The sequence below is a fragment of the Microvirga vignae genome (genome assembly GCF_001017175.1).
Taxonomy (GTDB): Bacteria; Pseudomonadota; Alphaproteobacteria; order Rhizobiales; family Beijerinckiaceae; genus Microvirga; species Microvirga vignae.
Genome location: NZ_LCYG01000087.1, coordinates 484 through 58,154 on the forward strand (window position 1 = coordinate 484; position 57,671 = coordinate 58,154).

Sequence of the window (57,671 nt, forward strand, 5' to 3'; positions counted from 1 at the left end):
GGTCGAGCCGAACAGCGTGTCGGCGCCGAGCCCGCCGCTGACGAGATCATTGCCCGCATCGGCGATGATCCAGTTGCCATGCTGGTTGCCGACGATCACGTCGGCGAAGGCCGAGCCCCAGACGCCGTTGACGCTGTCATAGGTGTCGCCCGCCGCCTCGCCGCTGTTGCGGCCCGCGCCGTCGAGATAGACCTGAACCGCCTCCTGAGCATGTTGGTAGGAGGCCACCGAGAAGCCGCCCGCGCCGAACAGCGCATCGGCCCCGGCACCGCCCTCGAGGAGGTTGTTGCCGCTCTCGCCATGGAGCGTGTCGTTGCCCGCGCCGCCCAGCAGGGTGTCGTCGCCGGTCGAGCCGTACAGCGTGTCGGCACTGGCCCCGCCGTCGACGAGATCGTTGCCGGCATCGGCGATGATCCAGTTGGCGGCGGCATTGCCGATCAGCGTGTCGTGGAAGGCCGAGCCCCAGAGGCCGTTGACGGCGATGAACACGTCGCCGGCCGCCTCGCCGGTGTTGGCGGCGGCGTCGCCCAGGTTTGCGGTGACGGCGATGAAGGCATGCTGGTAGGAGGCGACGCCGAAGCCGCCGGAGCCGTCGAGGGTATCGGCGCCGCCGCCGCCTTCGAGCAGGTTGTTGCCGCCTCCGCCGTAGAGCAGGTCGTTGCCGAAGCCGCCGACGAGGCTGTCGTCGCCGAGGCCGCCCTGCAACAGGTCGTCGCCATCGGCCCCGTTCAGGACATCATTGCCGTCGCCGCCGTCGAGAATGTCGGCTCCAACTCCGCCTGTGAGAGTATCATCGCCGGCGTCACCAAGCAGCCAGCCGCCGCCCGCGATTGCATCGTTCCCCAGCGTTCCAAGGGCCGTATTCACGAACAGAGAGGAATTTCCGGCATTGATGATCGTGAGAATCTTGTGGATTCCACCGTCGGTCTGCACGTCGTCGGGGCATGAGGTATCGTGCTCCCACATTTGAAAATAGGGGCTCCAGGCGGATTCCGGAGGTGGGAGGGTCCAGACGTTCAAAGGCCAGACGCAAGGCTCCCACCAAGGCTGCTCGCTTTGATTCCAATCTTCTGGAGTCGGCTCCTCAACGGGACCAAGCCAATCATCGAAATCCAGTATCAGTATATGATCCCGAGGCCCGGTCTGTATCGCGTCGCTATCGGCCCATTGCGCGGTACCGGCATCCGGGTCCGTCAGGCAGATGAGCTGGCCTTGATCGTTCGCAGCCCAGATATTACCACTGTCGTCGACGTAGTAGGTGCCCTGCAGTGTGTCGACCCGTTCCAAATGCAGCGCGCCATCGCCGGAGGTGCCGGTACCGGAGCCTCCGCTTCCCCATGAACCGGAATTCGTGGTTCCGCCATTCGTAATCGGGCCGGTGCTAACGGCCGTTCCGCCATACCAAACGCCACCGCCGCCACTGTTGTTGAAGAACGCCTCTAACGCCTGTTCGATCGAGAATGTCATGTTGCCCCCATATGTGCAGACCCGCTTCTGACGAGAGGAACGATCCGCCTCGCTGCTCAAGTCGCATCCATCCGTGCGACATTGAAATGATGCATCATTTCCTAGCGCACTTGAAGTGCGCTGTGACACGGGCTGACAATTACATCTCCTGATTGCAGTCGATCTGGTCGCGAGAGCACGCAAATTCATTGAAAGCTATTCGCCCCGCGATCAGCTTCTAGTTTATAGGGATGTCGACCTGCAGCTCAGGAAGCTAAAGCCATATTGGTTCATGTTTGAGATCCGCGCCTTTAAGGATCTTTCCCTCCGCCTGCCCGCATAGTGGCTCGTTCCCTGTCAGGAGAAATCAGGATCGGCCGCATCGATTCGTCTGAGGCGATTCTGAGGCGGTTTTTCCCGGATCCACGGGTCGGCGCTGCCAGGGATTGTTGATGGCTCCGGTCTTCTCCGGAAACTCTTTCATGCCGTCTGCAACATCCCGCGATCGTGGTGAATAGATTGCGCAGCTACGAATCCTCGGGATGCAAGGAGCGACAGCATCTGCTCCGCTGCTTTGTGAAATCCCGATCCACCGGCGTCAGGTCTCGATCCCACATGCCCGCCCAGAAACGGTCGTTTGTGAGAGTGGCTCGCAGGACAGAGAAAAGCCTGCCGAAGCGGGCTCTCTCAGCGACGAGGGTCAGGGGCCGAGTTACAGGACGAAGAAGTCCTTGTTGGTCAGCTTGAGGTTCTTCTGCAGTGTGGCGAACCGGATCGCCGATTAAGCCTTGCTACGCCAGATTTGACGACGTCGACGGCCGGGCTCGCCCGGCCGTTTTCCCTTGCGGCTTGTCAGGGCGCGACCACAGATAGCCGGCGCTTGCCCAAACCAATCTCAAGCGGAAGGCAACCGCTCGGATCCCCATCCAGCTGGACCGGATCTCCGTCATGGCCGGTGATGCGGACCGCTTTGGCCGCAACCGTCCGATAGCCCGGCAAATGGTCGAGATGTCCTAGGCCCATGCCGATGATGTAGAGCAGCGTGCTCAGCCGCCCGCCGCGCAGGAAGAGACAGACCTGGAGTTCGGGCTTGCCGATGTCAGCCCGCGGAGCAAGCTGGAACTCGCCACCGTAGAGCCGGCTCTTCGCCACGATGACGGAGCTTGCTTCCACCACCTCCGCTCCATCGATCTCGACCCGGTAGCGGCGCGGCACCCCGGCCACGAATTCGCGCAGCCCCTGCATGACATAGGCCAGCTTGCCGATCTTTTTCTTCAAGCGAAGGCTGGTGCGGCTGACGATATGGGCATCCATGCCGACCCCGCACATGAGCGTGAAGTATCGCCCGTTCGCGCAGCCGACATGAATGTCCCGCATCATTCCACGGGCAAGAAGGGGCGCCAAGGCATCGGCCTGTCTTGGAATCCGCAGGTCCCGCGACAGCACGTTGGTGGTGCCGGTGGGGATGATCCCCAACGCGGGCGGCTGCGACGGCTCCCGCGCCATCAGGCCGTTGATCGCCTCGTTGATCGTGCCGTCACCGCCTGCGACCACCACCACGTCGATGTCCGAGCCGCACTCCCGAGCCGCGCGCTCGGCATCGCCGGCACTCGCCGTTTCCCACAGCCGGACCTCGGCTCCCTCCTTCTGGAGCTCGCTCAAGACCGCAGCGAGATGCCGGCGCTGCCTCCGTCCGGCCGTCGGGTTATGGATCACGAGCAGCCGCCGAGCCGGTGAAAGACGGCTTTCAGGATCTGCAGCAGAACCACTCGTCCCGGTCACGTCAGCGCTTTCGAAAAGGTTGAGGAGCCGGCGAAATACGGGACCATTCCCAAGAGCCGCACATAATGTCAGGGCGGCCGATTCGGCGGATCACGTTGACACCGGAGCCATTGGATCTAGCTGATCGATCGAGACTGAGGAGATACCATGACCAACGCCACAATGTCAGTCATGACCGGCGGTTGCCAATGCGGCGCGGTCCGTTACGCGCTCATGTCCGAGCCGACCCATGCCAGCATCTGCCATTGCCGCATGTGCCAGAAGGCATTCGGCAATTACTTCGCGCCGCTGACTGGGGTGCCGCGGAAAGATCTGGTCTGGACGAAAGGCCAGCCTGGAATTTTCAGGAGCTCGGAAGCCGTGGAGCGCGGCTTTTGCCGTGATTGCGGCACACCGCTGACCTATTCCTACCTGGAGACCGACCGCATCAGCATCTCGATCGGCAGCCTCGATGAGCCCGGCCGGGTGACACCGGAGATTCAATACGGCATCGAGAGCAAGATCCCCGTCTTCGAAATTCTGCACACGCTGCCCGGCGAGAGGACGGAAGACTACGCGACGCCGGAGGAATTGGCGAAAATGGCCTCCCGCCAGCACCCGGACCACGACTAGATGCTACTCCACTCGGAGAGGCTTGCGGGCGATCACGAGATTGCCCGCCTCGCCGGGAGCCATCATCACGTATCGCACCTCGTAAGCCCCCGCCTCTTCAGGCGCATCGAGGGTAACGGACGATTTATCGGGTGACGCATTCTGATAATCGGTGAAGGCATCGGGGGCGGCCCCGACGGGAACGATGGTGATGAAATCCCCCTCGCCCTTGGGACCGTCGAATGCAACCGTTACCTCGCCTCCTCGCTCGACCTGATCCGGCGCGGAGACGCTGCCGACGGCAGGCTCCACATCGATGGGCGTCGAGGCAAGGACCTTGTAGGTGCCGTTGGATTCCAGCACGAACCGGACCTCATACGGCCCCGGCTCGCTCGGCAGACGCAGCGAGACCTGCTGGCCTTCCGGGCGCTCGTAGGCGCCGGAGATCCACGACCCCTCCTCCGCTCTCTTTTTCACGACGCCAATGAAGGTGTCGCCCCCGCCTGTTCCGGTGAAGCCGACCCGGATGGTGGTTCCGGCCATGCCACGGGCCGGGGCGGTGACCGTCGCGCTCGCAGGAACCACCTCGATCTTTTTCGCAGCCAGAATCTTCGGGTCGAGACCCGAAACGTAGCGGACTTCATAAGAGCCGGGCTCTGCCGGAAGGCGCAGCCGCGCCGGAGAGCCATTGTCGGCATAAACCCACGCCCCGGCCTCGAAGGTATTCGCGTCGGTTCCGGTCTTGGCCAGTCCGACCCAATCCTCTGCCGCGTTGGGACCTGTGAACGTCACCGAGATCTCAGACCCTGCCGTGCCCTTGGCCGGAGCATCGAGAGTGGCCGAGACGGGAGTTGCCGTGATCTTGACCCGCGCCAGGATCGCTCCGCTGACATCCGAGACGTAGCGCAATTCATACTCGCCAGGCTCCCCTGGAACGCGCACTTTGAGAGGATTGCCGTCGTGCGTGTAGCTGTAATGCCGGGTCTCCAGGGCATCGCCATTCGGGCGGGCGAAAACGATGTAATCGTCCTTCCCGTTGGGACCGGCCCATTTCACCTCGAGAGTGCCGGTCGCGGGGACGCTCGTCTTCGCCGGCTGCAGGCTGGCCTTCGGAAGATCGGCGGAGAGCACCACGACGATCTTTGCGGGCGCGTCCTTCGTGACCTCGATCTCGCTCTGCCCCGTCCTCGCACCGGCGACAGCCGAAACGCGATACCGCCCCGGCGACAGGGAGATCGATCCGGAGACGCCTTCCGCAATCACTCCGGCATCGCCGCTGCGGGTGATGGTGAACGTCGCTGCAGGCACCGAACGCCCGCCCTCGATCGCTTCGAGCGGAATCGAGCGGGTCACGACGGCAGCCTTCGGCTTCGCCTGTGCGGTGGCCTTCAAGGCTTGGCCGAGTTCGCCCGCATTCGATGCCGCGACGAAGGTGCCGCCTGTCCGGTCTGCGATGCAGGACAGCTTCGGGCGCTCCAGGGCCGAGACGTCAAACCCGATCACATGCGCCACGAAGCGGGCATTCTTGCGCTTCAGCTCTTCGGCCGCGGCGCAAGGATCACCCTGGCAGGTCTCGATCCCATCCGTGACGATGATGACGCTGCCCGGCTTGCCAGAATCCAAAAGGTTTGCTGCTTCCTTCAAAGACGCGGTGATCGGCGTCTTCCCCCGGGGCGTGAGGCGATCCGCGACCGCCTGCACCTTGGATTTGTCGACGGCACTTACCGGCAAGGCGGTCTCGATATCATTGCAATCACCGGCCCGGCGATGGCCATAGGCCACGAGCCCGAGCCGCGCGCCTTTCGGTAGAGCCTCTACCAGAGAGGAGACCGCATCCCGCGCGATATCCATCTTGGGCTTGTCATCGATCCGGCCCCACATGCTGTTCGAGGCATCTATCACGAGCACGGTCGGTGTCGCGCCGTGTTCCTGCGCCTCTCCCGGATGAGCAACGAAGACGATGCCAAGAAGAGCGAGCGCAGTGCCGAAGGATAATTTCATGATCCCATGCCCCGAGGCTCCGTTCCTCAAGCGGCGCATCGTTCATGCGGAAAACCGGATCCACTTTTCCGCACGATGCGCTAGCGAGGCTTCAGAGAGATCGCTCCTTCCGTCAAGTCAACGAGAGTCGAATACCGGGGAATAAAAAGCAGTGCGAACGCTTTTGCCGCTCGCACTGCTTCTATGAGTGTTTGATCACACCGATGCGAATGATCGGTGCGAGATCAGTTCTTAAGCGGCGTTCGAAAGCGCTGCTTCGATGGCAGACAAGGCTGCCTCAGCCTGAGCCCCATCCGGACCGCCGGCCTGGGCCATGTCGCGGCGCCCGCCGCCGCCCTTGCCACCGAGCTTCTCGGAGCCGATGCGCACGAGCGAGACCGCATCGTACTTCGCCGTCAGGTCATCCGTGACAGCGACCACGATACCGGCCTTGCCGTCTTCGGCGACGCCCACGATGGCGACGACGCCGGAGCCGAGGCGCTTCTTGCCCTCGTCGGCGAGGCTCTTCAGATCCTTCATCTCGACGCCGGTAACAGCGCGGGCCATGAGCTTGGTGCCAGCCACGTCCTTGATTGGTTCGCCACCGCTGGTGCCGCCACCGCCCATGGCGAGCTTGCGGCGAGCTTCAGCCAGATCGCGCTCCAGCTTGCGCCGCTCCTCAAGCAGGGCAGACAGGCGCGGAGACACATCATCGACTGGCGTCTTCAGCAGGCTGGCAACTTCACGCAGCTTACGACTTTCACCGGTCAGGTGACGGCGCGCAGCATCGGCTGTCATTGCCTCGACGCGACGCACGCCTGCGGCGACCGCGCTTTCGGACACGATGGTGATCACGCCGATATCGCCCGTGTGGTTCACATGCGTGCCGCCACAGAGCTCCACGGAGAAGACCCTGTTGCCGTCTGCCTTGCCCATGGAGACGACGCGAACCTCATCGCCGTACTTCTCGCCGAAGAGCGCGCGAGCACCGGACTCGATCGCCTCGTCGACGGCCATGAGCTTCGTAACGACAGGCTCGTTCTGGAGGAGCACCCTGTTGGCGATCTCCTCGACCTTCGCGAGTTCCGCATCCTCGATAGGCTTCGGATGACTGAAGTCAAAGCGCAGGCGATCGGGAGCCACCAGGGAGCCCTTCTGGGCCACGTGATCGCCAAGCACCTGGCGCAGAGCCTCGTGCAGGAGGTGCGTCGCGGAATGGTTCGCGCGAATGGCCGAGCGGCGCTCATGATCCACGATCAGCTCGAGCGACTGGTTCGGCTTCAGCGTACCGTGCTCCACGGTGACATGGTGCACGAAGAGGTCTCCGAGCTTCTTCTCGGTATTGGTCACGAAGACCCGGGCACCGTCGCCCTGCATGACGCCGGTATCGCCGACCTGGCCACCGGACTCGCCATAGAACGGCGTCTGGTTGAGAATCACGAGGCCTGTCTCGCCGGGCTTCAGCTCCTGCACTTCCTTGCCGTCCTTGAGCAGGGCGACGACGACGCCCTCGGCATTCTCGGTGTCGTAGCCCAAGAACTCCGTAGCGCCGGTACGTTCCTTTACCGAGAACCAGACGGTCTCAGTCGCCGCCTCGCCCGAGCCGGACCAGGCCGCGCGGGCCTTCTCGCGCTGGCGCTCCATGGCCGCGTTGAAGGCCTCCGTGTCCACGCCGATGCCACGCGGCTTCAGGGCGTCCTGCGTGAGATCCAGCGGGAAGCCATAGGTGTCGTAGAGTGTGAAAGCCGTATCGCCCGAGAGGTTCTGGCCCTTGGTGAGGTTGCGGGTCTCCTCGTCGAGAATCGACAGGCCGCGCTCCAGGGTCTTGCGGAAGCGGGTCTCCTCCAGCTTCAGCGTCTCGGTGATGAGTGCCTCAGCACGGATCAGCTCAGGATAGGCCTGCCCCATCTCGCGCACGAGAGCAGGCACGAGGCGGTACATGAGCGGCTCCTTGGCGCCGAGCAGCTGTGCATGGCGCATGGCGCGGCGCATGATGCGGCGAAGCACATAGCCGCGGCCTTCGTTCGAGGGCAGAACGCCATCGGCCACGAGGAAGCAGGAGGTGCGCAGGTGGTCCGCGATCACGCGATGCGAGGCCTTGCGATCACCTTCCGGCGCAACGCCTGTGGCATGGGCCACGGCCTCGATGAGAGTGCGGAAGAGATCCGTGTCGTAGTTCGAGTGCACGCCCTGCAGGATCGCCGAGACGCGCTCAAGGCCCATGCCGGTATCGATGGAAGGCTTCGGCAGGCCGATGCGGTTGCCGGGCTCGATCTGCTCGTATTGCATGAATACGAGATTCCAGAACTCGAGGAATCGGTCGCCGTCCTCCTCCGGGCTGCCAGGAGGGCCGCCCCAGAGCTTGTCGCCCTGGTCGATGAAGATTTCCGAGCACGGACCGCAGGGGCCTGTATCGCCCATCTGCCAAAAATTGTCGGAGGTCGGGATGCGGATGATCTTGGAATCGGAGAAGCCCGCGATCTTCTTCCAGAGGTTCGCCGCCTCGTCGTCGTCGTGGTAGACGGTGACGAGGAGCTTGTCCTTCGGCAGGTCGAATTCCTTGGTGATCAGCCCCCAGGCGAGCTCGATGGCACGCTCCTTGAAGTAGTCGCCGAACGAGAAGTTGCCGAGCATCTCGAAGAAGGTGTGGTGGCGCGCCGTATAGCCCACATTGTCGAGATCGTTGTGCTTGCCGCCCGCGCGCACGCATTTCTGCGCCGTCGCCGCCGTGGTGTAGGGACGCTTCTCGGCACCCGTGAAGACGTTCTTGAACTGCACCATGCCGGCATTCGTGAACATCAGGGTCGGGTCGTTGCGGGGCACGAGGGGGCTCGATGCCACGACCTCATGACCGTTCTTGGCGAAGTAATCGAGGAAGGCCGACCGGATTTCGTTGACGCCGCTCATGGGTTCTCAAACTCAGAAGGAGGGTTTTTAGGCCCGAAAAGGTATTGTTGGTGGGCGGTTTTAGCCGCACCCGGCCCCTCTGTCGAGGCGGCGTTTCGGCTACAGAAGCGAATAGGCGCGCACTGAGCGCCTCGGTCCGATTGGCGCATCTGGAATGCAAGGAGCCGGAAGGCTTGAACAATTCGGATCTTGGGCACTTGGTCACCTTCCCGGACGTCCGCCGGACTGGGACAGGCTGCCATCCCTGGCCTGCCCGGAACCCTGTTGGAGCAAGCCCCCAAGGACATGCTTCCCTTGCTTTCGGGGAGCCAGCACAATTATAGTTTCGGGACTTACAAGAATCGTGGGGAGCGGCAACGCCAGTGTGGATCACGTCCTGTCCCGGACGCTCAGACAGCGCGCCATGGAGAATCGTGAGATCGGGTTTCCTTGTTCTGGCCCTCCTTGGCGGGCCGGCGGCGGCGCAAGCTCCTGTTACCCCGCCGCCGGAAGAGCGAACTTGGCATCTTACGGTTTACGGCAGCCGATGGGTCGATGCCGATCTGCTGGAGATCCCGGAGCAGGCACTCACCGGCGAACTGACGGGCGAGGAAGCCTATATCGTTGGGGCAGGCCTTTCGAGAGTCATCGTCCCCTCGTTCTCCATCCCGCTGCCGGGTACGGATTTCGCATTCCGCGGCAACCGGATTGAGATTGAAGGCCAAGTGCTCCGCCACTTCGGCGACCAGAGCCATTGGGAGGGGACGCTCGCCCTCATGTTCCGAACCGGGCAGATCCCGCTCTTCGGCGGATTGAGCGTGAATCTGGCTTTCGGCGAGGGCCTCTCCTATGCCTCGGAGCCACCAGGGCTGGAAGGCAGCGATCGCGTCGAGCCGGTCCGGCTTCTCAACTATCTCGCCTTCGAAGCCGAGTTCTCCCATTCCTCCCTGCCGGGCGTGTATTTCGTCCCCCGGATCCATCATCGTTCCGGAGTTTTCGGGCTTTTTGCCGACAAGGGGTCCGGCTCGAATTTCATCGGGGCCGGAATCAGGGTGGATCTGCGATAGGTCTCGGCCGAACAGGCCGGCTGGGACGCCAGGGGCAATAGTCAAACCTGCCTGCTCCGGCTTTTCCCGAACTGGATGGAGAAAACAAAAAGACCGCCGCGATCTCTCGCGACGGCCCTTCCTTTGCCCTTGAAGGAGAGCAAAACCTTTATGGAGCTCAGTCTCTGCCGGACAACCGGCTGATGCTTTCAGCCTTAGTCGGCGGAACCTTCATCCAGATCGTCGGCAGTCGGGGTCGCCTGCTCCAGGATACGGTCGGCGAGCAAGCCGGCATTCTGGCGGATGAGCGCCTCGATCTTGCCGGCAACCTCGGGGTTGTCGCGCAGGAACTGCTTGGCGTTCTCGCGGCCCTGGCCGAGGCGCTGGCTGTCGTAGGAGAACCATGCGCCGGACTTCTCGACGATGCCGGCCTTGACGCCGAGATCGATGAGCTCGCCCACTTTGGACACGCCCTCGCCGAACATGATGTCGAACTCGACCTGCTTGAAGGGCGGAGCGACCTTGTTCTTGACCACCTTGACGCGCACCGAGTTGCCGATCGGATCATCGCGATCCTTCAGCGTCGAGACGCGGCGGATGTCGAGGCGGACCGAAGCGTAGAACTTCAGCGCGTTGCCGCCCGTGGTGGTCTCCGGCGAGCCGTACATGACGCCGATCTTCATGCGGATCTGGTTGATGAAGATCACCATCGTGTTCGAGCGGGAGATCGAACCGGTGAGCTTGCGCAGGGCTTGGCTCATGAGGCGGGCCTGGAGGCCCGGCTGAACCTCGCCCATTTCGCCGTCGAGTTCGGCCTTCGGCGTCAGAGCCGCCACCGAGTCGATGACGAGCACGTCCACCGCGCCGGAGCGGACCAGCGTGTCGGCGATTTCGAGGGCCTGCTCGCCGGTGTCAGGCTGAGAGATCAGGAGATCGTCCAGATTGACGCCGAGCTTGCGGGCATAAACGGGATCGAGCGCGTGTTCCGCGTCCACGAAGGCGCAGACGCCGCCCTTCTTCTGGGCTTCGGCGATGGTGTGCAGCGCGAGCGTCGTCTTACCGGACGATTCCGGCCCGTAGATCTCGATGATGCGGCCGCGGGGCAGACCGCCCACGCCGAGCGCGATATCGAGGCCGAGCGAACCCGTCGAAACGGTTTCGATTTCTACCGGCTGCTGGCCCTTGCCGAGCCGCATGATCGAGCCCTTACCGAAGGCGCGCTCGATCTGAGAGAGCGCCGCGTCGAGAGCTTTCGACTTGTCTTTATCCATTGATGAGCTTTCCACCAGTCTCAGAGAAGACTGCGACATGACCAGACATCCTTATGGCAGGAGGAGGAGTGAATCTCAACGCGGTGTTGAGGGAATATATGTACCCACTTTGTTCCTGCTTACAAGTTCTTTTTTTGTTCTCATTGAATTATTCACAACCCCAATGCGGGCCATGATGCCTCAGGCGAAAAACGATCTCTTTACAGATACTTAGCGCCCCATCACCTGCTTCACCGTCTCCACCAGCTGGCGCAGGCTGAAAGGCTTGGGCAGGAAGTTGAAATCCTCACCTTCGGGCAGGTTCTTTCGGAAGGCTTCTTCCGCGTAGCCGGAGACGAAGATCACCTTGAGGTCGGGATAGAGCTTGCGCAGCTCGCCCAGCAGCGTCGGGCCGTCCATTTCCGGCATCACGACGTCGGAGACCACGAGATCCACCGGCGCGCCGCGCTCCTGGATGATCTCCAGGGCCTCGACACCGGAGGCGGCTTCCAACACGGTGTAGCCGCGCGCAGAGAGCGCCCTGGCGTTCACGGCGCGGACCGGGTCCTCGTCTTCCACCAGGAGGATGGTTCCCTGTCCCGTCATGTCGGCGGCGGGCTTCTTGGGCGCATCGGCCCTGGCTTCCTCGGGCGCTTCCTGAACCTCGAGGATGTGGCGCGGCAGGTAGATGCTGAAGGTCGTGCCTTGTCCGGGCTTCGAATTCACGTCGATATAGCCGCCCGACTGCTTCACGATACCGAATACGGTGGAAAGGCCGAGGCCCGTACCCTTGCCCACTTCCTTCGTGGTGAAGAAGGGTTCGAAGATCTTGTCGAGCACTTCCGCGCTCATGCCGATGCCGGTATCGGAGACCTCCACCAGCACGTAATCGGCTGGCGGCATGGCGCTCACGTTCAGGCGCGCCGCCTCCTGGGCCGAGACATTGGCCGTGCGGATCGCGAGCTTGCCGCCGCCTGGCATGGCATCGCGTGCGTTCACGGCGAGGTTCACCACCACCTGCTCGAACTGGTTCACGTCCGCCTTCACGAACCACAGGTCGCGGCCATGGCTGAGGTCCAACTCCACCCGCTCGCCGAGGAGGCGCTTGAGGAGCATGGAGAGATCGTAGAGCCGGTCGTTGAGATTGAGCACCTCCGGCCGCAGGGTCTGGCGGCGGGAGAAGGCGAGCAGCTGGCGCACCAGGCTCGCGGCCCGGTTCGCGTTCTGCTTGATCTGCATGATGTCCTGGAAGGACGGATCGGTCGGCCGGTGGTTGGCAAGCAGCAGATCGCTGTACCCGATGATCGCCTGGAGCACGTTGTTGAAGTCGTGCGCCACACCGCCGGCGAGTTGGCCGACCGCGTTCATCTTCTGAGACTGGGCGAGTTGCTCCTCGACTTTGCGGAAATCCGTGGTGTCCAGGGCATAGAGGATTGCCGTCTCGCCGTCCGCGCCAGTATCACCCGCGGGCGTCACCCACACGCGGACGGAGCTGCCGTTCTCGCCGGCCGTCTGGAGTTCGAGCGGCGCGATATCGCCCCGGTTCTCGGCCACGGCCTTAAGCGCGGCCTCAAGCGGGCCGCCTTCACGGAAGCTCTCGAAGATGGAGGGTCCCTCACCTCCGCCCTCGCCCGTACGTGGCAAGGTGCCGAAAAGCTTGGAGAACGGTGCATTCGCATGGACGATCCGGCCGGCCCGATTCACGGTCGCAATCGCAATGGGCGTGTTGTTGAAGAAGCGAACGAAGCGCACCTCGGCGGCCCGCTGGCCCTCGTCCACCTCGACACCCGGCGAGCGATTGATGACGAGCGTCCGGGAGGCGCCCATGCGGCCGTCCTGGCCGAAGGCGATGCGGTGATAGAGGCGCACCGGCAGGAACTGGCCGTTGCGGCGGCGAAGATCGAGATCGAAGGTTTCCGTGCGCACGGTTCCCGGATCGCCCGTGAACGAGGTCATCACCGCCACCACGTTGCGCGGCACGATATCGGCCAGATTCAGGCCGCCGGAGCCGACCTGGGCGAGGTCGTAGTCGAGCCAGGTGGCGAGCGTGGCGTTGAGATAAATGATCGAGCCGCTGGGATCGATGGAAAGAAAACCCGCCGGTGCATGATCCAGATAATCAATGGCGTGCTGAAGCTCCTGGAAGACGTTTTCCTGGCGCTCCCGTTCATGAGTGATATCGGCAATGCTCCAGAGCGTCGCCTCCCGGCGGCCGGAACGCGGCACGGGACGGACGCGGACGCGGTACCAGCCAAATTCCTGCGTCCCGTCGAGGGATGGCGACAGGCGAATCTCCTCCGTGCCGGTTCGGTGTTCTCGGGCAGCCTGGGCCAGGCGGTAGATCGCCTCGGAGACTTCCGGAGCGCCCATGAACACACGCTCGGCAGGCCGGATCTCGTCCCCGTCCGAGCGGGCAAAGGAGAGATAGGCCTCGTTGGCGTAGATGATCCGACCATCATCGATCACGGCCAAGCCCTCGCCCGCCGTATCGGCCATGAGCTTGGTGATGTCGTTGCGAACGGTTTGGCCGGCAAACTGGATGACACCGATGGCCCAAGCAAAGAGGAAGAACACGCCCGCCATGGCGAAGAAGGCGAGCAGCCCCAGGATCAGAGGCTGCGCCTGCTCGCTGCCAAGATAGCGAAGGCTCAATACCGCGCCGGCCAGAACGGCAGCCAGCAGCAGGACCCATCCGAAATGGCCGGGGCGGTCGGACCGGTCGATGGTCGAGCCCTTTGGCATGTCGCCTTGGTGAGCCATGAACTTCACTATCCTTCAGGGAGGCGGATGTGCCGTGGCACCGGATGCGGAATCCTACATCCAACCGCTTGAACTTCGGATCGTCCTACACGGAATTTATTGATTGACCTCTAAGGCCGCATCAAGAGACTGCGCAAGAGGCCTGAACCCAAAGGTTTTCCAGGGAAGAACTCTCAGCCTGCCCCGTGCTGGCCACATTTTGCGTGCTTGAGGGCCCTTCACCCTTCCCTTGCGGATTGCAGGGTTTCCCGTGAACCCCATATGCCGCAAGGCGTAGATTGTGCCGTTAACCATCTGTTAACCTTGCGGCTGGCTTTGACGGTCAATGTGATACAACCAACACAGAACTGGCCTGTCAAAGGCCCCCACAAGGCTTGAGAGTTCATCGTGTCATCTCTTTTTGGTATCGAAGCGTCGCGAGCAGTCCTCTTCGTGATCGCATTCGCGATCATTCTGGCTCTGGTCGCCCTGTTCGGCCTGGTCCTGCGCAAGTTGACGGGCGCTCGCCTCATGATGCCGGGCAGCGATCGGTCCCGCAGCCGCCAGCCGCGGCTTGGCATCGTCGACGTTTACGACCTTGACCGGCAGCGGCAGCTTCTTCTGCTGCGCCGTGACAATGTCGAGCACCTCCTCCTCATCGGCGGCCCCAATGATGTGGTCATCGAGACCAACATCGTGCGCGTGGCCGGCGCCCGGATTCCAGCTGCGGCCAACGAGCCGGGTCCTGAGCGTTTCGAACCCTCCCTGGATCAGGCTCAGCGCCCAGTGCAAGTCGAGGCCAACGGGCGTCCTTCCATCGAGGCTCAGCTTGCGGCCCAGCTCGGTGCCTTCGTGCGTCGTCCGTCCGAGGAATCCGACGTGGACCAGGAGCTTTCGGCGGTTGCCTCCGTCAGCGCTCCCATTCCGGCGCATGCCGAGCCCATGCTGAAGCCCGACGTCGTGTCGGTGACGGCCGCTCCGGTTGTGCAGGGCCTGCGCGCCGAAGCCCGGACGGCAGCCCCTTCCCCGAGCGCTCCGGTTGCTCCTGTGGCCCCGCCACCGGTCGAGCGTCCTGAGCCGCGTCCGACCTTTGCCCCGCCACCGTTCCAGTCGCGTCCGACGCCGACGGCTCCGACTCCACCCGCACCTCCCCCGCAGGCAGAGCCCGTCCGCCCCTTCCAAGCCGCACCGGCCGAGAAGCCTGTGGCTCCCGCCCCCAAGGCTGTGCCCGATGCCGCGGCTCTCTCCAACATGGCCAAGCAGCTCGAGGAGGCCCTGAAGCGTCCCGCCGCGTCGGTGGCTCCTGCTCCGGCCCCGGCCCATGAGCCGCACGAAGGGGATGTGGCTGACGAGGACGACCTGCTTGAAACCGGGCACACCAAGGAAGCGCCTGTGGCCTACCGCGACGAGGATCACGAGGATCACGAGGATCTCGTCGAGGAGCCCGCTCCCGCTCCACAGCCCGAGCCGCGTCCGACAGCCGAGCCGGTCCGCCCGGCTCCGTCGCCGCTGCCTCCGCAGCAGCCTGAGCCCGCTCCGGCTCCGCAGAAGGCGTCTGATCCCTTCTCCGTGGAGGATATCGAGGCTGAATTCGCCCGCCTGCTCGGACGTCCGCTGGATACCGGCAAGAAGGGCTAGAGCATCGGACCCGAAAGTGTAATCCACTTTTGGGATCGATCCGCTGCTCCCTTCTTTTCATGACCACATCGTATCGTGCCGAAAACCGGATCCGGTTTTCGGCACGATACGCTAAGCACCTAAAAGCTAACGAAAAAGGCTCCGTTACCGGAGCCCTTTTGTTTGTGTAGGAATGAAAGGGAGGGATCAGTCGTCCCGGTAGACCCGCTCGTTGCGCTCATGACGCTCCTGGGCTTCCAGAGAGAGGGTCGCGATGGGGCGAGCCTCGAGACGCTTGAGAGAAATCGGATCGCCGGTTTCCTCGCAGTAACCGTAGGAGCCGTCATCGATCCGGGCGAGAGCCGCATCGATCTTGGCGATCAGCTTGCGCTGGCGGTCGCGGGCGCGAAGCTCGATAGCACGGTCCGTTTCAGAAGAGGCGCGGTCCGCCAGGTCAGGATGGTTCTCGTTCTCGCTCTGCAAGGTGGCGAGAGTTTCCTGAGCCTCTTTGAGGATGTCGTTTTTCCAGCCGATCAGCTTGCGCCGGAAATACTCCCTCTGCCGTTCATTCATGAAGGGCTCGTCTTCTGTCGGTCGATAACCCTCATCAATAACGATGTCTGTCATGTTCGGCCATTGTTCCCCAATGAACTGTGGGGCCCCTATATAGTGAAGCCGGTTCCGCGACAACGCTCTTCAGCGTCATCGATTCGTCTAAATATTTCCATTGCACCCCTTGAAACGCCTGGAATACGGGCAAAGGCCCCAAACTGAACGATTTGCCGCACCACTTAAGAGGCGGCGGCCTCGGCCCGGCTGATCAGCTCCCCGGCCACATCCGCGACCTTCGGCGGCTCCTCGCGGATGAAGGGCAACGGGCGGCAGACGGAGAGTGCGGCAAGCCCGAATCGGGCCGTCATGAGGCCGTTCAGAACGCCCTCCCCCAGCTTCGCCGAGATCCGAGCCGCCAGACCCAGCCCCAAAACCTGCTGCATGAGGCTGTCGCCCACCGCCACGCCGCCAGTAACGGCCAAGTGGTTCAGCGCCGCCTTCGCGAGCCTCAAGAAACCAAAGAGGCCCGGCCTGCCGCCGTAAATTCGCGCCAGGGTCCGCAGCAGGCGCATCGCAGAGAAGATCACGAAGGCGACGTCCACGATTGCGCGCGGGCTCACAGCCGTCACCAGAGAGACCTGCTTGGCTGCGGCAGCAATCGCGCGCTTGGCCTGGGCATCGAGCGGGGCCAGCAGCTCACGTTCGGCGATGGCGAGCCGATCATCGGCGTCGATGATCTCATCTGTGAGGGCCTTGAGCCTGGCTCTTGCCTGGGCCGCGCTGCTTCTGCCGCCGTAGAGGCCCAAGAGATCGGCCACAATGCCTTTGGCAGCCTTATGGTCCTTCACCGCCAAAGCATCGACAGCGGATTCACGGAGCTTCTCGATCTTCTGCTCCCGCCAGATCCCCAAAGCCTCCCGCCCAATGATGGCCAAAAAGGCCAGGGCCGCGATCACCGTGAGCGCCAGCGCCACCCAGCCGAGCCAAGGGGTAACGGCATAAAGATCGACGATCAGATTTTCGAGGGCGAGGCCCAACCCCAGCAACAGGAGGCCCGAGAGCGCCGAGACCAGAATGCTCACCCAAGGCGCGCGTCGCCGTTCACCCATGGGCACAACAACGCCATCCGCCGCCTCAATGGCATCGAACGGCTCCTCCGTTACCTGGATCGAACCGCCGGTCACATTGGGATCGTTGAGGCGAAAGGCGCGAGGTTGGCGGCTCATGCGAAACGGTCCCCCAGCAGGAATTCAAGGGCGCGGTCGAGACGGATATGAGGCATCTTGGCCATGCGGCCCGCCGCATCGACCGGCAGCTTGGGCGGCCTGAAGCGGGGGAAGCGGAACGAGCCGGGCTCGATGGCGCCATGGAAGATGGCTTCGGCCGATTCCGGCAGCTCGCCCGGAAAGATCGCAGCTTCTGTCTCGCCATCGAAAATCTCATTCCCCACTCGCTCGCCGACCTCGGGAATGCCGGCGACCGCCCGCAGAGTCTCGCGCCCTTCGCGGATGGTCGTCTCTCGGGTCGCGCGCATGGAAGCCAGCGCCACGGTGCCGACCCGCGCGCCCGCAGCTTCCGTGCGGCGCGAGGCGCGGTTCACGAGATGGCGCAGGACCGCATCGAGACGGTCGTGATCCGTGTGATGGATGTGGTCGGCTTTCGTGGCCGCAAACAGCACCCGGTCGGCCCGGGGAGAGAACAGGCGGGAGAGGAGCGTGTTGCGCCCGGTCCGAAACGCCATGAGCACCTGGTCGAGTGCCTCCTCCAGCTCGGCCAGAGCCGCAGGTCCGGCATCGATGGCGGCGAGCACGTCCACCAGCACGATCTGCCTGTCGATGCGTTGGAAATGGTCGCGAAAGAAGGGCCGGACCACATGGGTCTTATAGGCCTCGAAGCGTCGCTCCATGAGAGCGGCGAAGCGGCCAGGGGCAATAGGCTGACCACTCGGCAGATCGAGTGGCGCGAAGGTGAGCGCCGGCGAGCCTGCGAGATCGCCGGGCATGAGGAAACGCCCTGGAGGCGTCGTCGCCACGGCTTCGGCACCCACCCGGAGAGCCATGAGATAATCCTTGAAGACCTCGCTCGCCTTGGAGGCCAGTACCTCGTCGGCGGGGCCGGCTGGGTCGAGGGTCTTTAAAATCTCGTGCCAGCGGCCTGCGACCGCCGCCCGGTCGCGGCGGCGGCTGGCTTCGATCGTCTGGCGGGACCATTCGGCATAGCCCGCATCGAGCAGCGCCAGATCGAGCAGCCACTCGCCGGGGTAATCCACGATGTCGAGTGCAAGCGATGCCGGCCCTGGGCGCCATCCCGCTTTACGTTCATATTCAATATCCACCCGCAACTCACTGATCCGACTCGTGGATTGCGGCCAGCGGCGATCCTGCGTGAGGGCCGCCATATGCTCTTCGAACGGGAAACGCGGCACCGCATCGTCGGGCTGTGGGCTAAGATGTGCGCGGCGAATCCGTCCCTCCGCAGAGGCCCGGAATGCAGGCAGGTTCGTGCCGCGCGTCAGATGATGCACCAATGCGGTAGTGAACACGGTCTTGCCGGAGCGGGCCAACCCCGTGACGCCGAGACGGAGGGAGGGCTGGATCAGTTGGCCGGAGGCCTCCCAGAAAGATTGCGCAGCAGACCCGGCGCGGGAGGCAAGATCGGTAATGACGGACACGCAGATGAACCTAATTCTCTCAAGCCAAGCTGAAAGGTGGGGCTTGAAGTCCTATCCCGCAAGGCGGGCTCACTGTTCCTGAGGCCGGTCCGTCTTGATGCTGGCCTCGATCTTGGCGCTGGCCCGCTCGATGGCGGCCTCTACCAGATCGGGGCTCGCCCGCAGCGCTCCCAATTCGAAGGACGACATCGCCAGCATCACACGGGCAAGGTTCGGCAAGGGCTTGCCCTCCGCTGAGAAGAGCTTGAGGTCGTCGTCGGGCCCAAGGCCTAAGCCTTCGACCATGCGACTGGCGTAATTGCGCAGGCGCCGTTCGTCGGGAGCGCAGACCGAGGCAACCTTTGTCTTGGGAGCCTTGGGAGCCGCTGGGGCCGTGGTCACCGGCTCGCGCTTGGGCTTGGGCCGTTGGACGACGAGAGGCCGCGGGTCCGGAGCCTTCGGCTTCTCGCCCATGCCCACGGCGATGCTGGGAACCCGGTATTGAGGTGTTTTCGGTGCCATAGGAATGATCATCGACACCCGGCCCGGCTTGCCGCCGGAACCGCTCTTCGCGGTATAGCGCACCACGCGCCCCTTGCGACGGGAGGCGAGATATTGCGCGCGTACCGTGCCGCCTATTCCCCTAACCGCCAGCACCGCCATGCCGCCGATGCCGGTGGCAATACCGCATTCGGCAGGAGCCCAGCGCCGCACGATGTCGAGGGCGGATTTGCGTTGGAAATCGAGATAATAGCGCTTGAGCAGCAGGGCCGCGGCATCGGCCCCGTGATCCGCAGAGGCAAAACCCACATGGCCTTCGCTGTCGGTGGCGAGTTCCCCGTTCCAGCGGGCGCTCTTGATGCACCAATAGTTATTGAGCTTCACGCAGCGGGTGACGAAGGGGCGCTCGGCCTTGAAGAGAGCAGCCAATGTGACCACCGTCTTTGGCTCGAGCGCATCGATGGCTTCCGAGCGCCAGTTCGTGACCTCACGGCTCTGAGGCTCATAGCGCACCTGCAGCGCCTGCGGCCCGATCGAGAGATCAGCCAAGCCGGGAAGCAAAGCGCGCCCGGCTAACCCAAGCGCAAGAAGCGTCTGAAGCAGCATGTGAAGATGGTCCCCGCGACCGCCTGAAGCTTTGAAGATCTTTCGGGAGAAACGATGGCGGGGGCGATATGTTCACCTCAATCGTCTTCATCGGCCCCGATGGATTTCGGCGTCACGAAGCGCTCCAGCCGGCCGGACTTGCGCTTCACGTGAGCCCAGCTCTCGGCCGGGAAGTCGATGACGGCGAGACCGGCTGTCGGATACTTGCGTCCGAGGCGCAGGATGCTGTCCATGTCGCCCTCGCCGATCAGGAGACTCGCAAGATCCTCGAAGCCGGGATTGTGGCCGATCATCAAAACCGTTCGAGCCTCAGGTTCTACCTCGTGCAGGACAGTGAGAAGGCGTGAGACGGGGGCCTCGTAGATGCGTCCGTCGCTTCGGCTCTCCACATCGCCGATGATCGGGTGAATGAGCTCCCAGGTCTCCCGCGTGCGGCGTGCGGAGGAGACGAGCGCGAGATCCGGCGAGAGGCATTCGCTCCTGATGTAATTGCCCATCAGCGCCGAAGCCTCCCGCCCGCGCTTGGCGAGAGGACGGTCGACATCGAGAACACCGGCGGGCCAGGCGGCCTTGGCGTGGCGGAGGAGAAGCAGGCGAAGCATCAGCGCCCTTCCCGCCTGGCAATGAAGGCCAGCTTCTCGAACAGGCTCACATCCTGCTCGTTCTTGAGGAGCGCACCGTGCAACGGCGGAATGAGCTTGCGGGTGTCGCGCTCGCGTAAGCTTTCGGGACCGATATCTTCGGAAAGCAGGAGTTTTAGCCAGTCGAGCAGTTCCGATGTCGAAGGCTTCTTACGCAATCCCGGAACCTCGCGCACGTCGAAGAAGATTTTCAACGCCTCTTCCACGAGCCGGTGCTTGATGCCGGGGTAATGCACCTCGACGATGCGGGCCATGGTCTCGGCATTCGGGAACTTGATGTAGTGGAAGAAGCAGCGGCGCAGGAACGCGTCCGGCAGCTCCTTCTCGTTGTTCGACGTGATGATGACGATGGGGCGCTGCTTGGCCTTGATCGTCTCGCCCGTCTCGTAAACGAAGAACTCCATGCGATCGAGTTCGAGCAGGAGGTCGTTCGGGAACTCGATGTCCGCCTTGTCGATCTCGTCGATCAGCAGCACGGGGCGCGCCTCGGAAGCAAAGGCTTCCCACAGTCTGCCGCGCTTGATGTAGTTCCGGATATCCGACACTCGGCTGTCGCCGAGCTGGCTGTCGCGCAGCCGCGAGACCGCATCATATTCATAAAGCCCCTGCTGGGCCTTGGTGGTGGACTTGATGTGCCAGGTCAGCAGCGGCGCATTCAAGGAGCGGGCGATCTCCTCCGCGAGCACGGATTTGCCGGTGCCGGGTTCTCCCTTCACGAGCAGCGGGCGCTCCAGGGTGATCGCCGCATTGACCGCCACCGTCAGGTCTTCGGTCGCCACATAGGTTTCGGTTCCGGTAAATCGCGCCATCCCCACCATTCCTTTTCACGATCAGACCCTAAGTCGTGTCATCGGCTTTCGGCAACCGCTCTCATCATGTAAGCCCTTAACAAACTAGGGAGGACAAGAGCCAATGGCTTATAACCGTTATCACAAGGACCGCATCGGCAATCACAAGCTGAGGCCCGAGACCCTCATGCTGGGCTACGGCTACGACCCGACCCTGTCGGAAGGCGCCGTGAAGCCGCCGGTTTTCCTGACCTCGACCTTCGTGTTCAACAGCGCAGAGCACGGCAAGGAATTCTTTGATTACGTGGCCGGCCGCAAGGAGCCGCCGCAGGGCGAAGCCGCAGGCCTCGTCTATTCCCGCTTCAACCACCCGAATGCGGAAATCGTGGAGGACCGCCTCGCCATCTTCGAGGAGGCGGAATCGGGCCTTCTCTTCTCCTCCGGCATGTCGGCGATTGCCACCACGATCCTGGCCTTCGCCCGTCCGGGCGACGTGATTCTGCACTCGCAGCCCCTCTATGGCGGCACGGAGACCCTGATCGCCAAGACGCTCGCCAATTTCGGTATCCTGGCCGTGGGCTTCGGCGACGGTGTCGATGAGGCGGGCATTCGCGCGGCAGCATCGGCGGCCCAAGCCAAGGGCCGTGTCGCGATCGTCATGATCGAGACGCCTTCGAACCCGCTCAATACCCTGGTGGATGTGGCCCTCATCCGCACCGTCGCGGCGGAGATCGGCCAGGCTCAAGGGCAGCGCCCGATCATCGTCTGCGACAACACCCTGCTCGGCCCGCTCTTCCAGAAGCCGCTGAAGCACGGAGCCGACATCTCGGTCTATTCGCTGACGAAATATGTGGGCGGCCATTCGGACCTGATCGCCGGCGCGGCGCTGGGATCCAAGGAGCATATGAAACCCGTGCGCCTGCTGCGCTCGGCCATCGGCACCCAGCTCGACCCGCATTCCTGCTGGATGATCGGCCGGTCGCTGGAAACACTGGCGCTTCGCATGTCTGCGGCGAACCGCAATGCGGAGATCGTGGCCAAGTTCCTGCACGAGCATCCAAGCGTCGTGAAAGTGCACCACCTCGCCTATCTGCCGGAAGGCTCGCGGGCCAAGCAGGTATACGAGGCCCAGAGCGATGCCCCTGGCTCGACCTTCTCCTTCGATGTGAAGGGTGGCGAAGCCGAGGCCTTCAAAGTCCTGAACGCGCTCCAAGTCTTCAAGCTGGCAGTGAGCTTAGGGGGAACGGAGTCCCTCATCTCGCACCCGGCCTCCACCACCCATTCCGGCGTGCCGAAGGAAACCCGTGATAGACTCGGTGTCACCGACGCCACGATCCGCGTCTCCATCGGCATCGAGCATCCCGACGATCTCGTCGCCGACCTCGCGCAGGCTTTGGCGACATTGAGTTAACCGCTCCTGCTTTCTTCCGTCATCCCCGGACTTGTTCCGGGGATCGTCCCGGCCCGCGTCTTTTTGCTCTGTGACGTCTCTTCCTCGTCATGGCCGGGCTTGTCCCGGCCATCCACGTCTTAGGAACCTCTGTGGTTTGAAGGCGGGGATGCCCGCGACAGGCGCGGGCATGACGCGGGGCCATGGAGGCGGCAGCGAAAGTTCCCATTTTGTTCTTGACAATGTTCCTAATCTGGGCTATATCTGGTGCTGTCCTGACCTGCCGAGGGGCGCGCTCGCGAGGCGTCGTGACTGCGGGGTCGGGAGCGGTCTCGCGGGTGAGGGTACGCAGCCTCACCCGGCGGGAGGCCCAGGCTGCGGCGGGGGCTCACGGCTGGTCGCAGGCCGCCTGCTCTAAACGGGCAGTCTCCGCCTGCGGCAGTCGCTGAACTTCAGCCCGCCTGTCCGCCTAAAAGAACCGTGCGCGAGGAGCGGTCGGGTTCCTCTCCCACTTCAGACCTCGAGCCGGACCGCTCCTCGCGCCCCCCTCGGTCGATCCCTCACCTTCGGACGGCTCACCAGCCCCGAGGATTCTTCCGCTCGCACTTTGACATCTGTTCTCACCACCCAGGCATTCAGCCATTGCTCATGGTTAGGCGTCTAAAGATATAACATAATATTCTCAAAACGTCGAAGCCGAGGAAGAGATGAGCGACGACAATTGGTTCCGAAATGAAGCCTGGAACCCTGAAATCGCAGAGCAGTTTCAGGCACGGCTGCAGAGATCAAGAAAGAAGCCTCAATATTTACGGATTCAGGCAAGCATTCTCGCGCAAACCTATCCTGAAGCGGCCCTGACCTTGCTGGAGCAATATTTCGCGTCAGAGGAGACGTTCGATCTCGCACAGGCTTATGTCGATCAAGCCACATCCTATATGGCCATCGGCAATATCGGCGCTGCATTAAGCGCTTTGGAAGCGGCTATCGCGCGAGAAAGGGCTTTCCCGAACGTGCAGACGCGAGCCTATCTCATACTGCCCAGCATCATTGCCAAGCATGGATTGCAGGAACGCTACAGCCAAGCGCTCGACATCTTGGATGCATATCGCTCCAAACCGACCTTTCCGATCGATCACTACCAATGGCATGGCGCCAGAGCTCTCATCCTGTCCGACCAGGGAAAAAGCGCCGAGGCTGCCGATGCAGCCATGCTCGCGCTCGAAGCCTCCCGACGAACAGATTCCGGTTTCAGACACCATCCTGATATTGGCCTCGTTCAAAACACATCGGATGATCTCGGAAAACGTCTGAAACGCATTGCACATGCGACGACGTGGTGGCGTTCGTTCTTCCGGTAGCGCTCCTGCAGTTTGCCCTTGCACTCCCGCTCCCCGTAGAACCACAATGCGCGCGAATGGAAGGAACAGATGACCGGCTCGATTGACCTGCACGCTTATCAGGAACCGATTCTATTTCTGGCAACGGCAGGCGTCGTCGTCCCACTCTTTCACAGGCTGAAGGTCAGCCCGGTCCTGGGCTTTCTCGCTGTCGGCGCGCTGCTGGGCCCCTATGGCCTCGGACGCCTTATTCCTGATTACCCTTGGATCGATTGGCTTACTTTCACAAATCCCGAGGGTACGTCGCGGCTTGCCGAGTTCGGCGTGGTGTTCCTGCTCTTCACGATTGGCATCGAACTGTCCTGGCAACGATTGCGCACCCTGCGCCGTCAGGTGTTCGGCTTCGGCACGCTTCAGGTTCTGCTCTGTGCCTTTGCTTTGGGCCTCTTCGCCTTCAAGGTCGTGAACTCGATTGCCGCGGCGGCGATCATCGGCATTGCATTGGCACTCTCCTCCACAGCCATCGTCATCCCTGTTCTGGCTGAACAAAAGCGCCTCAGCTCGGCGGCAGGACGCGCGAGCTTCTCGGCTCTGCTCTTCCAGGATCTCGCGGTAGCGCCGATCCTGTTCACCATCGCAGCCCTCGACATGCGCCAACCCGAGGTGACGATGCTGTCCTTCGCAACTGCGCTGTTCCAGGCAGCATTGGCACTCGCGATTATCGTGGGCGTTGGCCGCGTGGTTCTCAGGCCTTTCTTCCAGATGGTCTCCGCCACCAAGAGCCCAGAGATCTTCATGGCGGCCTGCCTGCTCGTAGTGATGGTGACGAGCCTGATCGCCGCCGTCAGCGGTCTGTCGATGGCGCTCGGCGCCTTCATCGCGGGCATTCTCCTGTCCGAGACGGAATACCGCCGCGCCGTCGACACGACGATCCAGCCTTTCAAGGGGCTTTTGCTCGGCGTGTTCTTCGTGTCCGTGGGCATGAGCCTCGATATCTTCCGTTTCCTCGAAGCACCGGTGACGATCCTGGCCGTGGCGACCTTCCTCATCGCCATCAAGAGCGTGGTCATCTTCTGGCTGAGCCGCCCCTTCGGCCTCACCGCCTCGGAAGCCGCCGAGACCGGGCTTCTGCTGGGTCCAGGCGGCGAGTTTGCGCTGGTCATTCTCGGCGGCGCCATGGCCGCGGGGCTCGTGCCGACGGAGGTCGGCCAGAACCTGCTGCTCGTGACCACGTTCACCATGGTGGCGATCCCCTTCCTCGCGCGGATTGGGCGACGGTTGAGCCGTCAGCTTGAAAAGACGCGCCCCATCGATCCGGAAGCTGCCGTTCCGCCTCCACCCGAGGAGCCGGGGCGCATCATCGTTGCCGGATATGGCCGCGTCGGTCAGCTCGTCGGGGACATGCTCCACCGCCACAAGGTGCCCTACCTCGCCATCGACGCCGATCCGGGTCTCGTGGCCGGCGAGCGCAAGGCCGGAAGGCCCGTCTTCTTCGGTGACGGCTCCTACCCTGCCTTCCTGCGCGCTTGCGGCATCGAGCAGGCACGCGCCCTCGTCATCACCCTCGATACCCCAAGCGCCATCGAGGCGGTGGTGGCGGCAGCCCGTCAGGAGCGTCCCGACATCACCATCGTGTCCCGCGCCCGCGACGCCAAACATGCGGCACAGCTCTATGAGCTCGGCGTCGACGATGCAGTCCCGGAAACCATCGAAGCCTCGCTGCAACTGAGCGAGGCGGTGCTGGCCGATATCGGCGTCCCCATGGGCCTCGTGATCGCCTCCATCCACGAGCGGCGCGACGAGTTCCGCGCGGTCCTGAGGCAGAACAACAGGAAACCGGATCGAACCGAGTTTCGGGCACGCCGCACCGTGGGCAAGTGAGGTCGGCAGCGATGTTCCTCACCTTCTTCACGGAGCTGCGTGCGGCCAAGGTCCCGGTCTCATTGAAGGAGTATCTCTCCCTGCTGGAGGCGCTCGATCAGGACCTCGCCGACAAGAGCGTGGAGGAATTCTACTATCTGTCGCGCGCGTGCCTGGTGAAGGACGAACGCCATTTCGACAAATTCGACCAGGTCTTCGCTCATGTCTTCAAAGGCCTGGAGAGCATGGGCCAAGCCTTCGGACAAGAAGAGATCCCCGAGGAGTGGCTGCGCAAGCTCGCCGAGCGTTATCTGACGGAGGAGGAAAAGCAGCAGATTGAGGCCATGGGCTGGGACAAGCTCTGGGAAAACCTGAAGAAGCGCCTCGAAGAGCAGAAGAGCCGCCACCAGGGCGGCAACAAATGGATCGGTACTGCCGGCACCTCGCCTTACGGTGCCTATGGCTATAATCCGGAAGGCATCCGCATCGGCCAGGACAAGAACCGCAACTTCCGTGCCGTGAAGGTGTGGGACAAGCGCGAGTTCAAGGATTTCGACGACAGCGTGGAACTTGGCGTGCGCAACATGCGCATCGCACTGCGCCGCCTCCGGCGCTTCGCACGCACCGGCTCAGCCGAAGAACTCGATCTCGATGAGACGATCCACGAGACCGCGCACAAAGGCTATCTCGATGTGCGCCTGCGCCCTGAGCGCCGCAATGCCGTGAAGGTGCTTCTGTTCCTCGATGTCGGCGGCTCCATGGATTGGCATATCCAGGCGGCCGAAGAGCTGTTCTCGGCGGCGCGGCTCGAGTTCAAGCATTTCGAGCATTTCTACTTCCATAACTGCGTCTACGAGCATCTGTGGAAGGAAAACCGCCGCCGCTTCGACGAAAAGATCCCCACCCTCGACGTGATCCGCACCTACCCGTCCGATTATCGGGTGGTGTTCGTGGGCGATGCCTCCATGAGTCCTTACGAGATCACCCATCCCGGCGGCTCGGTGGAGCATTGGAACGAGGAAGCGGGCGGGGTCTGGATCCGCCGCATCCTCGATCATTTCCCGAAGGCGGTCTGGCTGAACCCGGTGCCTGAGGGGCACTGGAAATACACCCAGTCCATCACCCTCATGCGGCAGCTCTTTTCCGAGCGCATGCATCCGCTGAACCTCGAGGGCATAGACCACGCCATGCGCGAGCTGGTACGTTAGAGCCCATGACACAAACCTACACCCATAGCCCCCGCCCCGTGGGCGGCCCGATCAGTTTTGCCATCAAGGGCGACCGGCTGGTCGTGGATTCCGGTCGCAAGGTGCATGAAGTCCGCCTCGGCACGGTCGAAACCGTGCGAATGACCTATGAGCCGGGACGCATCGGCCAGAAATCCTACCGCACGAAGGTCACGATGATGGACGGCAAGGCCTTCACCTTCAGCTCGCTCACCTGGAGAAGCCTCATCGAGGCGCAGGAGATGACGACGGAGTATCGGGCCTTCGCCCAAGCTCTGTGCGAGGCCATCGTGAAGGCCAATCCGGAGGCCCGCTTCATCGCCGGCAAGCCCTGGTGGCTGTGGTTCTCGACGACGGCAATTGCAATCCTATCGCTTCTCCTGATGGCTTACCTGATCTGGCAGGCCCTTCAGATGGGCTCGACGGGCGTGGCCCTGATCGGTGCCCTGCTCGCTGTCGTCGGCATCTGGCAGATCGAACCGATGGTGCGGCTCAACAAGCCGCGCTTCTTCAGCTCGAATGCACCTCCGGAAGAGTTGATGCCGAAAGCGGGTTGAATGCCTCTGCCGTCATGGCCGGACTTGATCCGGCCATCCACGTCTTTGAACCATCGCATCATGAGGCGTGGATGCCCGCGACAAGTGCGGGCATGACGATGAAGGCTCTTAAGCCCGGACCACCAGCACCGAGCATTTGGCGTGGCGCACGATGGTGGCGGCATTGGAGCCTAAAAGGTAGGTCGCCATGCTCGGGCGGTGTGAGCCGATGACGACGAGGTCCGCGCCGGTCTTCTCGGCCTCGTCCAGCACCTCGTTGTAGACGGAGCCCAGACGCACCACGGCAGAGACGCGCTCGGCCGGGAGCTTGATGCTGGCCGCGAGCTTGGCGAGCTTCTTCTCCGCCTCGTCCTGCTGCTCCTGGTCGAAGGCCGGCGGCATGAACTCCATGTAGGTCACGGGCACGATGGCACGCACATAGATCAGGCGAATATCGCCCTCCGAGGCGGTGGCAAGCTCCACGGCCTTGTCGAGAGCAGGCCGCGCCGCCCCGACTTCACCGAGATCGACGGGAACGAGAATCGTCTTGAACATCTTTAAGTCTCCGGTTCAGCCCTGGCGGGTGGGGGTGTGAACGACGAGGCCGTCCATTTCGGGGCGAACCCGGATCTGGCACGACAGGCGCGAATTCGGGCGAACGTCGAAGGCGAAGTCCAGCATGTCCTCTTCCATGGGCTGCGGCTGGCCGGTCACGGCCTCCCATTCCTCATCGACATACACATGGCAGGTCGCGCAGGAGCAGGCGCCGCCGCATTCGGCTTCGATGCCGGGGATGCCGTTGCGCACGGCAGTCTCCATGACCGTCGACCCCTCCTCGGCCTCCACTGTCCGGGCTGTGCCCTCGGCATCAATGAATGTAATGTTTATCATTGCAGACCTCTTGGTGACGGCGCATATTTAAGACACGGCGCGCCGGATGACGAGAGACGGGCGCGAGGCTTGCCGTCTTTTCGCCGCATTTCCCCCGGTAGTGCAGGTTACTGAGCCGTTAACGACGTTCGCAAGTGGCAGGGGACATCGGGTTTCCTTGAACATGACCGGCCGCTAAACTCGCTTGGTAAATAGTAGATTACCATACGGAAGGACTGTCATCGGCTCTTCCGGACCGGCTGAGGTCACGCGTTTCTCTTAATGGTCGAGGGAACACGGCGGCTTCAACCATCATTCAGTTGCGTCACGAGGGCGGATCATGGCGACCGAGAAGAAGAAGATGAAAGACCCGGCGGAGGCAGCCCTTTCGGCTGTTGAGCAAGCGCTCAACCTTGACGAGACGTTCGAGATCCCCTCTCCGGACCAGCCGGAGAGCAAGTCTTCCTCCGACGAGCCGCGGCTTCCGGATATTGATGACCATGATTTCACGAAGGGTCCTTTCTCCTTGAGCCCCGACCTTCCGGAGGAACGCGAGAACCGCTTGGACGATCGGGATATCAATCTGGACGACGCGCCCCGCTCCGGCTTCGTCGCGCCTGACCGCACTGCCGTCGCCAACGATGACCGCCAGAACGTCGGCGTGATGCTGCAGGCTCTTCAGGTTCGCCCTTCTCGCAGCGCTTATGTGTTCGCGACACTTGCCTCCCTCCTCTGGCTCGGTGGCATCGGCTTCTTCCTTTACTCCCAGGGCATTGCGACGCCCGAGCAGCTCACTGCCACCTTCTCGACCTCGCAGCTCGCCCTTGGCGCTGTGGCCCTGGTTGCGCCGATCTTTCTGTTCTTCATCGCTGCGATGCTCACCATCCGCTCGCAGGAAATGAAGATGGTCGCGCGTGCCGTCGGCGAAGTGGCCATGCGTCTCGCTCAGCCTGAGAACTTCTCCACCGATGCCGTTCTCTCCGTTTCCCAGGCCGTGCGCCGCGAAGTGGCTGCCGTTGGCGATGGCGTGGAGCGTGCGCTGGCGCGAGCCGGCGAACTGGAAACCCTCGTCCGCAGCGAGATTTCCACTCTTGAGCGTGCCTATTCCGACAACGAGATCCGTATCCGCTCCCTCATCGACGAGCTCGTCGCCCAGCGCGAGGCCGTCGTCTCCAATGCAGAACGCGTGCGTGGCGCCATCACCGGCGCTCACCAGAACCTGATCCAAGATCTCGATATTGCCAGCGAGCGCGTCGTCACCGCCGTCGGTGGCGCGGGCGACAAGGTCACCGGCTCCCTCGAACATCAGGGCGAGCAGATCACCCAGGCCCTTGGTCGCGCCGGTGAACGCATCGTCGAAGAGATGGCGAACCGTGGCGTCGAACTCGTGGAGCGTCTTTCGGGCACCAGCGAAGAGATCAAGAACGGCATTGCCGAGGTCGGCATCACCATCACCAGCGCCCTTGAGAGCAAAGCGCAGGACATCACCGGCGCCTTTGAGCGCACCGGAGACGTTCTCACCCGCCATCTGCAGGAAGGCGCGAGCCAAGTCACCCGCACGTTGGCCGAGACGGGCCGCGGCGTGATCGACGCCCTCGCCCAGCAGGGCAGCGACGTGCGCGAGGCCTTCGAACAGACGGCCAAGAGCCTGGAAGAGAGCTTCGTCCAGCGCGGCAGCGAGATCACCGAGAAGCTGGCGGCCACCGGCGGCGTCATCGCCGACGACATTTCCGCCCGCACCGCCGAGATGCGCGATCAGATCGCGGCAGCCGGCCTTTCCGTGAGCGAAGAACTCATGGCGCGCGGCACGGCCCTGCGCGAGCAGCTCGCCACGACCGGCTCGGATGTGGTCAACGACATCATCACCCGCGGCAACGAGTTCCGTGAGCACCTGGCGACTACCGCCTCTGAGGTCAGCAGCCAAGTCATGCTGCGAGGCAACGAGGTGCGAGAGCATCTCGAAGGCGCCGTGCGCATGGCCGACGAGTCCATCGGCAGTCGCGTCGAGGATCTCGCTGTGCGTCTCGAAACCGCAAGCCAGCGCGTCAGCGAGTCTGTCACCGTTCAGGGCCAAGCGCTCGAGAACAACCTCACCCAGGTCGGCGAGCGCATCTCCTACCTCATGGGTTCCAAAGTCGAGGAATTCCAGTCGGCCTTCGAAACCCGCGGCCAGGAATTCTCCGAAACCCTCACTCGCCACGCAGACGACGTGCAGACCCGCCTCGCTGGCACCGGCAAGGACATCGTGCTCGCCATCGCCACGCAGGGCGCACGCGTCAACGAGGTGCTCAACCGTACGGCTGAAACCCTCACGACCACCGTCGACACCCGCACCCGCGAAGTGGAGGAGACCCTTGGCTCTCGCCTCGAAGCCTTCGAGGGCGTCATGGGCCGCGGCGGCGAACTCGCAGACCGCATCTCCCGCGATGTGGGCAGCCTGACGGAAACGATCAGCGGCCGCTTCGAGGAGATGGACCGCCTCATCACCGTGCAGGGCCGCAGCATGGCTGAGGCTTTCGCCGAGCGTGCTCGCGAGGCGACCTCCGCCATCGAGTCCCAGCTCACGGCGCTCGAGGAGCACGCCTCCCGCCGCACAACGGAAATCACCGTCAATTTCGACACCATCGTCGAGCGTGTGGACGGCGTTCTCAGCGCCCGTTCCACCGCCCTCAGCGAAGCGCTCGTCGTGCGCACCGGTGAGATGGCCCGCGTAATGGCCGAAGGCGGCCGCGACGTGGCAAATGCCCTCCAGACCCGCGTGGACGAGATCAGCCAGGCGATCACTGCAAAGACCGGCACCATCGCCGATACGCTTTCCTCGAAGGCAGAGCAGATCAGCGAGGCGCTGGAGGCCCGCGCCAACGGCATCAACGAGATCCTCGGCACCCGCGCTGGCGAAATCGCGCAGACGCTGGAGAACCGGATCTCCACGATCAACCAGATCCTTGGCGACCGTGCCGACGAGATTGCCGAGACCCTCGGCGCCCGCGCCTTCGAGATCAACCAGACCCTCGGCGGCCGTGCGGATGAGATCGCCACGACCCTCGACGAGCGTGTCTCGAAATTCGAGGAGCGCGTGGTCAACCGCCTCGGCGGTGTGGCAGAAGCCATCGACGAGCGCGGCCAAGCCGTCGTCTCTTCGCTCAACAGCCGCATCGGCGAGATCCGCTCCATCTTCGACACGCAGGGCAACTCGCTCATCGAGTCGCTCGGCAACCGTGGAGAGACGATCGGCCGCGAAGTCACCGCTATCACCGAGAATACCCTGCGCGCGCTCGAGGATCGCAGTCAGACCATGCTGTCGTCGCTGCAGGAGCGCACGATGGAGCTCACCTCCTCCTACATGCAGTCGACGGAAGCCATGCGCGTTGCCATGGTCTCCGGCACGGAGCACACGGTCGAGACCCTGCTCGGCACCAACGAGCGCGTGCGCGGCGAACTTGCCGACGTGCTCGGCCGCCTGCAGGATGCCAGCAGCACCCTGCAGCAGGTGGCGGCCTCTGCCAGCAGCAACCTCGGCGCCGTCGAGGATGGCCTGGGCGGCCGCGTGCAGCAGATCGAGACCCTTCTGTCGGAAATCGCCTCCCAGGCGAACCGCGCATCCGGTCAGGTCGCCGATCAGGTCGATGCGCTGCGCAGTGTGTCCTCCGGCGCAATCCAGCAGGCCATGGACCTCGCTCACGCCCTCGAGGAGCGCGGACGCGCGCTTACGGAAACCACCTACGAGCAGATTAACACCCTCACCCAGGCGGCTTCCGCCCTGGAGCGTGTCGAGACCCGCATGACCGAGGCCCTGACCAGCCGCCAGAGCGCCCTGGACGAGCTCCTCGGCCGCATCGAGGAGCGCTCGCAGGATCTCGAATCCGTCACCCGCGCCTTCACCACCCTCATGGAAGGCTCGCTCCAGAATGCCGAGAACAAGGCCCGTCAAATCGGCTCTGTCCTTGCGGGCGCCGCCGAAACGACTACCCATGCCATCGGCGAGCAGTTCGAGCGCATCCGCTCCACCACCAGTGTCGAGAGCGAGCGCACAGCTGCGACCTTGCGGAACACCTACGAGCAGGCTGCTGCCGAAATGGCGGAGGCCCTCAACAACGCCACCGCGAAGTTCCGTGACGCCATGGGTGAGCTGCGCGGCATGACCGGCCAGATCCAGCGCGAGCTGGAGGCCACCCGCGCCGAGCTGCGTCGCGGTGTCGTCGAGCTGCCGCAGGAAACTCAGGAGACCACGGCCAATATGCGCCGCGTGGTCGCCGACCAGATCAAGGCTCTCAACGAGCTCTCCGCTCTGGTCTCGCGCTCCAACCGCGTGGTCGATGCGGCTCCCGCCGCTCAGCCCCGCCGCGCTGCGGTGAACGAAACTCCGGTCGCTGCGACCATGGCTGCGGTGGCCGCCGCCGTCGAGCAGCGCATCGCCTCCCCTGCCCCAGCTCCCGCGCCGGCGGTGGCCCGCCAGCCCGAGCCGCGTCCGGCACCGGCACCAACTCCGGCTCCCGCACCTGTCCGTCAGGCGGCTGCTCCGGTGGAGCGTCCCGCTCCTCGCCGTGAAGAGGCCGTTCCCGCTCGCGATAGCGGTAATGCCCGTGGCGGCTGGCTCTCGGATCTCCTGACCCGCGCCTCGCGTGATGAGGAGGAGCCCGTTCGCGCCCCGGCACGCGGCAGCCGCTCCAACAGCCTCGACTCGCTGGACTCGATCTCGGTCGACATCGCCCGCATGATCGATCACGACGCGGCCGTCGAGCTGTGGGACCGCTACCGTCGCGGTGAGACCAACGTGTTCAGCCACCGTCTCTACACGGCGCAAGGTCAACAGACCTTCGAGGAGATCCGTCGCAAGTACCGCCGCGACGAGGAGTTCCGTCAAACGGTCGACCGTTACGTGGACGAGTTCGAGCGCCTGCTCGCCGAGGTCTCCCGTGATGACCGCGACTCCACGCTGACGAAGACCTATCTCACGTCGGAAACCGGCAAGGTCTACACCATGCTGGCCCACGCGAGCGGCCGCTTCGAGTAAGAGCGGTCAAATTAAAGACACGAGAACGCGGTCTTCGGGCCGCGTTTTTTGTTTTGTCGCGAAAACCTTCCGTCATCCCCGGACTTGTTCCGAGTATCCACGTCCTGGGGACCCAACACCTCAAAGACGCGGATGGCCGGGACAGGCCCGGCCATGACGAGAGACAGTTAATCGCCGACAAGCAAAAAGGCCCCGATCTGTTCGGAGCCTCGAATACTCATCCGCGGGAAACGCTGAAGCGCCTAGGTCGGCGCCTGTTCCTTGACCGGAGCCTGGCTGCTGATATCGCCCGGCTCCTCGCGCCGTGGGAGCGAGCTGCCGCTGACCCAGCGCACGATGTCGAGCATCACGACCGAGAGTGCTTCATCGAGGGCGCGAGCGGCATTGGCGGCATCGACCGAGGCAACAGGTGTGCGGGCGCGGAAGATGCGGCCATTCACGATGCGGCCGTTCTGTTCGCTCACGATCTTCACCGATATCTCGACCACCGCCTCGTTTGTGGGCGTTTCAACCTCGAAGCGGCGCAACTCGGAAACGAGCTGGACATCGGCCACCGCGCCGCTGCTGGGGCGCGAGACCCCTCGCAGCTGGGAGGCGTTCTCGAAGGTGTTGATCAGGCGCGTCTGGATGAGGCGTGGCAGATTATCGGCCCATTGTCCTCCGCCCATGAAGGAGACTGAGCCGCTCGCATCCTTCACCAGTATCTGCTGCGTGGAGAGCGTCTGCAGGGCCGCTGGCTCGTTCACGAGCACCTGGACACCCGCAGCGCCTCTGATACGGGACGTTGGCGCGGAGAGATCATACGTGGCCGGAGCCGGGCCCGACGAGCAGGCGCCGGCAAGCGCCGCCAGAAGTACGACAGGCATCAGGCGTCGAAGCGGCCGGGGCAGAGCGGTCGGGGGGAGAGACACGGATGATCCACGCATACAGGTTACTTAACGGCGTCCATTGTATTCGGGGAGATTGGGACGGCCACCGAAAAGAAACTGCTGTGGATTACGTTCGATGCTCCGCACCGCACGGCTGATGTCGCCAAGCGTCCTGCGGCCCTCGGCCGCCAGAGCCTCGTATTCCCTCAATCCTGAATCCGTGAAGCGACCGACCCCGCTCACCACCCCTTCTATGCCCTTGGTCCGCTCGTTCAGATCATTGGCCAAGTCCCGCACAGAAACGGCAGCGGCCCGAATCTCGTCGAAGGCTCCCTTGCCCGCCTCACCGGAGGCCGAACCGAGGAACTTCTCGGCGCCTGTCAGAACGCCGTCGATCCGATCGGCAGACTTGTTGAGCTTCTCGGTGATCGAACGCGCTTCCTGGATCGCCTTGTCGATATCAGGGCTGCGGCGGTTCAGGGTATCCGTGAAGGTCTGAACATTATCGACCGTACGGCCGACCTTAATCGGGTCGATCGCCTTCGTCAGCGTGGAGATCTCGGCCACGGCGGCATCGAGCTTGGGAGCCGTCTCATTAAGACGGTCCACGAGGCTTGCTGCATCACGCAGGGCCTCACTCACCACTTGGCGATTCTCCCCCAGAGCCTGGGTGAAGTTGTCCACGTTCTCGACGATCCTGGTCACACGCTGCGGCTCGACCGCACGAACCACCTGATCGACGTTGGTGGCAAGCGTATCGAGTTTCTCGGCCAGTGGGCCGATCTTCTCGGCTGCCTGCCCCACCTGGGCCAGGAAACGGTCGATGCCCTCCGCGTTCTCCCCCAGAGCTTGGGAGAAGCGCTCCACATTCTGAACCGTGCGGTTGATGGAACCCTCGTTGTCGGCAACCACGCGGCCGACCCGCTCCAGCACGTCATCGGCCCGCCGGGCGATGTTGCGGGCGGTCTCGATCAGATCCTGGAAGTCGGAGCGGTCGGCGAAGATGGTGGGCATGGGCTGGCCGGGACCCGCCACGAGCGGAGGAGCACCAGGCTCGCCGCCGGAAAGGCCGATATTCGCAACACCCGTCAGGCCTTGGTATTCGAGACGGGCGCGGGTATCGGCGCGGATGGGAATATCGCGGCCCACTTGGACGATCGCCACCACGCGGCGCGGATCCTCAGGGAGAAGGCTGATTTCCGTCACCTCGCCTACGCGAAGGCCATTGAAGGAGACTGTGGAGCCCTGGGATAGACCGGATACGGAACCTGAAAAGACAACGCGAATACTCTGCCGTGTCTGTCCCCGATCGCCACCGGAGAACCAGTAGACGAAGCCGAACGCCGCCGCGATCACCGCCAGGGTGAATATGCCGATCAGAGCGTAATTCGCACGCGTTTCCATCGTAGTCCCTTACGCGCCGCCGGCCATGGCCGCACGTGCCCGTTTTCCATGAAAATAAGAGCGGAGCCACGGGTGATCCGAAGCCAGCATTGCCTCGATAGGCCCTTCCGCCAGTATCTTGCCCTCACCCAGCGCCGCGATCCGGTCGCACACCGTGTAAAGGCTGTCTAAATCATGGGTTACCATGAATACGGTAAGCCCCAAAGTCCGCTGTAACGTCGCAATCAGCTCGTCGAAATCGCCCGCGCCGATAGGGTCGAGACCGGATGTCGGCTCGTCGAGAAACAGGATGTCCGGGTCGAGGGCGAGTGCACGAGCGAGCGCCGCGCGCTTGATCATGCCGCCCGAGAGTTCGGAGGGCAGCTTGTCCGCTGCATCGGGCTTTAACCCCACCATCTCGATCTTCAGCATGGCAAGCTCATCGAGAAGCCGCTCGGAGAGGTCGAGATGCTCGCGCATGGGCACTTGGACGTTCTGCTTCACGGTCAGCGCCGAAAACAGTGCGCCCTGCTGGAACAGCACGCCCCAGTGCCGCTCCATCATGCGGCGCTCGGATGGAGACAGCTCGTCGAGGTTCTGGCCCAGCACCTCGATGGTGCCCGCGCGCTTGGGAACAAGGCCGAGAATGGCGCGGGTGAGAACCGACTTCCCCTGACCGGACGCACCCACGAAGCCGAGGATCTCGCCGCGATAGACATCGAGATCGAGGCCCTTGAGGATGGTTTTCTCACCGAAGCCGACCTCGATGTCGCGCACGCGGATGATCACTTCGCGATCTTGAGTGGAAGCGGGGTGGCGCCGTTCGAGCATTGCTGTCAGTACCTGATAGCCGCGAAGAACATGGCGAAAAGACCATCGAGCACGATGACCATGAAGATGGCCTTCACCACGGAGGAGGTCACGTGCCGGCCGAGGGATTCGGCAGAACCAGCGACGGCCAAGCCCTCCAGCGTCGCGATGATGCCGATGATCACGGCCATGAACGGTGCCTTGATGAGACCGACCATGAAGGTGTTGAACCCAATCGCTGCCCTCAAACGGGTCAGGAACACGTCCGGGCTGATGTCGCCATAGACCCAGGACGTGATTCCGCCCCCGAGCAGCGCCGCAATCGAGGCGAGAAACGTGAGCAGCGGCAGGCCGATGATGAGGGCGAGGATTCGGGGAAGGATCAGCACCTCGATGGGGTCGAGGCCCATGACACGCAGGGCATCGATCTCCTCACGCATTTTCATGGAGCCGATCTCGGCCGTGAAGGCGGAACCGGAACGGCCCGCCACCATGATCGAGGTCAGCAGTACGCCCAATTCGCGCATCACCAGGATGCCGATGAGGTCCACCACGAAGGGTGTGGCGCCGAACTTGACTAGCTGGAAGATGCCCTGCTGGGCGACGATGGCACCGACGAGAAAGGAGATGAGGACAATGATGGGCACGCCGCGGTAGGCGATCTGCTCCAGCTGGTTGACCAAGGCCGTGCCCCGGAAGCGCCGAGGATGGACGATCACCCGGAGGAAGGCCGAGACCAGCTCCCCCAAGAACGCCACACCCCGCACGAGGTCGCTGCCTGCTCCGGCCACGGTCTGGCCCACATCGACCAGGAAATCGACGAAGCGCGAGGGTTTGGGCTTCTGCTGCTCCTGGAAACCGCGATAGGCAACCTCGTTCAGGAGGATATGCTGCTCCTGGCTGGCATTGACGAAATCGGAAGCCAGACCGCTCTCGCCGAGTTCATGGCGGGTGCGGTCGAGAACCCAGGCACCGAGCGTGTCGAGTCGCTGGACACCGCCGAGGTCGATGATGAGGTGATGCCGGTCGGCCTGAGCCGCGATCTCGCCCGCCAGGGATTCGACACTGCGCGCGTGCTCGGCCGTCCAGGGACCGGTCAGCACCGCCGTGACTTTGTTCCCGGCACGCTCGATTTTCAGCTGCGGCTCGTGAGCCAGGGTGCTCTGCGGCACGATCATCCTTCCGGCATTGATTCCGTTTGGTGATAGCGTGTAGCTGCGTCACAAGTCGAGATGAAGTTCTAACAAGAAGCCAAGAGAATGCGTCAGCTCACCGTCTCCATCGACCGTTTTCCCATTGCGGGCAAGTTCACCATCGCCCGCGGCTCACGCACCGAGGCGGTGGTGGTCACGGCCACCATTACCGAAAACGGCGCCGTCGGGCACGGAGAATGCGTGCCCTACCCGCGTTATGGCGAGACGGTCGAGGGCGTAGCGGCAGCCATCGAGGCCATCCGTCCGCAGATCGAAGCCGGGCTGACCCGTGAGGCTCTGCAATCCCTCATGCCAGCGGGAGCCGCCCGCAATGCCGTCGACTGCGCCCTCTGGGATCTCGACGCGAAGCGCTCTGGCATCCGCGCCCATGTCACGGTAGGCCTCACCCGCTGGCCGCCGGCGACCACCGCCTACACGATCAGCCTCGATACGCCGGAGGCCATGGCGGGAGCAGCCGCCAAGGCCGCGGAGCGGCCAATCCTGAAGGTGAAGTTCGGCGGGCCCGAGGGTGATATCGAGCGCATCCGGGCAGTCCGCCAGGCCGTCCCGCAAGCGACGCTCATCGCCGATGCCAACGAGGGCTGGACTGAAGGTAACATTGAGGCACATCTCGCAGCCTGCGCCGAGGCTGGCTATGCCCTCGTGGAGCAGCCCCTCCCCGCCAGGTCGGACGGTTTCCTCGCCAGGATCACCCGTCCCGTTCCCATCATGGCCGACGAGAGCGTGCACGACCGGCAGAGCCTGCAGCGGCTGGTGGGGCTTTATGACGTCGTGAACATCAAGCTCGACAAGACGGGCGGACTGACGGAAGCGCTGGCTCTCGCCGATGCGGCAGAGGCTCTCGGTTTCCCTCTCATGATCGGCTGCATGGTCGGCACGTCGCTTGCCATGGCGCCCGCCATGGTAATCGCGCCTCGCTGCCGCTTCGTGGACCTCGATGGTCCGCTCCTTCTCGCCAAAGACCGGGAACCCGGCCTGAAATACGAAGGCAGCCTTGTTTACCCGCCGGAGCCTGCGCTCTGGGGCTGAACCTTCAGCTTGCCGATCACGATCAGCATGAGAACGAAACCGATTGCTCCCAGGGGAGCCATCGCGGCGAAGACCAGCGGGCCAGCCTTCTCGTAGATCATGCCGCTGCCGATCGTAGAGAGCGCCGTCGTCAGGGCAGAGAGCGAACCGTAGATCCCTTGGGCCCGCCCCCTCGCCTGCATCGGCGCGAGAGCGGTCAGCGCGGCCATGGTGCCGATATGGGTCGCGGCGAAGGACAGGCTGTGCATGGTCTGGAGCACAAGGGTCACGCCCAATCCCGGCTGAAGGGACATCACGAAGAAGCGGATCGCCGCTGCCGCCGATCCAACCAGGATCAGCCCCACGCCTGAACCGCGCCCGACGGCGCGGCCGAGAAAGATGAACACCAGGATCTCGGCGATCACGCCCGCCGCCCAGAAATAGCCGATGGCGGAATCCGAAAAGCCGAGGGAGCGCCAATGGATGCTGGCGAAGGCGTTGAGCGCGCCATGGCTTCCTTGAGTAACCGCCCCCGCGATCAGGAGGAGCCATAGAACCTTCGGCAGGGCGGGAGAAGCCTTCTTCTCCTTGTCTTGAGACTTGGACAGATGATCCGGCACCTCGTTCGGCACGGCTGCGAGCGTCGCCGAAATTCCGAGGATCGGGATGAGCGTGAGCGCGAGGACCACCACGTTCGGCCCAAAGGCTCCCACGAGATAGCCGGCCAGGATGTTGGTGATGAAGAACGCAACGGAGCCGCTGCCTCGGATGCGGCCGTAGTTGAGGCCCGGATAGCGCTGCACCGCATTTGTCGAGACGAGATCGTTGCCGGGAATGACGGCGGCCTGTGCGAAAGCGACGAGGGCGACGAGCGCAATGATCACGGCACTGTTGTCGGTGAGCATGAGCAGGGGAAAGCCCAGCATCTGACCGATATGGCTCGCCAGCAGCAGCCGCCTTGCGCCGAAGGAGCGGTCGGCCAGGCTCAGCAGCGGAGCCGTTGCGATGATGCGCACGATGATCGGGATGGCGACCACGAATCCGATAATGGTGGGCGAGAGCGCCTTGCTCTGGAGCCAGAGCGGAAAGAACGGTAGGTAAACACCGTGGCTTACGAAACTCGCCGCCTGCAAGGCGCCCAGCCGGATTTCGAGGGCTCTGGTCGAGGGGATCAAGGACAGCGCTTTCCAGAATCAGCGAGAGCAAGAAAGGGCGTCCATTAAAGACATGTGTACCTGCCAGCCAAGGCCCGGCTCGCATGGATGTGTTGATGAGGAAGCAGGGGCCGATCAGGTGTTCGCGTGAGTCGCCAGGATGTTTGAGAAGAACTGTCTGGCGCTCTCACGCCAGGTGAAGGTCTCGCCATAAGCTCTGCACCTGTCTTTGGGAATCTCGAGGGCAGCGAGAGCAGCCTTCCGCAGATCGGCGTCGACGACACCGCAGCCCGACGAGCCGATGACGTCCACGGGACCCATCACCGGAAAGGCCGCGATGGGAAGGCCAGAGGCCAAGGCTTCGAGCAGGACGATGCCGAAGGTATCGGTAAGGCTTGGGAACACGAACACATCGGCGGAGGCATAAACCCGCGCCAACTCCTCGCCGGTGAGAGTGCCGAGAAAACGAACTTGGCTGTAGTGCTGTTCGAGTACCTCACGCGCAGGTCCGTCGCCGACGACCACTTTCGTGCCGGGAAGATCGAGGGACAGGAAAGCCGAAAGGTTCTTCTCCACCGCCACGCGGCCTACATACAAAAAGACCGGCCCTGCACAATCGAGAACCCGTTCATGCCGCGGGCGGAACAGCGTGGTGTCGACGCCTCGCGTCCAGCGCACGATATTCTTGAAGCCTCGCACGCTCAGTTCGCGTTCGAGTGAGGGCGTGCTGACCATCATGGCTTTCGCCTCGCGGTGGAACCAGCGAAGAACGCCATAGGACCACTTCTCCGGAAACGGCAGGCGCGCCGAGAGGTATTCCGGAAACCGTGTGTGATAGCTGGTGGTGAAAGCTCGCTGGTGCCGCTGACAAGCCAAGCGAGCGGAAAAACCGAGGGGCCCTTCCGTGGCAATGTGCACATGATCGGGATCGGTCTCGGCGATCATTCGCCCGACGACCTCCGGTCTCGTCAACGAGAGACGTATCTCCGGATAGGTCGGCATTGGGAAGGAGCGAAACCGCTCTGGCGTGAGAAACGAGACCTCTGTGCCGAACAACGGCGCTTGCTCTGCCATGTATTCGAGCGAGCGCACGACCCCATTGACCTGCGGCCGCCAGGCATCGGTGACGATGAGCACATGCATCAGGCGGCTCTTCCGTCGAGAGCAACAGGTTTTTCGATCGAGACCGCAATCTCGGGGCTGGGGCCCGGCAGGCTCTTGCGGCTGGCCTCGCTCCACCGGATCAACTCAAGCGTGCCATCGAAGTGCTCGACGACGACCGTGCAGGATTCCACCCAGTCACCCGTATTCACGTAAGAGACGCCGAGGTTCTCGTGCATCGCGGCGTGATGGATATGGCCACAGATCACGCCATCCACTTCTTGCCGCCGGGCTTCAGCCGCCAGGAGCTCTTCGAAGCGGCTGATGAAGTTCACCGCGTTCTTCACCTTCAGTTTCGCCCAGGCGGACAGGGACCAATAGGTCAGGCCGAGCTTGCGGCGCGCGATGTTGAGATAGGTATTGACGAACAAGGCCGCCGTGTAGGCCCAGTCACCCAGGAGCGCGAGCCAGCGGGCGTGGCGCACGACTAGGTCGAACTGGTCCCCATGGATCACGAGATAGCGCTTGCCGTCCGCCGTCTCGTGGATGGCATGCTCGGCAAGTTCGATTCCCCCTAAGTTGATACCGACATAGTCGCGCAGGAACTCGTCGTGATTGCCAGGCACATAGATGAGTGAAGAGCCCTTGCGGACCTTGCGCAGCAGCTTCTGCACAACGTCGTTGTGGCTCTGTGGCCAGTACCAGCCCGACTTCAGCCGCCACCCATCGACGATGTCGCCCACGAGATAGATCATCTCGGCATCGTAGTACTTTAGAAAATCCAGAAGGGCTTCCGCCTGGGATCCTTTGGTGCCCAGGTGGAGATCCGACAGGAACAATGTGCGCACGCGGATCGTGTCCAAGTCCCTCGGCATGCGGCGTCCTCTTTTGACTGGCCTCCGCCTAGCCAAACCGGATTCGCATCTCGCCCCCGTGACAGTCCGGTTGCAGTTTCATGACAAAACCTAAGGGGTTCCATGACCATGGAGCAGGCATGGCGCGCAGATAAGGGCTTCACGCAGGCGGATTGTCGTGGTTCTTGTGCAACTCCTTGGTGCAAGTGACTCGCTATCGTGAAACCTCTTCTGGGGATCTCCCTCAAAGTCCTGTCAGCCCTCGTCTTCACGATGATGTCGGCAGTTCTCAAGACTCTGATGGATCGCTACCCGACCGGGGAAGTGGTGTTCTTCCGCTCGTCCTTCGCCATTCTGCCCCTCTGGTTGTGGCTGGCCTGGAAGGGCGACCTGATCAACGGCTTGCGGACGAAGACCGTGGTCGGTCACTTCAAGCGCGGCTTTCTCGGCACGGGCGCCATGTTTCTGGGATTTGCCGCCCTCTCCTTTCTGCCACTCCATGATGCGATCGCCATCGGTTACGCCTCGCCGCTCATTCTCGTGATCCTGGCGGCCATTCTTCTGAAAGAGAAAATCCGCGCCTATCGTTGGACAGCCGTTGCTGTCGGCTTCATCGGCGTCATGATCATGCTCTCGCCTTACCTGACGCCTGAAACGTTTGCGGGCGGCATTCTGGCCGGGCCGTCCCTCGGGGCCATCTGTGCCTTCGTCGGGGCCGTCTGCTCTGCGGGCGCGATGGTCCAGGTGCGACGACTGACCGGAACGGAGAAGACAGGCGCCATCGTGTTCTACTTCTTCATCCTGGCCTCAGGGCTCTCGTTCTGCACCATCCTTCTCGGCTGGAATATGCCCGATGCAAAGGATCTCGCCCTTTTCGTCCTAGGCGGCATCCTGGGCGGAATCGGCCAGATCCTGCTCACCGAATCCTACCGCTATGCGGATGCCTCCGTGATTGCTCCTTTCGATTACACCACCATGGTCTGGGCGCTCCTGTTCGGCTGGCTCATGTTCGGGGACCTGCCGACCCCCACCATCCTGGTCGGAGCCGCCATCGTGGCTGCCACGGGCCTCTTCATCGTCTGGCGGGAGCACCGGCTCGGCCTGGAACGGTCCGAGGAACTGAAGGTCGCCTCGCAAAAGCCGGGGGCATAGTTTTTAAGGAAAACACTCCCCGCGACCTCTCTGGCCTTGACCCGCCTCGCCTCTTATCTCACAACCGTTTAAAGGAACGGACGTTCGGTTTTTCAGAACAGAGGCAACGTAATGGGCGTCGAAGGCAAAGAGCGGCACCGGGACCTGGAAACGGGCGCGCAGGTTCTGTCCGGAAACATGGGCAAGACGATCCAGCGTCTGCGCAAGGCCTATAACCTGTCTCTATCGGAGCTCGCCGAGCAATCGGGCGTGGCCAAGTCCATCATCAGCCAGATCGAGCGGAACGAGACCAACCCGACCCTCGCGACGATCTGGCGCCTCAGCCAGGCTCTCGACGTCTCCATCGAGCGGGTGCTGGCCTCGGCAGACGAGGAGCCCTTCATCGAGAAGTCGTCCAAGGCCGACACACCGATCCTCGTGTCCGACGACGGCAAGATGAAGCTCGCCATCATCGGTTGGATCAAGACGATCGAGTGGCTGCAGTGGTACGATGTTCAGTCCGAACCGGGCGGAGTGCTCGATTCCGACAGCCACCAGCGGGGTTCTGTCGAATGCCTCTCGGTCCTCGAAGGCGAGTTCGAGGTCGAGGTTGGCGGCGTGACCCAGCAGGCCAAGGCAGGCGAGTCTTTGCGCTATCGCTGCGATCGCCCCCATTCCGTGCGCTGCATCGGCGATAAGCCCGGCCGCGCCACCATGGTCTGCATCCTCAAAGCTGCCGTGATGGATTGAGGTTCCCTCCCCATTTCCCACCAACATCTTTACGGCTTGGGCGCCACGTAGCCCTGCTTCGGAGGCAAGGAGAGAAGATATTCGGCTATGGCCTTGCGGTCGGCCTCCGGCAATTGGGCCGTGTTGCGGACCACGGAGCCCATAGGTCCGCCGACCGTGTCGAAGTTCGGCGTCTCGCCCGTCGTGAGCAGGGTCACGAGATCGTCCTCAGTCCAGCCACCAATCCCGCTCGGACTCGGCGTGATGTTCGGCACCGAGCCCCTACCTTCCGGATCCGGCCCGCCGGCAAAGCGGCGGTCATCGATAATAGCGCCTGCGAAGTTGCGCTCGCTATGGCATTCCACACAATGGCCCGGCCCATTCACGAGATAAGCGCCCCTATTCCAGCTTTCCGGTTTTGACGCATCAGTCGTGAAAGGGTGCCCATCGAGGAAGGCGAGCTTCCAAAGGCCCACGCCGCGGCGAATATTGAAGGGGAATGGCAGGTCGTGATCAGGCGCCTTTCCCTCGACTGGGGGAAGGGTCTGCATGAATGCGAAGAGATCGGCCAGATCCTCGCGCCTCATGCGCTGATAAGATGTATAGGGAAAAGCCGGGTATGCATTATCGCAACAGGTTGTGTGCCTCGGCTCGTTTGTTGCGAGGTTCGCTGCCTGAACCTTTGGGATGATGCCGTACTGCATCGCGGCTATGAACTGCTCCAGCGTCCACGATCCGATCCCGTCTGTTTTATGAGGTGAAATGTTTGGGACGTAGAATGTGCCGAAGGGCGACTTGAGAGCATAGCCGCCGCCCAGGCGCAGTTTGTCGTCCTGGTTGGGCGTGGCATGACAGGAAGTGCAGCCGCCAGCGAAAAACATGATCCGGCCGTTCTCGAGGTCCGGCTGCTTGGTCGGCATCGGCCCAAGGTTCGCCATCTGGCGCGATGGATCAGTGAGGTACCAGAATGCGGCTCCCGCCACTGCAGCAACAATCACGAGGCCAACTAGAATGCGCTTCATGCAAGGAGATCTCCTGCATTAAGGTTAGAAGCTGCTCAAGTTTTCCGCCAACCGGAAAATCCTCCGTCCACGAAGAAGTGAAAGCCCGGGAGGCTCGGAAATTTACGCCCGATCAGGCGTAAACTGGAACCGGAGAGGCAGTTCATCCGTGCTCTCCCGTCTCGTAGACGACATACCCATGACCACTCCGCCGGACGAGACAGTCCGGCTACCTCTGTGCCTCGCCTTTGGATGCCGCAAGTTTCGAAAGTGGGTTCCGATAAGGCTGTTTAGGGAATGACGCCTCGGGTTCTTTCTTGCACCCACGGATGATCCCAAAGATGCCCCACGATGAGTGTGAGAAGGGCAACGTTTAGGACAAGGAGCAGGGCAAGGATGAGCCGGGTTAACTTCTTGTGTCGGGCGAGACGAATTTGAGCATCTCTCGTTTTACGGCTCTGTTTATCTAAGTTGGGGTTGTGGTGCTGCACGCGCCTACCGTAGAGTCGTTTACATATAAACTTCTATCTCTTGCGCGCACAGGAAGAAAGTCCAAATAATTCGCAGTCCCCGTCTATGGAATGGGCTGCTATCCGAGGGCAGATCTGAACAGAAGGGCTTCCAAGCCGTTGAACCCTATCACTGGCAGCAGTGATTTAGGCGTCGGTGACTGAGAGATGTGTGCTCCCGCCTATCAGTCGAGGAGCGCCCTCATGCCCAATCACTACCAAGAGCGCTGGGAAGGTCCAATCGGAGGCCTCCGATTGCCTTTTGCTGCATGGAAGTGCCTTCAGGATGAAGGAATCAAAACTATCGACCAACTCAAGGCTAAAGCGGACCGGCTTGAAAAATTTGTCGGGATCGGGCCGAGGCTGGCCCACATCATCCGGCAGGAGCTCGCCCGAATGGAGGCTGCCGAAAGGCAAACATCGGACGAAGCATAGGACTGAAGCCGTAAATCTCCGATAAGCCTCTTTATGGAACGCGAATATAAGTGTTCCTAAAGTCTTCGTGCAGGCTTATACGACGCCTCGGCAATCGTGGAGTGAGATCGGCTCCTGTGACGCCGATCGCCTATTAGTAATACTTTTAATTACTGGGTATAGCCGTGATCCAAAGAACAGCGCCAGGGGAACTGTCGGGCACTTTTGGTTGGATGCTTTGGGGCGTCTCGCTGGGCTCGCTGGCGGTGGTTGCTCATACAGCCTTGGATGTTTTCAATATTCTCCCACCCTGCCACCTGCCCCTTCATCCTCGCAGCTTCCATAGGACGGCCAACCCATTCGTTCATGTCCTTGCTGAGTTTGCCATTTTTGGTGGTGGCGGTGCGGTCTTGTTCGGCCTAGTTGCCAAACTCACCAGCTTTTACTTGTATAATGGCAGGAACGACCGTCCATCCGTGCGCACCCCTGCTCCCTAGACAACATGGACACGATCACTCCACGGAACGAGACCGTTCCGCTTTCGGTTGACCGTGGGGTAATTGCCATTCGTGGTCTCAAGGCTGCCGAGAATTTGAAGACTTTCATGGTACAACTGGAAGAGTCTCGGACTACCAAGAAGCGCTCATTTCGAGACCAGGGCACAAAAGGCAGGCCCATTAGACTGGTAGCTTACCGTCATATTAAGCCTTGCTCTGCCTGGGCTTTTCCCACCGAGTTATGTTTCTAATTTGCACTGCTTTGGCACCCCAGCGCTGATTCAGAAAATGGCGTGCAGGTTGTTCTATGAAGCGGAAGCTAAGCACGCCACAGACGAGAGCAATCCCCAGGACAACAGGCGTGGCAGCCAACCCATCATCGAACCGGAGTTTGATGAGAGAATCGATGAGCTTAAATGGCTCCTGCCATAAGTAGACAGAATATGACAATTGGCCAAGTTTAAGAAGCGGCGAAGATTCTAGTATGCTTCGGGCAGGTCCTATTGCGCTGGGCAGAAGCGCGACTGCTGCAGCCAAGCACGCGGACCCAACACTGTACTTGACCGGATCAGGGACAACATTCACGTTCAGTGCCAGTCCAGTAAGGCCAAGAGCAAGAGGTGCCCAGCCTGGCGCGGAGCAGTTGCAGAGCCAGAGATAGGCGACTGCTCCCAGCAGAATGGATGCTCCTCGAACATCGCTACGCCAATAGACTTCAAAGTAATTTAATCCGGAAGCATATTGAACAAGGCCGTTCAGGGAAAACAGGAGAGCAATACCTAGCAAGGACGGCACTAGAGCCGTTTCCCCTTACGTGGAATCAGCTCTCTTCTTTGGTCTGCCGCATTTTCTGACGGCGAACCGGATCCACTTCGCCGGAAAATGCTCTAGGGGATAGTTAAAGCGACTGTGAAGAGCAGAGATAACCCCAAGGAGCGCATACATATGCCCCTCAATGCAGAGAGACCATATGTGACTGACCAGAGGATTATAGTGAAAATAAATAGTATAATAATTGCAAGTCATAGTTAACATGGAAATATAAGTCGCAAAATCGATACCTCTTCCAGTAAATACTGACGCCGCAAATATCGCAGAGGAAAATATGAATAAAGCGGGATATATACGCGCTATCCGCACCCGAAAAAATTCTATCACGTTTGTCTGACGGACGAACAATATCTCGGCCATTAGACGGCCGCTCAGAACGAAGAAAAATTCCACTCCTGCTCTTCCGAGATTCATCCCGTCTCGGAACGCAAAATGTCCAATCAGAACTCCTAGTATGGCGCAGCCTCGCCATCCATCGAGGATTAATATGCGATTGCGGTCCATAGCATCTCCAGGAACGTTGATGAATTTATCCCTAGGAGTAGTTGCAAATATATATATCGGGGAGATTTTAGTAGATACGCAACCCAAGAGCATATTCATGGACAAGCTTACTGTAATCTTCCATACATAACTGCTTCGGATTTTTGTAAATGCTCTTACCGAACATCGCATTTCGCAACGTACTCATTATGATTACTACAATGGCTGGAATTTTGATCCAGCTTCCATGCGAATTTTGGACCTGCGTCAGTAATCGTACGTTGGTAATCAGGCAGCGCCTCGCGGCTAAATTTCCGCTGGAGTGACCTGCATCGTTCTTCTTCGCATGCCCTTCGGCCGCCGCTCAGATGCTGCGCGAACCAGAGAAGATGGGGCCGCAGACTGCGACCCTCATCTCATCCTAGCTTCGCCATCCTGCGGTGTTGCGTGAGACACAGCAGGATTCCGGAATATCGCCGCCATCGCGGCGTTTCATACCCTCCCAGATGCGACATTCGTTCGGTGAGAAGATCTCGCTGTTGATGCCAATCTGATACGCCTCCAACCGCGCCTTCAGGTCGCCGCATTCCAGGCCGGAAAGATCATGTTCTATGGTGTAGGTGCGCCGTCCCTCATCCGACAGGAGTGCCAGGCGCAACTGCGCCTCAATGCGACCTGCCCACGGAGCGAAATAGTTCTGACGCAGCGCTCGGGATTCCTCTGTGAGGCTGCCGTAAGAGGCATTCTTGTCGAGACCAGCAACTGACAGAGGGACACCATAAACGCGGGCAACATCCTCCAAGCCTAGCACCCGCGCCTCGTAAAACTGCTGCTCGCGACCGGGAGCAGAGAGCGGATATGGTTTCAGTCCTGCTTCAAGCAGGAGCGCCTCGGGTCCTAACGTCATCTTTCTTAACCGAGTGCCGATCTGCTCTTTCAGGCGTCGGAACGCCTGATCTGCCATTTCTCCCGCGCCGAAGGTGGTTTCCGTCGTAAACACCGTGTCGGGAACGAAGCCGCGCGAGATCTGCGCCTCCGCTAATTCGCTCTGGGCAATGGCGAGGCCTACTGCGACCTGTGCCCGCGCCAGCGGCGACACGCCAAGCAAGCCATCTTTCGAGAAGCATCGCAGATGAATGATTTTATCCGGCAGGTATACCTCATGGCGTTCGGTGAGTGGGTCCGAATACCGATAGCGCATGCTCCCCGTGGTCAAGCACTCCACACCTACAGCCGCATAAGGCAAATAATGCAGTTCCTGCGCCGCCCGCGTCCATCCTAGACAATTCGCTCGTAGGCATTGCCGAACGTCGTGAGATCGCGCAGCAGCAGTTCGCTTAGTTCAAAGGATGACATCCGTCCATTGGCGGCATCGTTCAACAGGCGACGCAGCGGATGGCTCTCGACAGCCTCTCTGCCGCCGTCATCCTGCTTTCGTTAAACCACGCATGGCAGGCTCGCGAGCCCTTCCGAGATCAAGGCCGTGCAGCGGGCCGCAATGGCAAGGAAGAAACCGGATATTCGGGCGAAATAAAATGCGATGACTGCGCTCCGAATAGTAGCAGCGGTACGTAAGGCGGAAGGTAAGGATCAGGCAGCGCAGCCTCCCGTTTCTCGGCCCCGAACAGGCGAGCGAAAAAGCCCACGACGTCACTCCGTCAGACGGCGCTCGAGTTCAGCCTTTATGATCCCGTCGACCTCTTCCCGCTTTACAGGTCGGCCCGTGATCTGCTCCGCCAACCTGCCGCGCTGCAGCAAATGCCGATCTTCCCAATCCTCAGGAATAACAGGCATTTCCTGCGGCAGGATCTTGCCAGAGATCCGGCTGCGGGTCAGGAACAGTCACTGCCTCCACACCTTCCGGCAGTTTCGCCTCTTCGGCATGTCCCGCATCGATCCACTGCTGCGCCTCGGATGGCGAGAAGAGCACCTGTCACCGGCAAAGTCATTGCGGAAGGGCTGCCTAACGAGAACGCGGACGAGTCCACTATGCTTCAACGCTTTCATGGGTTCTCTCCAAGTGTTGAAAGATACCTCTTCGCCAGGGACAGATTCATGAAGCCGTGCAGCGTTGTGCCGAAACTGCGTATCATCAGTGACAATTTGTGGAGCGCTGCTGAAAGGATCAGGAGCGAGCGCGCCAAGATACCCGGCAAGCCCCGCGAGCTGTGGTCGCGCCATGACGGCTCTCCGACAGGTATGGTGACCTGCGGCAGTTGCGGCGGCCATATGATCATTGCCCAGCGGTCCCGGAACGGCGCAGGGCGGTTCAAATGCTCTGCTGCGCATTTCCATGATACTAGCCGACACACCAAGAGTTACGATGTGGCGCGGCTCGAATGGGCTGTCGTCGACGCTATAGACCTGCAGCTGACGGATCCCCGCACGACCCATGCGATTTGGCAGAAGTACCGCGAGGAACTACGGGAAGAGCAGCGCAGCGCCCGCTCGGAGCGACAGAACGTCCGAAAGCGCCTGAACGAGATTGAGGCCGCGCAGCTGAGGCTGGCCGCTGCTCTGGAGAAAGGTAGCATGCCCGAAGATATCCTGATCTCCTGGCTCCAGAATTTAGAGAAGGAGCGGGCCAGCCTGCGGGAACGGGAGCGCATCGCCAGCCAGGAAGAGGACCCGACCGATCTCTCGCTCAAGGCCATGGGTGCCTACCGGAAGCACCTGAGGAACCTGCATGAGAACCTTCAGGCTCGGCGGCATGATCCAGAGGTTCGGATGGCCTTCCGCAACGTGATCAAGAGCATCACGATCAACGAAACTTCCGCTCGGGCTCCGTACGGCTTTAAGATCAACGGCAGGCTTGGCGCGCTGTTCGGACTGGAACTCTACCCAATTGGCCGACCTGTTTCCCAAGCCCTTGCTGAACAAGGGTTTTCCCGTGCGCTTGCGTGTTACGACAGTGCAGATACAGGAAAAGCCGGGTCGTAGTGCCGCCCGTCAGGAGACGTTCCCTCCTGCATGGCGCGTATGAAATCGATGGCCGTCCAGGCTCTAATGCAATCCTGTTTGTGCGGCGAGATATTGGGGATGTGAAAGATACCAAAAGGGGATTTTAACACGTAGCCACCACCGAGCTGCAGCTTGTCGCCTTGGTTCGGCGTGGCATGGTAGGACGAGCAACCTCCTGCGAAGAACATGACGCGGCCGTTTTCGGGATTAGGCTTATAGCCGTCCAAAGATGTCGCTGTCTGCACACGCAGCAACCGATAAGCCGAAGGCGATGTGAGCGCCAGAAAGCCCAGCACGCCTAAGCCAACGATCGCTTTACGCATCGTTCTTCCCGAACTGAATCGGGCGGCCTGTGAAGCCGCCCGCTCGATGGCTCAAAACATCTCAGCTCTTCTTGCGGAAGTCGTTGTGGCAGGCGCCGCAGTTCTGCATCACCTTCGGCATCTCCGCCTTGAAGGAGGCCTCGTCCTTGATGGAGGCGAGAGCCGTCTTCGCATCCTGATTGAACTTCGACATAGCCGTGTCGAACTTCGGCTTGTTTTCCCAGATCGACGGCAATGCTTCTGTATCCCCGACGCCCTTCGTGTTCTCGGGGAAGAGCGTTGCCGCTTTTTGGGAATTATCGGCAAATACCTTGAGACCAGCCTGCACCTTGGCCAGATCGAAAGGTTCCTGACCGCGCAGCATGCCGCCGATCGGCCGCGTCTGGGCGCCCATCTGCTTCATCAGGTCCTGGCGCTGCTCGACCACATCGCTCTGTGCGATGGCCGCAGTGACACCCAGTGCCAGAAGGCTGGCGACGAAAACGGTACGCTTCATGAATGCTCTTCCCTTTCTTTCTTGAACGGCCGCCGACCCTAGAGGCAGCCGAGCGGGGGACAGTACTGCACTATTTGTCGCAGCAGAGTAGCCCCGCTTCATACAAATCTCTGTGAAGGCTTACTCGACCGGTTCGCCTGCCGCGATCCAATCCTTGAACCCACCCTTGTAATGCTCGCGGATGTCGCGCCCCGCCGCCTGAGCGAACTCCATGGCACGTACGGACCGGACACCGGCAGCACAGGAAAACACGATACGCTTGCCTTCCGGGAGGGACGAAGGATTGAACGTGGAGAGAGGATGCGAGACCGCGCCCGGGATATGCCCGGCCGCATATTCATGAGGCTCGCGCACATCGACCAGGACGATCGACCCGTCCTGGAGCCCCTTCTTGATGTCCTCGCGATCGAGATCGATGACCTGTGGCGCGTTCATGGAAAGTCCCTCCCTACAATACCCTCACTCTTATCGGCATTGCAGGGAGTATGGCAATCGAGGTGTTTTAGGAGAGCGGAGGAATCCGCAACACCCAACCGGGTTGGATCATATCGGGATCCTTGACTGGCGGGGAATTGGCCTTGACGATCTCGGTGTATTTCGCGCCTTTGCCCTTGCCGTAATGCTTCTCGGCAATTTCCCAGAGGGTATCGCCTTTCTGTACCGTGTACATGGTCGAAGGTGTCGAGGGCTGCTGGATCTGAAGATCGCTCGTATCCACTTCGGCAACGCCATAGGTATTGCCGAGTGACAGAATGATCTTCTCTGCCTCTTCTTGCGTGACGGTCTGACCCGAAAGCTTCACCTGATCGCCGTTGACTTGGATTCCAAGCTTGCTCGCTTCGAAGCCATGTCCCTGAACCTCCTGCTGCAGCTTCTCGGGCGTTGCAGCGGCGGCGCTGCCGCCAAAGATCTTGGCGCCAGCTTCCTTTATGAATTTGAACAAACCCATGTGCTTCTCCTCCTGATCCGACCACTTATGCGGCCAAGCTGAAACGAAGACGCGTGGGCGAGGCGAAGAGTTCCGCTCAGGCCAAGTTCGAGAATACATCGGCCAGGGACGGCAATCGATCCTTGAGGCGGAGCAGCGCAATCAACTCGATCTGCACGATAGCCGTATCGAACTCGGTATCAGCATCATGTTCCAGCCGCTCCTCGAAGGCCGCCATGATCTCATCCTTCGTGCGCTCCTTCACCGCCATGATGAATGGGAAGCCGAATTTCTGCTTGTAGGCATCGTTCAGCGCAATGAAGCGATCCCGCTCTTCCTCGGTGAGGCTGTCGAGGCCTGCGGAGGATTGCTCGTTGCGGGAATCCGCCGTGAGATCGGCGAGCTTCAGGCGACCGGCCAGATCGGGATGCGCACGAATGAGCGCGAGCTTCTGATCACGTGTCGCCTCCGAGAGCGCATGCACCATAGAAGCATGCAGTCCTTCCGCTGTGTCCTGAGCCGTCGTGAAACCGGCATCATAGGCGCGCTCCGCGAGCCACGACGAGTGCTCGAATACATCGCCGAACAGTTCCACGAACACCGCCTTGCTCATGGTGCTGGGCTTGAGGCGCACTGGGCGATGATAACGGATCCAGAGTCGGGCGATATCGATGCGCCTGGCGATCCAAACGTCATCGTGTGACGCGACATAATCGAGAAAACGCGCAAGCGCCGCAGCACGTCCCGGACGGCCGACGAGTCGGCAATGGAGACCGACCGACAGCATCTTCGGCGCATGCCCGCCCTCTGCATAGAGCGTGTCGAACGAGTCCTTCAAGTAAGCGAAGAACTGATCGCCCGAATTGAAGCCCTGCGGCGTCGCAAAGCGCATGTCGTTCGCGTCCAACGTGTAGGGCACGATGAGTTGCAGGTGATGACCGTGCTGCTCCCAATAGGGAAGTTCATCGGCATAAGAATCCGCACTGTAGAGGAAGCCTCCCTCCTCCGCCACGAGATGATTGGTATGCTCCGAGGTGCGGCCCGTGTACCAGCCGAGCGGACGCTCGCCCGTCACCTCGGTATGTATGCGGATCGCCTCCTTCATATGCGCCCGCTCCTCCTCGGAGGAGAAGTCGCGATAGTCGATCCATTTGAGGCCGTGGCTTGCGATCTCCCAATCGGCCTCCTTCATGGCCGCCACCACATCCGGGTTGCGCATGAGCGCCGTCGCAACACCATAGACGGTTACCGGCATCTTGCGCTCCGTGAACATGCGCCACAAACGCCAGAAGCCTGCACGGGAGCCGTATTCGTAGATCGACTCCATGCTCATGTGCCGCTGGCCGAGCCAGGACTGCGCACCGACGATCTCGGAGAGGAAAGCTTCCGACGCACGATCACCATGGAGGATGTTGTTCTCGCCGCCCTCTTCGTAATTGATCACGAACTGCACGCAGATCCGCGCATCGTTCGGCCAACGCGGATGAGGCGGATTGCGCCCGTAACCGACGAGGTCGCGAGGATAGGTGGTCTCGGGCATGTCTTAGCTTCCGCGATAGGTGGAATAGCTCCAGGGGGAGACGAGGAGCGGCACGTGATAATGGCCATCGGTCTCGGCGATGGTAAAGCGGATGGGAACGATGTCCAGAAAAGGTGGATCGGCAGTCGGCGTCCCGATCGCCTTGAAATAAGCGCCGACCTCGAACACGAGCTCATAGGTGCCGGTGCGAAAGGCCTCGCCGATCATCAGAGGCGCATCGGTACGGCCATCCGCATTGGTGACGGTGCGCACGACGGAACGTCGGCTTCCGTCCTCAATGGCAAAAAGCTCGATGGCGACGCCCTTTGCAGGCTTGCCGTTAACATTATCCAGAACGTGGGTGGACAGGCGACCCATGGAACCTCGCGAGCGTGAAAGCGGACGTGAATCTTCGGGCCTTACGCTCCGGCGTCAAGCGCCCAGGCCCGATAAGCTGGAAAGCGCAGGATTTCCAGGAGCCTGTTTCTGTTGAAAAACGCCTACGGAAGGCCTTTCGCAATTGAGCCCCCCGCCCTAGGCTAAGGCTTCTTTCATCTCAACAGTGGCTGCATGATCGACCCGCAAATCTCCGAATGGATCAGCCAGATCCTGCGTTGGACCCATGTGATCACGGCGATCGCCTGGATCGGCTCCTCCTTTTACTTCATTCATCTGGACCTGAGCCTGAAGAAGCGGGAGGGGCTGCCCGAGGGTGTCGGCGGCGAGGCCTGGCAGGTCCATGGCGGCGGCTTCTACAACATGCGCAAGTACCTCGTTGCGCCACCCGAACTGCCGAAAGAGCTCACCTGGTTCAAATGGGAGAGCTATTCCACCTGGATCAGCGGCTTCTTTCTCATCGTCTGGGTCTATTATCTCCACGCCGATCTCTACACGATCGACCCCGCCGTTCGTTCGCTCGCGCCCTGGCAGGCCTCGGTCATCGGCATTGGTGCCCTGGTGGCGAGCTGGTTCGTCTATGAAGGCTTGTGCCGTTCTCCACTCGGCAGGAACGGGCTCGTGCTCGGCATCGCGCTTTTTGCCTATATCCTCCTTGCTGCTTTCGGTTTCACGCAGGTCTTCAACGGGCGCGCGGCCTTCCTCCACACAGGCGCGATGATCGCCACCTGGATGTCGGCGAGCGTATTCTTCATCATCATCCCCAACCAGAAAAAGGTGGTGGCCACCCTGCTGGCCGGAGGCTCGCCCGATCCGAAGCTCGGCAAAGAGGCGAAGCTGCGCTCGACGCACAATAACTACCTGACGCTGCCCGTCATCTTTCTGATGCTGTCGAACCACTATCCGCTGGCTTGGTCGTCCCGCTATGCGGTGGGCATCATCGGCCTCATCCTGATCGCCGGCGCGGTGATCCGGCACTTCTTCAATTCTCAGCATGCGGGCAAGGGTTCACCCTGGTGGACATGGGGCGTGGCAGCCGCCGCCATCATCGTGGCGATCTGGCTCTCGATCATTGGCAAGCCCGGCAATGCCAACCTGGCGGATTCGTCGACAACGCTGGCTCCTGCAGCTGCCTTCGAGGAAGCCACCCTCGCGATCCAGTCCCGCTGCTCCATGTGCCATGCGGCGGAACCCGTGTGGGACGGCATCACCATCGCCCCAAAGGGTGTGCGCCTCGACACGCCGGAGGAAATCGCCCGTCACGCGGAGATCATCCGGGTCCAGGCCGTGCTGACCCATGCCATGCCGCCGAACAACATCACCGAGATGACGCTCGACGAGCGCAAGGCCGTTGCGGCTTGGCTGGCGAGCCGGTAACGCCCCTTCAATTTGTGCAGTCCCGCACCAAGAACAATCCAACGGAGGATCATCCATGTCCGAACTCACTCTCAACGCCGCTCAGACCATTGCCGAAGCGACCCTCAAGACCGCCCGGGAGAAGTCGTTCAAGCCGCTCGCGGTGGTTGTCTATGATGCGCGAGGCTCCCTGAAAGCCCTGCTCGCCGAGGACGGCACGAGCCTCAAGCGCGCCGAGATCGCCATGGGCAAGGCCTATGGAGCGTTGGCTCTCGGCGTGGGTTCGCGGGCCCTCCACAAGATGGCGACCGACCGCCCCTATTTCGTCGCCGCAGCCACCCATGCGGTCGGCGGACAGCTCGTTCCGGTGCCCGGCGGCGTACTGATCAAGGATTCCAAGGGTCATATCCTAGGCTCCGTGGGCGTCTCTGGCGACACCTCCGATAACGACGAAATCGCCGCGGCGGGCGGAATCGAGGCTGCCGGGCTCGTTTTCGACGCCGGAGCGTAACCTTTCTCCACATCTAGCCCCCTTACCAACCCAGGGTTTCAGGGCTGGAGGGGGATAGTACTGGACATGAACAGTTGATTGATCAACAAATAGGACAAGGTTACTGCCTTATCGGCTCTGACCGAGACATTCCAAGACCCTAAGAGAAAATCAGAAAGGGAACGCGTCCGATGTCATCATGGATCAAACGCACGGCGCTGGTTGCCGTCGCCACGGCCGCCCTCATGGGCGCCATGAACGCGGCCTTCGCCGAGGTCGTCTACAACCGCGCCAATTCCGGCGAGCCCGAGACCCTCGACACCCACAAGACCTCGACCGTGCAGGAAGCGCATATCATGCGCGACATGCTCGAAGGCTTGGTCGCCTATAGCGCCAAAGGTGAGGCCATCCCCGGCCAGGCTGAAAAGTGGGAAGTCGCCGACGACGGCAAGACCTATCGTTTCACGCTCCGCAGCGGCCTGAAGTGGTCGAACGGCGATCCGGTCACGGCCGAGGACTTCGTCTTCTCCTATCGCCGCATTATGGATCCGGCCACCGGCGCGAAGTACGCGAACATCCTTTACCCGATCAAGAACGCCGAGAAGATTAACAAGGGCCAGGCCAAGCCTGAAGAGCTGGGCGTGAAGGCCGTCGACGCCAAGACCGTCGAGATCACCCTCGAGGCGCCGACCCCCTACTTCATCGAGCTGCTCACCCACCAAACCAGCCTGCCGGTACACAAGGGCTCGGTCGAGAAGTTCGGTAAGGACTTCGTGAAGCCGGGTAACATGGTGACGAACGGCGCCTACAAGCTCGCCGAATTCGTGCCGAACTCCCACATCAAACTCGTGAAGAACGAGCACTACTACGACGCCAAGAACGTCCAGATCGACACGGTCAACTACTTCCCGACGCCCGACTTCGCTGCGATGGTTCGTCGCTATGAGGCCGGCGAGCTCGACACCACCGACGACGTGCCCGCAGACCAGATGAAGTCACTGAAAGAGCGCTTCAAGGATCAGGTCAAGCTCGGCCCGTATCTCGGCACCTGGTACCTCGTCGTGAACTCCTCCAAGGCTCCGTTCAACGACGTGCGCGTGCGCCAGGCTCTCTCCATGCTGGTCGACCGCGAGTTCATTTCCGAGCAGATCTGGGGCCAGACCATGCAGCCGGGCTACTCCTTCATGCCTCCGGGCGTGGGCAACTACGGCGAACCAGCCTACATGGACTACAAAGACACCTCGCCGATCGACCGCGAGGACAAGGCCAAGGCGCTCCTGAAAGAAGCCGGCTTCGGTCCTGGCAAGCCGCTGAAGGTCGAGATCCGCTACAACACTACGGATAACAACCGCAACACGGTCATCGCCGTGTCCGAGCAGTGGAAGCAGGCCGGCATCGAGACCTCCTTCATCAACACGGACGGCAAAACCCACTTCGCGCACCTGCGCGACGGCGGCGACTTCGACGTCGCCCGTTACGGCTGGATTGCCGACTACTCGGATCCGAACAACTTCCTGTTCCTGCTCAAGAGCGACAACAAGGGCTTCAACTACGGCAAGTACAACAACCCGCAGTTCGACAAGCTCCTCGATCAGGCTGCCACCGAGCTCGATCTGAAGAAGCGCGCCGATCTCATGAAGCAAGCCGAGGCGATCCTGATGAAGGACATGCCCTGGATCCCGATCATGTACTACGGCAAGAGCAACCTGATCTCTCCGAAGATCAAGGGCTTCGTGCAGAACACGCGGGGCGTCTATCCGACGCGCTTCCTTTCCAAGACGCAGTAAAATAATTTTCACTGTAGGGGCGGCCTGAAGATCAGGCCGCCCTATCTTTTTGCTGTTATCCTATATCAGTAGGAGGAGCATCCATGCTCTCCTTCATCCTCCGCCGTTTCCTGTCGGCA

48 protein-coding genes and 1 pseudogene (1 of these 49 running past the window's edge) are annotated in these 57,671 nt (G+C 61.8%); 18 read left to right on the top strand and 31 right to left on the bottom strand.

The window, feature by feature from the left end; translation table 11 throughout:
* Window positions 1–1,467, bottom strand: a 1,467-nt coding sequence (locus AA309_RS32560; protein WP_160310550.1) for a calcium-binding protein, incomplete at its 3' end; no start/stop codon positions are given.
* An 831-nt stretch (window positions 1,468–2,298) separates the two neighbouring features.
* The gene (locus AA309_RS26090) at window positions 2,299–3,228 is read right to left on the bottom strand and encodes a diacylglycerol/lipid kinase family protein (protein WP_047191946.1); all 930 of its coding nucleotides are present in this window, start codon (window positions 3,226–3,228) and stop codon (window positions 2,299–2,301) included.
* Window positions 3,229–3,375: 147 nt separating this feature from the next.
* Here AA309_RS26090 and AA309_RS26095 point away from each other — a divergent pair, with 147 nt between their 5' ends.
* Window positions 3,376–3,840 carry a GFA family protein gene (locus AA309_RS26095; RefSeq protein WP_047191947.1) on the top strand — a complete coding sequence of 155 codons (465 nt, stop codon included), beginning with the start codon at window positions 3,376–3,378 and terminating at the stop codon, window positions 3,838–3,840.
* A 3-nt stretch (window positions 3,841–3,843) separates the two neighbouring features.
* Here the strand turns inward: AA309_RS26095 and AA309_RS26100 are convergent, their stop codons facing one another.
* Window positions 3,844–5,820, bottom strand: coding sequence for a vWA domain-containing protein (locus AA309_RS26100; protein ID WP_047191948.1), 1,977 nt, complete (start codon window positions 5,818–5,820; stop codon window positions 3,844–3,846).
* Window positions 5,821–6,051: 231 nt separating this feature from the next.
* A complete protein-coding gene (alaS, locus tag AA309_RS26105) occupies window positions 6,052–8,706 on the bottom strand; it encodes an alanine--tRNA ligase (RefSeq protein ID WP_047191949.1) in 2,655 nt (884 codons plus the stop codon).
* Between the two features lie 413 nt (window positions 8,707–9,119).
* On the opposite strand from alaS, the gene AA309_RS26110 reads away from it, so the two are divergent.
* Window positions 9,120–9,752: a hypothetical protein gene (locus tag AA309_RS26110; RefSeq protein ID WP_047191950.1), complete on the top strand. Its 633-nt coding sequence runs from the start codon at window positions 9,120–9,122 to the stop codon at window positions 9,750–9,752.
* A 194-nt stretch (window positions 9,753–9,946) separates the two neighbouring features.
* Here AA309_RS26110 and recA read toward each other — a convergent pair whose 3' ends face one another.
* Both recA and cckA read right to left on the bottom strand, forming a co-directional pair.
* Window positions 9,947–11,041, bottom strand: coding sequence for a recombinase RecA (gene recA, locus AA309_RS26115; protein WP_047191951.1), 1,095 nt, complete (start codon window positions 11,039–11,041; stop codon window positions 9,947–9,949).
* A 171-nt stretch (window positions 11,042–11,212) separates the two neighbouring features.
* A complete protein-coding gene (cckA, locus tag AA309_RS26120) occupies window positions 11,213–13,741 on the bottom strand; it encodes a cell cycle histidine kinase CckA (protein WP_047191952.1) in 2,529 nt (842 codons plus the stop codon).
* Window positions 13,742–14,128: 387 nt separating this feature from the next.
* Between cckA and AA309_RS26125 the strand changes: the two genes are divergently transcribed.
* A complete protein-coding gene (locus AA309_RS26125; RefSeq protein ID WP_047191953.1) occupies window positions 14,129–15,358 on the top strand; it encodes a flagellar biosynthetic protein FliO in 1,230 nt (409 codons plus the stop codon).
* A gap of 186 nt (window positions 15,359–15,544) precedes the next feature.
* On the opposite strand, the gene dksA is transcribed toward AA309_RS26125, so the two are convergent.
* From dksA to AA309_RS26155, 6 genes are all read right to left on the bottom strand, one after another.
* A complete protein-coding gene (gene dksA, locus AA309_RS26130) occupies window positions 15,545–15,964 on the bottom strand; it encodes an RNA polymerase-binding protein DksA (RefSeq protein WP_047191954.1) in 420 nt (139 codons plus the stop codon).
* 164 nt (window positions 15,965–16,128) lie between these two features.
* Window positions 16,129–17,115, bottom strand: coding sequence for a YcjF family protein (locus AA309_RS26135; protein ID WP_047191955.1), 987 nt, complete (start codon window positions 17,113–17,115; stop codon window positions 16,129–16,131).
* Entirely contained in the window at window positions 17,112–18,560 is a 1,449-nt protein-coding gene (locus AA309_RS26140) for a YcjX family GTP-binding protein (RefSeq protein ID WP_047191956.1), read from the bottom strand. Before AA309_RS26140 ends, AA309_RS26135 begins: the two co-directional genes overlap by 4 nt.
* Before the next feature lie 69 nt (window positions 18,561–18,629).
* Window positions 18,630–19,646 (bottom strand): hypothetical protein, encoded by a 1,017-nt coding sequence (locus tag AA309_RS26145; protein ID WP_052955016.1) that lies wholly within the window; start codon window positions 19,644–19,646, stop codon window positions 18,630–18,632.
* Window positions 19,647–19,723: 77 nt separating this feature from the next.
* Window positions 19,724–20,248 carry a SixA phosphatase family protein gene (locus AA309_RS26150; RefSeq protein WP_047191957.1) on the bottom strand — a complete coding sequence of 175 codons (525 nt, stop codon included), beginning with the start codon at window positions 20,246–20,248 and terminating at the stop codon, window positions 19,724–19,726.
* Window positions 20,248–21,096 (bottom strand): AAA family ATPase, encoded by an 849-nt coding sequence (locus AA309_RS26155; protein ID WP_047191996.1) that lies wholly within the window; start codon window positions 21,094–21,096, stop codon window positions 20,248–20,250. The genes AA309_RS26150 and AA309_RS26155 overlap by 1 nt, the downstream gene beginning before the upstream one ends.
* 103 nt (window positions 21,097–21,199) lie before the next feature.
* Here AA309_RS26155 and AA309_RS26160 point away from each other — a divergent pair, with 103 nt between their 5' ends.
* From AA309_RS26160 to AA309_RS26180, 5 genes are all read left to right on the top strand, one after another.
* On the top strand, window positions 21,200–22,486 hold the full coding sequence (locus tag AA309_RS26160; RefSeq protein WP_047191958.1) for a cystathionine gamma-synthase family protein: 1,287 nt from the start codon (window positions 21,200–21,202) through the stop codon (window positions 22,484–22,486).
* Window positions 22,487–23,172: 686 nt separating this feature from the next.
* The gene (locus tag AA309_RS26165) at window positions 23,173–23,823 is read left to right on the top strand and encodes a tetratricopeptide repeat protein (protein ID WP_047191959.1); all 651 of its coding nucleotides are present in this window, start codon (window positions 23,173–23,175) and stop codon (window positions 23,821–23,823) included.
* A 69-nt stretch (window positions 23,824–23,892) separates the two neighbouring features.
* The gene (locus tag AA309_RS26170) at window positions 23,893–25,683 is read left to right on the top strand and encodes a cation:proton antiporter domain-containing protein (RefSeq protein WP_047191960.1); all 1,791 of its coding nucleotides are present in this window, start codon (window positions 23,893–23,895) and stop codon (window positions 25,681–25,683) included.
* An 11-nt stretch (window positions 25,684–25,694) separates the two neighbouring features.
* A complete protein-coding gene (locus tag AA309_RS26175; RefSeq protein WP_047191961.1) occupies window positions 25,695–26,870 on the top strand; it encodes a vWA domain-containing protein in 1,176 nt (391 codons plus the stop codon).
* A 5-nt stretch (window positions 26,871–26,875) separates the two neighbouring features.
* On the top strand, window positions 26,876–27,445 hold the full coding sequence (locus tag AA309_RS26180; RefSeq protein ID WP_150117769.1) for a hypothetical protein: 570 nt from the start codon (window positions 26,876–26,878) through the stop codon (window positions 27,443–27,445).
* A 108-nt stretch (window positions 27,446–27,553) separates the two neighbouring features.
* Here AA309_RS26180 and AA309_RS26185 read toward each other — a convergent pair whose 3' ends face one another.
* A complete protein-coding gene (locus AA309_RS26185) occupies window positions 27,554–27,979 on the bottom strand; it encodes a universal stress protein (protein ID WP_047191963.1) in 426 nt (141 codons plus the stop codon).
* Window positions 27,980–27,994: 15 nt separating this feature from the next.
* A complete protein-coding gene (locus tag AA309_RS26190; RefSeq protein ID WP_047191964.1) occupies window positions 27,995–28,315 on the bottom strand; it encodes a 2Fe-2S iron-sulfur cluster-binding protein in 321 nt (106 codons plus the stop codon).
* Between the two features lie 319 nt (window positions 28,316–28,634).
* Here AA309_RS26190 and AA309_RS26195 point away from each other — a divergent pair, with 319 nt between their 5' ends.
* Window positions 28,635–33,308: an apolipoprotein A-IV repeat region-like domain-containing protein gene (locus AA309_RS26195; RefSeq protein WP_047191965.1), complete on the top strand. Its 4,674-nt coding sequence runs from the start codon at window positions 28,635–28,637 to the stop codon at window positions 33,306–33,308.
* 242 nt (window positions 33,309–33,550) lie between these two features.
* Here AA309_RS26195 and AA309_RS26200 read toward each other — a convergent pair whose 3' ends face one another.
* From AA309_RS26200 to AA309_RS26215, 4 genes are all read right to left on the bottom strand, one after another.
* Entirely contained in the window at window positions 33,551–34,174 is a 624-nt protein-coding gene (locus tag AA309_RS26200; protein WP_244470503.1) for an ABC-type transport auxiliary lipoprotein family protein, read from the bottom strand.
* Between the two features lie 69 nt (window positions 34,175–34,243).
* The gene (locus AA309_RS26205) at window positions 34,244–35,581 is read right to left on the bottom strand and encodes an MlaD family protein (RefSeq protein WP_047191967.1); all 1,338 of its coding nucleotides are present in this window, start codon (window positions 35,579–35,581) and stop codon (window positions 34,244–34,246) included.
* Between the two features lie 9 nt (window positions 35,582–35,590).
* Window positions 35,591–36,391: an ABC transporter ATP-binding protein gene (locus AA309_RS26210; protein WP_200902055.1), complete on the bottom strand. Its 801-nt coding sequence runs from the start codon at window positions 36,389–36,391 to the stop codon at window positions 35,591–35,593.
* Between the two features lie 5 nt (window positions 36,392–36,396).
* On the bottom strand, window positions 36,397–37,503 hold the full coding sequence (locus AA309_RS26215; protein WP_425286906.1) for an ABC transporter permease: 1,107 nt from the start codon (window positions 37,501–37,503) through the stop codon (window positions 36,397–36,399).
* A gap of 126 nt (window positions 37,504–37,629) precedes the next feature.
* On the opposite strand from AA309_RS26215, the gene dgcA reads away from it, so the two are divergent.
* On the top strand, window positions 37,630–38,613 hold the full coding sequence (gene dgcA, locus AA309_RS26220) for an N-acetyl-D-Glu racemase DgcA (RefSeq protein WP_047191969.1): 984 nt from the start codon (window positions 37,630–37,632) through the stop codon (window positions 38,611–38,613).
* On the opposite strand, the gene AA309_RS26225 is transcribed toward dgcA, so the two are convergent.
* The 3 genes from AA309_RS26225 to AA309_RS26235 form a co-directional block, all read right to left on the bottom strand.
* Window positions 38,583–39,767 (bottom strand): MFS transporter, encoded by a 1,185-nt coding sequence (locus tag AA309_RS26225; RefSeq protein ID WP_052955018.1) that lies wholly within the window; start codon window positions 39,765–39,767, stop codon window positions 38,583–38,585. The genes dgcA and AA309_RS26225 overlap by 31 nt on opposite strands.
* A gap of 114 nt (window positions 39,768–39,881) precedes the next feature.
* A complete protein-coding gene (locus tag AA309_RS26230; protein WP_047191971.1) occupies window positions 39,882–40,889 on the bottom strand; it encodes a glycosyltransferase family 4 protein in 1,008 nt (335 codons plus the stop codon).
* Complete coding sequence (locus AA309_RS26235; RefSeq protein ID WP_047191972.1) at window positions 40,889–41,722, bottom strand: UDP-2,3-diacylglucosamine diphosphatase; 834 nt, start codon at window positions 41,720–41,722, stop codon at window positions 40,889–40,891. Before AA309_RS26235 ends, AA309_RS26230 begins: the two co-directional genes overlap by 1 nt.
* A gap of 198 nt (window positions 41,723–41,920) precedes the next feature.
* Between AA309_RS26235 and AA309_RS26240 the strand changes: the two genes are divergently transcribed.
* Window positions 41,921–42,853 carry a DMT family transporter gene (locus AA309_RS26240; RefSeq protein ID WP_047191973.1) on the top strand — a complete coding sequence of 311 codons (933 nt, stop codon included), beginning with the start codon at window positions 41,921–41,923 and terminating at the stop codon, window positions 42,851–42,853.
* Window positions 42,854–42,964: 111 nt separating this feature from the next.
* A complete protein-coding gene (locus tag AA309_RS26245; protein ID WP_047191974.1) occupies window positions 42,965–43,582 on the top strand; it encodes a helix-turn-helix domain-containing protein in 618 nt (205 codons plus the stop codon).
* A gap of 29 nt (window positions 43,583–43,611) precedes the next feature.
* On the opposite strand, the gene AA309_RS26250 is transcribed toward AA309_RS26245, so the two are convergent.
* Window positions 43,612–44,583, bottom strand: a complete 972-nt coding sequence (locus AA309_RS26250) for a c-type cytochrome (RefSeq protein ID WP_047191975.1) — start codon at window positions 44,581–44,583, stop codon at window positions 43,612–43,614.
* Window positions 44,584–45,275: 692 nt separating this feature from the next.
* Here AA309_RS26250 and AA309_RS26255 point away from each other — a divergent pair.
* The gene (locus AA309_RS26255; RefSeq protein ID WP_047191976.1) at window positions 45,276–45,506 is read left to right on the top strand and encodes a hypothetical protein; all 231 of its coding nucleotides are present in this window, start codon (window positions 45,276–45,278) and stop codon (window positions 45,504–45,506) included.
* Window positions 45,507–46,792: 1,286 nt separating this feature from the next.
* On the opposite strand, the gene AA309_RS37880 is transcribed toward AA309_RS26255, so the two are convergent.
* The 3 genes and pseudogenes from AA309_RS37880 to AA309_RS38055 form a co-directional block, all read right to left on the bottom strand.
* Complete coding sequence (locus AA309_RS37880) at window positions 46,793–47,488, bottom strand: acyltransferase family protein (RefSeq protein WP_084731676.1); 696 nt, start codon at window positions 47,486–47,488, stop codon at window positions 46,793–46,795.
* A gap of 229 nt (window positions 47,489–47,717) precedes the next feature.
* Window positions 47,718–48,551, bottom strand: coding sequence for a phage portal protein (locus AA309_RS26265; RefSeq protein ID WP_084731678.1), 834 nt, complete (start codon window positions 48,549–48,551; stop codon window positions 47,718–47,720).
* Window positions 48,552–48,574: 23 nt separating this feature from the next.
* Window positions 48,575–48,715: pseudogene (locus AA309_RS38055) on the bottom strand (hypothetical protein); the annotation flags it as partial.
* A 636-nt stretch (window positions 48,716–49,351) separates the two neighbouring features.
* Here AA309_RS38055 and AA309_RS26270 point away from each other — a divergent pair.
* Window positions 49,352–50,236, top strand: coding sequence for a recombinase zinc ribbon domain-containing protein (locus AA309_RS26270; RefSeq protein ID WP_150117770.1), 885 nt, complete (start codon window positions 49,352–49,354; stop codon window positions 50,234–50,236).
* Here AA309_RS26270 and AA309_RS34695 read toward each other — a convergent pair.
* From AA309_RS34695 to uraH, 6 genes are all read right to left on the bottom strand, one after another.
* Entirely contained in the window at window positions 50,200–50,580 is a 381-nt protein-coding gene (locus AA309_RS34695; RefSeq protein ID WP_150117771.1) for a hypothetical protein, read from the bottom strand. The genes AA309_RS26270 and AA309_RS34695 overlap by 37 nt on opposite strands.
* Before the next feature lie 61 nt (window positions 50,581–50,641).
* Window positions 50,642–51,076: a c-type cytochrome gene (locus AA309_RS26275; RefSeq protein WP_047191980.1), complete on the bottom strand. Its 435-nt coding sequence runs from the start codon at window positions 51,074–51,076 to the stop codon at window positions 50,642–50,644.
* Between the two features lie 120 nt (window positions 51,077–51,196).
* On the bottom strand, window positions 51,197–51,511 hold the full coding sequence (locus AA309_RS26280) for a rhodanese-like domain-containing protein (RefSeq protein WP_047191981.1): 315 nt from the start codon (window positions 51,509–51,511) through the stop codon (window positions 51,197–51,199).
* 67 nt (window positions 51,512–51,578) lie between these two features.
* On the bottom strand, window positions 51,579–52,025 hold the full coding sequence (gene lysM, locus AA309_RS26285; RefSeq protein ID WP_047191982.1) for a peptidoglycan-binding protein LysM: 447 nt from the start codon (window positions 52,023–52,025) through the stop codon (window positions 51,579–51,581).
* Between the two features lie 76 nt (window positions 52,026–52,101).
* Window positions 52,102–53,544 (bottom strand): allantoinase PuuE, encoded by a 1,443-nt coding sequence (puuE, locus tag AA309_RS26290; RefSeq protein ID WP_047191983.1) that lies wholly within the window; start codon window positions 53,542–53,544, stop codon window positions 52,102–52,104.
* 3 nt (window positions 53,545–53,547) lie between these two features.
* Entirely contained in the window at window positions 53,548–53,901 is a 354-nt protein-coding gene (gene uraH / locus AA309_RS26295; protein WP_047191984.1) for a hydroxyisourate hydrolase, read from the bottom strand.
* A 192-nt stretch (window positions 53,902–54,093) separates the two neighbouring features.
* On the opposite strand from uraH, the gene AA309_RS26300 reads away from it, so the two are divergent.
* The 4 genes from AA309_RS26300 to AA309_RS26315 all read left to right on the top strand — a co-directional run.
* Complete coding sequence (locus AA309_RS26300) at window positions 54,094–55,296, top strand: urate hydroxylase PuuD (RefSeq protein WP_047191985.1); 1,203 nt, start codon at window positions 54,094–54,096, stop codon at window positions 55,294–55,296.
* Between the two features lie 55 nt (window positions 55,297–55,351).
* Window positions 55,352–55,786 (top strand): GlcG/HbpS family heme-binding protein, encoded by a 435-nt coding sequence (locus tag AA309_RS26305; protein ID WP_047191986.1) that lies wholly within the window; start codon window positions 55,352–55,354, stop codon window positions 55,784–55,786.
* A gap of 170 nt (window positions 55,787–55,956) precedes the next feature.
* Window positions 55,957–57,552, top strand: a complete 1,596-nt coding sequence (locus AA309_RS26310) for a peptide ABC transporter substrate-binding protein (RefSeq protein WP_047191987.1) — start codon at window positions 55,957–55,959, stop codon at window positions 57,550–57,552.
* 83 nt (window positions 57,553–57,635) lie between these two features.
* Window positions 57,636–57,671, top strand: the start of a protein-coding gene (locus tag AA309_RS26315) for an ABC transporter permease subunit (RefSeq protein ID WP_047191988.1). The gene runs 885 nt beyond the window's last position; 36 of the gene's 921 nt are visible here — the first part of the coding sequence; it begins with the start codon at window positions 57,636–57,638; the stop codon falls past the right edge of the window.

Bases quoted from the DNA above. Each gene is read 5' to 3' on its own strand.
- AA309_RS26095 (WP_047191947.1), top strand. From the start codon at position 3,376: ATGACCAACGCCACAATGTCAGTCATGACCGGCGGTTGCCAATGCGGC.
- AA309_RS26100 (WP_047191948.1), bottom strand. From the start codon at position 5,820: ATGAAATTATCCTTCGGCACTGCGCTCGCTCTTCTTGGCATCGTCTTC.
- alaS (WP_047191949.1), bottom strand. From the start codon at position 8,706: ATGAGCGGCGTCAACGAAATCCGGTCGGCCTTCCTCGATTACTTCGCC.
- recA (WP_047191951.1), bottom strand. From the start codon at position 11,041: ATGTCGCAGTCTTCTCTGAGACTGGTGGAAAGCTCATCAATGGATAAA.
- cckA (WP_047191952.1), bottom strand. From the start codon at position 13,741: ATGGCTCACCAAGGCGACATGCCAAAGGGCTCGACCATCGACCGGTCC.
- dksA (WP_047191954.1), bottom strand. From the start codon at position 15,964: ATGACAGACATCGTTATTGATGAGGGTTATCGACCGACAGAAGACGAG.
- AA309_RS26135 (WP_047191955.1), bottom strand. From the start codon at position 17,115: ATGAGCCGCCAACCTCGCGCCTTTCGCCTCAACGATCCCAATGTGACC.
- AA309_RS26145 (WP_052955016.1), bottom strand. From the start codon at position 19,646: ATGCTGCTTCAGACGCTTCTTGCGCTTGGGTTAGCCGGGCGCGCTTTG.
- AA309_RS26150 (WP_047191957.1), bottom strand. From the start codon at position 20,248: ATGCTTCGCCTGCTTCTCCTCCGCCACGCCAAGGCCGCCTGGCCCGCC.
- AA309_RS26155 (WP_047191996.1), bottom strand. From the start codon at position 21,096: ATGGCGCGATTTACCGGAACCGAAACCTATGTGGCGACCGAAGACCTG.
- AA309_RS26160 (WP_047191958.1), top strand. From the start codon at position 21,200: ATGGCTTATAACCGTTATCACAAGGACCGCATCGGCAATCACAAGCTG.
- AA309_RS26165 (WP_047191959.1), top strand. From the start codon at position 23,173: ATGAGCGACGACAATTGGTTCCGAAATGAAGCCTGGAACCCTGAAATC.
- AA309_RS26170 (WP_047191960.1), top strand. From the start codon at position 23,893: ATGACCGGCTCGATTGACCTGCACGCTTATCAGGAACCGATTCTATTT.
- AA309_RS26175 (WP_047191961.1), top strand. From the start codon at position 25,695: ATGTTCCTCACCTTCTTCACGGAGCTGCGTGCGGCCAAGGTCCCGGTC.
- AA309_RS26180 (WP_150117769.1), top strand. From the start codon at position 26,876: ATGACACAAACCTACACCCATAGCCCCCGCCCCGTGGGCGGCCCGATC.
- AA309_RS26185 (WP_047191963.1), bottom strand. From the start codon at position 27,979: ATGTTCAAGACGATTCTCGTTCCCGTCGATCTCGGTGAAGTCGGGGCG.
- AA309_RS26190 (WP_047191964.1), bottom strand. From the start codon at position 28,315: ATGATAAACATTACATTCATTGATGCCGAGGGCACAGCCCGGACAGTG.
- AA309_RS26195 (WP_047191965.1), top strand. From the start codon at position 28,635: ATGGCGACCGAGAAGAAGAAGATGAAAGACCCGGCGGAGGCAGCCCTT.
- AA309_RS26200 (WP_244470503.1), bottom strand. From the start codon at position 34,174: ATGCCTGTCGTACTTCTGGCGGCGCTTGCCGGCGCCTGCTCGTCGGGC.
- AA309_RS26205 (WP_047191967.1), bottom strand. From the start codon at position 35,581: ATGGAAACGCGTGCGAATTACGCTCTGATCGGCATATTCACCCTGGCG.
- AA309_RS26210 (WP_200902055.1), bottom strand. From the start codon at position 36,391: ATGCTCGAACGGCGCCACCCCGCTTCCACTCAAGATCGCGAAGTGATC.
- dgcA (WP_047191969.1), top strand. From the start codon at position 37,630: ATGCGTCAGCTCACCGTCTCCATCGACCGTTTTCCCATTGCGGGCAAG.
- AA309_RS26230 (WP_047191971.1), bottom strand. From the start codon at position 40,889: ATGCATGTGCTCATCGTCACCGATGCCTGGCGGCCGCAGGTCAATGGG.
- AA309_RS26235 (WP_047191972.1), bottom strand. From the start codon at position 41,722: ATGCCGAGGGACTTGGACACGATCCGCGTGCGCACATTGTTCCTGTCG.
- AA309_RS26245 (WP_047191974.1), top strand. From the start codon at position 42,965: ATGGGCGTCGAAGGCAAAGAGCGGCACCGGGACCTGGAAACGGGCGCG.
- AA309_RS26250 (WP_047191975.1), bottom strand. From the start codon at position 44,583: ATGAAGCGCATTCTAGTTGGCCTCGTGATTGTTGCTGCAGTGGCGGGA.
- AA309_RS26255 (WP_047191976.1), top strand. From the start codon at position 45,276: ATGCCCAATCACTACCAAGAGCGCTGGGAAGGTCCAATCGGAGGCCTC.
- AA309_RS37880 (WP_084731676.1), bottom strand. From the start codon at position 47,488: ATGCGATGTTCGGTAAGAGCATTTACAAAAATCCGAAGCAGTTATGTA.
- AA309_RS26270 (WP_150117770.1), top strand. From the start codon at position 49,352: ATGAAGCCGTGCAGCGTTGTGCCGAAACTGCGTATCATCAGTGACAAT.
- AA309_RS34695 (WP_150117771.1), bottom strand. From the start codon at position 50,580: ATGCGTAAAGCGATCGTTGGCTTAGGCGTGCTGGGCTTTCTGGCGCTC.
- AA309_RS26275 (WP_047191980.1), bottom strand. From the start codon at position 51,076: ATGAAGCGTACCGTTTTCGTCGCCAGCCTTCTGGCACTGGGTGTCACT.
- AA309_RS26280 (WP_047191981.1), bottom strand. From the start codon at position 51,511: ATGAACGCGCCACAGGTCATCGATCTCGATCGCGAGGACATCAAGAAG.
- lysM (WP_047191982.1), bottom strand. From the start codon at position 52,025: ATGGGTTTGTTCAAATTCATAAAGGAAGCTGGCGCCAAGATCTTTGGC.
- puuE (WP_047191983.1), bottom strand. From the start codon at position 53,544: ATGCCCGAGACCACCTATCCTCGCGACCTCGTCGGTTACGGGCGCAAT.
- uraH (WP_047191984.1), bottom strand. From the start codon at position 53,901: ATGGGTCGCCTGTCCACCCACGTTCTGGATAATGTTAACGGCAAGCCT.
- AA309_RS26300 (WP_047191985.1), top strand. From the start codon at position 54,094: ATGATCGACCCGCAAATCTCCGAATGGATCAGCCAGATCCTGCGTTGG.
- AA309_RS26305 (WP_047191986.1), top strand. From the start codon at position 55,352: ATGTCCGAACTCACTCTCAACGCCGCTCAGACCATTGCCGAAGCGACC.
- AA309_RS26310 (WP_047191987.1), top strand. From the start codon at position 55,957: ATGTCATCATGGATCAAACGCACGGCGCTGGTTGCCGTCGCCACGGCC.